A 50540-nucleotide genomic window follows, 5' to 3' on the forward strand; every position below is an offset into this window, starting at 1 on the left:
GCTCGCGCAGCGCGTCGATCTCGTCGCGGAGCTCCTCGCACCGCTCCTCCGCCTCGCGTTCCGCGCGCTCGGCGGCTTCCAGCGCGTCCGCCGCCTCGTCGAGCTGCTCGTCGCTGCTCCGCAGCTCCGCGCGGAGCCGGGTGCGGCGTGCTTCCGCCTTCTTCCCCGAGGCCCCGGCCTCCTTCGCCGCTGGCGTGCTCCCCTTCGCCGACGTTTCGGACCGCTTCGCTGGCTGCTCGCTCTTCTTCGCCGGTCGCCCGCCACGCACCGCGGCGGCTTCGGGTTTCCTCGCCGGTCGCCCGGGTTTCCCAGCGGCTGGCTCAGCCGTCCCCGCCGACCGCTCGGCCGTTCCCGCCGACCGCTTGGCCTTCGCCGCCGGTCGTTCCGACTTCACCGCCGACCGCTCGGACTTCGTCCCGAATCGACCGGTTCTGCCCGACCGGCCAGCCTTCTCCTGCCCAGCCTTCTCCGGCTCAGACTCCTCCTGCCGCCCCGCCTTCTTCACCGGTCGACCGGTCTTCGTCGACCGCCCAGCGGCCGTTCCCGCTCGCCCTGCCTCCTTCCCCGGGCGTCCGCCCTCCTCCGATCGACCGGCCGCCGCTGGTTCCGCCTTCTCCGCGGTGCGCCGGATAGCCGCGGCGGCGACCTCGTCGAGGCCGAACCCGCTGTACTCCAGGGGTTTGGCGAGGGTCGCCGACTGGACTTGGCGGGCCGCTTCCGGGTCGGAGAGGGCGGCGGTCAGGGTTTGCTCGACCTGCTGGCGGGTTGCTTCGGTCAGCGGGTGGCCGTGCTCCTCGGCGAGGGCTGCCGCCTGGCCGGTGAGGTCGCGCAGCGTGCTGGTGCGCTCGCGGGCGAGGCTGCGGAGGTCGTCGCCGCGCAGTTCCCGCTGGGCCGACCGCAGCCGCTCCCCCAGGTCCAGCAGGGTGTCCAGCGCGTCGGGGGCGTGGGCGGCCAGCAGGTTGACCGCCCACGCCGCGGTGGTGGGCTTGCGCAGCTTCTTGAGCGCGGCGGCGAGGTCGTGGTCGCCGCGCTCCTTGGCCGCCGCCGCTTCCCGGTCCCGGGCGGGGGTGAACCCGGCCGGATCGGCGGTGCACAGCTCGCGGGCGACCTGTTCGAACTCCACGGGATCAACGTGCCACGGCGGCCCGAGGTGCGCGATGCCTCGGCCGATCGCAGGCTGAGGGCATGAGCCATCTGGAACGTCCGCACGAGGGACGCATGATCGCCGGGGTGTGCACCGCGATCGCCCGCCGCTTCGGCTGGCGCGTCGGCCTGGTCCGCCTGGCCTTCGTGGTCTCCTGCGTCCTCCCCGGCCCGCAGTTCCTCCTCTACCTGCTCCTCTGGCTCCTGATCCCCAGCGCCCCATGAGCCACCCCGGCCTCCGGCCTCGGCGGAACGGGCGTGCGGGCCGACCGGCTGCGCACCCGGGCGCAAGCGGCGAAGCCGCTTCCAGCGTCTCCCAGCGCCGATCGTCGGCGTGGACGAAGGGCATCTTCCGCCGACCGGGTCGGTGAAAGATGCCATTGACCTCGGGCGCGGAAGAGTGGCGACGCGTCGGCAGATGAGTGAGTACGGGCGCAGTTTCAATTGAAACTGCGCACCATCGGCGTGTTGGGACCCGACACGCCGGAGGCGCGTCGAGGCGACTTCACCGAGATCAGCTCAGAGGAAGTCGCGGAGGCTCGGACATGTCCCGGCGTGTCGTGCGGCCGACACACCGGTCACCTACAGTTTCAGTTGAAACTGTGAAACTCCGAGAGAGCCCGCCTTCGAGGAGTGCTTGCGTGAGCTGGCGGGCTGATCGGCACCTGCTGAGCCGTGGGGAATCTCCTGGAGCGGCCAGCGTTGAGCCCGGTGTGAGACTTTCCGTGCTGGACCGCTCGCACGTCGGACTGGGGCTGAGCCCGCAGCAGGCGCTGCGGGACACCGTTCGCTTCGCCCAGCAGGTCGAGGACCTCGGCTACCACCGGTTCTGGGTGGCCGAGCACCACAGCGTGCCCGGGGTCGCCGGGGCCGCGCCCACCGTGCTGGCCGCCGCCGTCGCCACCGCGACCAGCCGGATCCGGGTCGGCACCGGCGGCGTCATGCTGCCCAACCACCAGCCGCTGGTGGTGGCCGAGCAGTTCGGCGTGCTCGGGTCGCTGTTCCCGGACCGCGTCGACGTCGGGCTGGGCCGCTCCCTCGGCTTCACCGACGGCATCCGGCGGGCTCTGGGGCAGGGCAAGGAGGCGGCCGAGCAGTTCGGTGACCAGCTCGCGGAGCTGCTGGGCTACCTGGAAGGCAAGCCCGGCCCGCATCCCGGGGTGCGGGCGGTCCCGGCGCAGGGCTTGGACCTGCCGGTGTTCCTACTGGCCACCGGCGCCGGGGCGGCCACCGCTGCCGAGTTCGGGTTGCCGCTGGTCATCGCGGCGGTCCACGGCGACGACCGGATGGTCCGCACCATCGCGGAGTACCGGGCGAACTTCCGCCCCTCCGCGCAGGCCGCTGAACCGTACGTGGTGCTCGCCCGGACGGTCGCCGTCGCCGAAACCGCTGAGGAGGCTCGGCGGCTGCTGCTGCCGGAGGCGTGGGCGACGGCCTACTCGCGCACGCACGGCGAGTTCCCGCCGCTCGAACCGCCGGAGCGGGTGCTGGCCCGGGAGATGTCGGATCGCCAGCGCGCCCAGTTCGAACGGGCGTTGCGGGGCCAGTTGCACGGCACCCCGGACGAGGTCGCCGCCCAGCTGGCGGACCTCGCCGCTCGCACTGATGCGGACGAGGTGCTGGTGACCACCACGGCCTACCACCCGGCGGACCGCCTCGACTCCTTCCGCCGCCTCGCCGCGCTGGCGGGCCTGTGAGCGGCTCCGCGCGCGACCAGCACCCGAAGGTGTGGTGAACCGGTTCCGCGCGCGGAGGAATCCGCCCCGCGAAGTCCACCTGTGCCGGTGAAGTCGCGCCCTCCGCCAGCGATGTGGCAGGACTGCAGGGCGGGGCTGGTGGGGCTACTTTCGGCGGCGGGGCTCGCGTGCGGGGAGGTAGTCGTGTGCGGAACTGCGTCGTGCGGGGCCACCCGAGGGAGCGCGCGGGGGCGGGCGCTGCGCCGGTGGGTGGTCACGATCTCGGCCCTCGTCGCGGTGGCCGCCTGCGCGGACGCACCGGCACCACCCCCGCCCGACCGCGGGGTGCCGGACCAGCGAGTGGCCTCGATGGGCACCACCTTGCCCCCGGAGCAGCCGCTGCCCACCGGTGCCGAGTGCGCGCAGCACGTGCCGCGAACCGGCCGGGAACAGCGCCCCGCCAACGCTGCCGCCAACAGCTCCACCCCGGGCCCGGTGTCCCTGCCCGCATGGCACGACTTCTGGGACCCCAGGGTGAACACCGAGTACGTGCCCCGCATCGACGGGAACTTCACCGGGACGACCGATGAGATCCTGTGGTGGGGCGCCTGCAAGTGGGGCTTCGACGTCGACTTCGTGCGCGCGATGGCCGCCGCGGAGACCTCCTGGTACCAGCACAAGGTCGGTGACTACGAGCAGGACCCGAAGCACTGCGCCGCCGGTTACCAGGCACCGTGCCCGACGAGCTTCGGCATCCTCCAGATCAAGCACTACTTCCGCCCCGGTTCCTACCCCGCCTCCCAGCGGCACACCGCGTTCAACGTCGACTACGCGCTGGCCGGGCTCCGCGGCTGCTTCCAGGGCTGGGTGACCTACCTGGCGGACGGCTACCGACCCGGCGACCTGTGGGGCTGCGCCGGGTGGCACTACTCGGGCGAGTGGAAGACCCCGCCCGCCCTCGGCTACATCTCCCGGGTCCAGGCCCAGCTCAAGCAGAAGCCCTGGCTGACGTGGTGACCGGCGCCCGCCGCTCCCACTGCCGGAGCAGCAGCGGTACCTCGCCCGGCAGCTCGTCCGGCAGCTCGCCGTCGCCCCCGAGGTAGGCCTCCAGCAGGTCGATCTGCCGGGCGCTGCACCCCAGCCGGCTCAGGCCGACGTCGTTGATCCGCGCTCGGCGGGCCGGGACGCCAACGACGACCGCGAACGCGTCAGCTTCCCGGAGGACGGCCGCACCCATCCCGACCATGGCGCCGGGCCCGATCGTGCCGAACTGCCGGACCTTCGCGCCCATGCCGAGGTTGGCGTGGGCCCACACCCGCACGTGCCCGGCGAGCAGCACTCCCGCCGAGGACGTGACGCCGTGGTCCAGCTGCGCGTCGTGCGCGACGTAGCTGCCGCGCATGAGGTAGCAGTCGTCGGCGATGGTGGTCGGGCACTGGGTGCCCTGCTGGACCGACACGTACTCGCGGAGCGTGTTGCGGTCGCCGATCCGCACCCCGGCCAGCTCTCCCAGCTCGCCCAGCCAGGCCACCGGGTGCTCGGCGGTGCGCGAGTCCGGCGCGGTGCCGATCACCGCGTGCGAGCCGATCCAGTTGCCGTCGCCGAGCACCGTCGGACCGTGGATGACCGCGAAGGGCCCGATCGTGTTGCCGTCACCGAGTTCGACCCCGGCACCGATGACGGCAGTCGGGTGGATCAGGTTGGCCATGAGCTCAAGCCTCGCCATCTCATCGGGCGCCGTCCCCGCCCAGCACGGACGGCGGCGTTCGGCACGGGGCGGTGACCGGCGCGGTGCTCCCGGACCGCGCGTGCCGACACGATCGCCAGCAGCACGAACAGCAGGTCCCCGACACCTCGCACCACCAGGTGGATGTCGATGACCGACAGGACCAGGACCGCCCACCAGGCCGCCTCCAACGTGGTCGCGAAGGCCCCCACCGCGTCGCCGCGCGAACGCAGTCGTGCCGTTGCGCGCAGCACCGCCACCGAGAGCCACGCGAACCCGAGCAGCAACGGGATGCCGCCGACCCACAGGAAGTGCAGGTACCCGGATTCCAGGTAGATCACCTCGCGCCAGGTCTCCGGGGCGCGCAGCACCGAGTTCGGCGAGATGCCGATCAGGAAGCCGGAATCCGCCAGTTCCGGCAGGTAGAAGTGGACGAGATTGTCCCACCGGCCCTGCCAGCTCGACGGCAGGCCACCGCCCGAGCCGAAGTCCGACAACCGGTTCAGCAGCGCGGGCGCGCCGACGACCAGCGCGACGGCGGCGATCGGCAGCATCCTGACCGCCTTCCGGCGGATGCCCGGGACCCGGCGCAGCACCACGACGCCGACCACCGCCAGGGAGATCCACGTGGAGAACTGGCCGGAGGCGAGCACACCAGCGCCGAGGACGAGGCCCAGCACCACCGCTTCCCGGCGTCCGGTGAGGCCGCGCATCGCGCCGGACACCAGCAGCGTCAGGCCGATGATGAGGTAGTCCCCGGTCGCGATCGACGAACCCAGCGTCGAGGTGCCGCGCTCCGGGAGGGACCCGGCGTCGGACGCCCACATCGAGGTCAACGCCGACACCACCGGCTGGACCCCCAGCACCTGCAGCACGGCGACCAACCCGACCGCCGCCGCCGTCCACAGGACCAGCCGCATGCAGCGGACCAGCTGCGCTTCCGACAGCACGGTGCAGCGCACCAGCACCAGCAGGGCGACCAGCTTGGCCACCGGCGCAACGGCCATGACGTCGGCGAGCTCGGGCGGGACACCGCGCAACAGCATGGATTCCACCGGCCACACCGTGCTCAGCAGCACGAAGCCGATGAGCGGGACATCCAGTGGCCGCAGTCGGATCCGCACCGGTGCGCCGCGCAGGAACCGCGCGTAGCCGCCCGCGGCAGCGCCCAGCAGCACCAGGGCGAGCAGCAGTTCGTTCGGCCGCACCAGCGGGATGAGCGTGTCGCGGCCAAGACCTGCGGTGAACGGCAGGAGCAGCAGGTAGGCGTAAGTGGCGTAGATCGGGCGGTGGGCCGCGGCGGCGAGCACGGCGGCGGCGACGAGCACGCCGAGCGCCACTGGCCCCGCCAGCAAGCTGAGCAGTCCGACCAGCGCCGCGGAGATCAGCGCTGCCGCGCCCCGGCGCACGCGCGTCGGGTGGACCGCGAGCAGGGAAGTCGCTGCAGTCATGAGGTCCGTCCTGTCCAGAGGTTCGCACTTGTTCGCAGCACCAGCGCGTAGACCGCCAGCGCCACCAGCCCGCACACCGCCAGCACCACGACCGTGCCGACCTGGTCCGCACCGCGGGATTCGAGGAACCACCGCCCGAGGACCACGACCGGGGCCATCGCGACGGCTGCGGCCAGCGCACCCGCGATCGCCGGTCGGTCGACCAGCCGCTCGGCCCGCATCGCGCTGCGCAACCTGGCCAGCACCAGCACCACCCCGGCCAGCTCCCCGGCGAACAGGGCGACGCAGAGGACCACCAACCGCGCCTGGCCGGGGGGTACCAGCAGGGCCCCGCCCACGACCGCGCAGCTGACGCCGAGGGCGATCAGGCTGCCGCGCCGCGGTCCGACGATGTCGAGCCGCGCGTACAACGCCTGGCGGCCGATCTGGTGCACCCCGGCCACCAGCTGGGCCAGCCCGACCACCACCAGGCAGGCGGCGAGTTGGTCGACCAGCAGGGCGGAGCGGAGTTCCCCGTGCGCCAGCACCGCGGCGATCGGGTGGGCCAGCGCGGCCAGCAGGAGCAGCGACGGCAGGCCGGTCACCGCCACGTAGCTGAGCGCCTTCCGCCACGCCACCGCGAATCCCACGCCGTCGCCGCGCTCCACCGCGGCGGACATCCCCGGCAGGACCACTGTGGACACCGCGCGCGAACCCAAGGCCATCGAGCAACCGAAGGCCAGGTACGCGGTCTGCACCACGATGCTCCCGCCCGGCACCGTCGCCGCGGCCGTCACCAGCAGAAACAGGCCCGTGGTCGGCGCGATCGCGACCGTCACCGACTTGCCGAGCCGCCGCGCGACATCCGCCGCCTCCGGGTCGGACCGCCACCGCACCCGAGGGCGCAGCGCCAGCCCCGCCCGGGCCGCGCCGAACACCTGCGCAGCAGCGTGCGCGAGGACCGCGAGGGTGCTGCCGACGCCCAAGGTCAGCACGAACGCCATGGGCACTTCGCCGACCTCCAGCCCGGTGCCCCAGGTCGCACCGGCGAACAGCACCACGCCGATCACGACGATGTTCTCCGCCACCGGCGCCACCGCGGCCAATGTGAACCGCTCCCGCGCCTGCTGGGCCGCGCTCCCGAACGCGGCCGCCGTGTAGCACACCACCTGCGGTGCGACCAGGAGGATCAGCACCACCGTGAGGTCCTGCGCGGCGCCACGGGCCACCGGGTCGGCGATGCCGATCGTGAGGACCCACGCCAGCAGCGGGGCCGCGATCACCAGCAGTGCGGTGATCGCCCCGGACGTGGCGAGGAGGAACCCGCCGACGCGCCCGAGGAGCGCGGTGGCGCCAGCCGGTCCGCGCTGCGCAACCGCCCGGACGACGGCCGGGACGATCACCGGCGCGAGGGCTTGGCCCGCGATCAGCAAGTACGCCTGCGCTGGAAGGAAGTTGGCGGTGACGAAGCTGTTCGCGAAGTAGGTCGGCCCCAGCACCGCGCCGATGACCGCGATGCGGACCACCCCGGACAGCCGGCTGATCAGCGTGCCGCCCGCCACCAGGGCGGAGCGGCGGGCCGTCCCGGTGGCGCGGTCGGACTGGCGGGTGCCGGTCATGCGGAGCACCTCACCGACTGGTCCAGCGACGGGCCACCACCGCGACCACCCCGGCCGCCACCAGGAGCCCGGCCAGCGCACCGGTGACCGCGGTGAACCACGGCCGCGGGCTGACCTGGTCGTCGACCTGGTACGGCTGGGTGAGCAGCCGCGGCCCCGCGCTCTGCTCGGCGTTGAACTTGTCGACCTCGGCCAGCAACTGCTGCTCCCGGTCGGCCAGGGCCGCGGCGGTGGTGGACTGACCGGCCCGCGCCGCCGCCAACTCGTGCTGCACGGCGCCCAGCTGGTCGCGCAGGTACTCCCCCGCGCCGGAGTCGCTGTTGCGCTGCGCCGCCAGCAGGTAGCTGTCGATGACCGCCTTCGAGCGCCGCAGTGCCGTCTCCCGGGAGTTGCCTCGCGCCTCCACCTGGATGACCTCGCTGTCGTCGAGGACCGACACCGAGACCAGCTCGGACAGGTCCTCGACCCGCAGGTGCTCGCCCACGGCCACCGGCTCCAGCACCTGCCTGCTGCGCAGCGTCACCAGCTGGGTGGTCAGGCCGCGGTCCTGGCGGAGGAACTTGGACGGCTTCTCCGCGCTGACCTCGTAGAGGATCTCGGCGCGGGCCGCGTACTGCGCCGGGAGCACGAAGGCGCTCGCCAGACCGATTCCGGTGCCCGCCAGCACGATCGCGACCGCGATGGCGACGAGCCTCCCCACCAGTCGTCGCGGGAGGGGCACCGGTGCGCGGTCGGCGTTGCCCGCGCCCCACGCGGCCGCGCCCCAGGTGTCCGCGGGCGAGCTCGGACGTCCGTTCTTCGAGACGGAGTCGTGCAGATCAGTCATGTTCGCGTGCCTTTCACAACGTCGCAGACCTGGTCGAGCCCGGTCGGCGGGTGTCCTTGCAGTCGTCAACCGCCCCCAGCGGGGATCGGCCGGTCCAGGTGGTCCAGCGCCAGGGCCACCGCGACCACCACCGCGAATCCCAAGCACCCGCCAGCCACGATGTCGGAGGCGTGGTGCAGCCCCAGCAGGACCATGGACGTGACCATGGCGACCGCCACGCAGCCGAGCCCGGCGCACATCAGTCCACTGAGGACCCTGATGGTCCGGCTCGTGCGGTGGGACCAGATCACGGCCACGGCGGTCAGGAGGGCGACCACCGTGGTGGTGTGCCCGCTGGGCAGTGCCCAGTAGTCGTTGATGGTGCGGCCGACCAGCGGTTTCAGCAGCTGGCTGAGGATGATCGCCGCTGGCGGCCCGATCGCCGGGAGCAGCAGTGGTGCCCACCGACCGCTGAGGTACCCGAGACCGCAGGCCAGGGCTATCGCCACCAGCGCGGGTCGCTGGTTCCCGAGTTCGCCGATCTCGTGCAGCAGGCCGAGGTGGCCGTCCCCGACGCGTGCTCGCAACCACTGCTCGACGGCGAGGTCGAAACCGCTCGGCGCGGTGCCCCCTGCGTAGCGGAAGCTGAGCGCCAGCAGGACCAGGAGGCACGCGCCCGCGACGAACGCCAACGGCCGTCGAAGCGGTCCCGCGATCAGCAGCGGCCGCCGCACCTGCGCGCCACCGCGCCGCCGGAGGTCCGGCGGGCTCACAACCGCTCCACCTCACCGGTGCGCAGCCGGTTGCGCGTGTCGAACACCCGGTCCGCGTGGCGCTCCAGCAAGGACCAGTCGAAGGTGTCGTGGTCGGTCAGGACGAGGACCAGGTCGGCCTCCTCCACGTGCTCGGGCAGCCACGGCACGACCGTCACCCCCACCGGGACATCCGCCTCGTCGACCAGCGGGTCGACCGCGAGCAGCTCGGCACCCAGCTCGTGCAGGCGCTTGGCCACCTCCATCGCCGGGGAGTGCCGCGCGTCGCACGAGTTGGGCTTGTAGGAGAGCCCCGCAAGCAGGACCCTGCTCCCGCAGACCGCCTTGCGCCGCCGGTTGAGGTGCTCCACGACCCGCGCCACCACGTAGTCCGGCATGTGGTCGTTGATGTCGTTGGCGATGTCGACGAACCGGAACGTCCGCCCCAGCGAGCGGCGGACCTGCCAGGACAGGTACGACGGGTCGATCGGCAGGCAGTGGCCGCCCACGCCCGGCCCCGGGGTGAACCGCATGAACCCGAAGGGCTTGCTGGCCGCCGCGTCGATCACCGACCACACGTCCACGCCCAACCCGTGGCAGTACATGGCCAGTTCGTTGACCAGCGCGATGTTGACGTGCCGGAAGGTGTTCTCCAGCAGCTTGGTCAGCTCCGCCTCGCGCGTGCCCGGCACCGGTACGGTGCGCTCCACCAGCTGGTCGTAGAACGCCTGCACGGCGCGCAGCGACCCCTCGTCCACACCGGACACGATCTTCGGGGTGTTCTGCAGGTGCCAGGTCGGGTTGCCCGGGTCGATGCGCTCCGGGCTGTACCCGACGGTGAAGTCCTCGCCCGCGCGCAGCCCGGACCCCGCCTCCAGGATGGGCGTGAAGATCTCGTCGGTGGTGCCCGGGTAGGTGGTGGACTCCAGGATCACGCAGCAGCCCGGCCGAAGGTGCCCGGCCAACGTCCGCGCGGCCTCCTCGATGCAGTCCAGGTCCGGGGCGCCGTCGCGCAGCGGTGTCGGCACGCAGACCACGGCCGTGTCGAACCCCGCCATCGCGGTGTGGTCGCTGGTGGGCAGGTACCGGCCGGTGGCCAGCGCCGCGGCCAGCTCGGCGTCGCCCACGTCGTCGATGAACGTGGTGGCCCGGCCGAGCAGGTCGATCCGGTTCTTGTCGGTGTCGAAGCCGACCACGTCGAAGCCGACCGCGACGGCGCGCATCGCCAGCGGCAGGCCCACGTAGCCCTGCCCGACGATGACCACGCGGTGGCTGGAGTTGACGATCATGTGTCCCCCTCTTCGTGCGGGCAGCTCGCCCGCGGACTTGCCTCGTGGATCAGCAGAAGTACCGGTAGAGCACCGCGCTGGCCCGGCTGGTGATCTCGTCCGGCACCGACTCGTCGGTGAGCAGCCAGGTGATGTCGCCGAGGACCCGCGTCGCCTCGACCTGCGCCCGCGACGGCTCGCCCGCGGACCGCAGGGCGACGACGCGCTCCTCGCCGGTGGCGTACTTCCGCTTGAACCGGACCAGGCCCGGCTGGTCCAGGTCGCTCGCGCCCCAGTCGACGAGGTGCATGCCGTGCTGGGCGGCCCAGCGGATGCCCGCCCAGAAGATCGCGTCGTTGGGGCGCAGGTGCAGGTACTCGGGTCGGGAGGCGGCGAACTTGCCGTGCAGGACCCCGTTCCAGACCAGGAACACCACTCCCGCCACGGTTTCGCCGCCGAGCCGGGCGAGCATGGTCACCACGGCGTCGTCGGCGCTGAACCGCTCCCAGATGTTCTCGAAGAACTCCGGGGGCTGGCCCAGCATGCGGTACTTCCGCTTGCGCAGGCCCACCTGCAGCTCGGTGAACTGCTGCACGCCGCTGATGTCGCGGACGGCGTCGATCCGGATGCCGCAGCGCTCGGCCTTGGCGATGTTGCGCCGGGCGGTGCCGTCGATCCTGCGGTGCAGGTCGTCGACCGGCGCGTCGATCCGTGTGGTGTGCCGGAGCCTCTCCCCGGTGACCCGCAGCCGCGGGTCCGCCACCGGAGCCGCCACCCGCCGGCAGCGCAGGGTCAACCTGGTCCCCGGCGTGATCAAACCGTCCACCAGCGCGTTCCAGGTCGCCGGGTCGGGCGCGACCGGGTCGGCCCAGTCGGAGAACGGGAGGCTGCACAGCCGGTCCCCCCGGACGTCCGAGATCGGGACCCAGGCCAGGCCGCCGCTCGGCGTGCCGTCGGTGTCCAGCAGCACCCGGGCGAGCGGGGTGAACCCGTAGGTCGCGCAGACCGCGTCGATCCACGGCGGCGAGGTGAACAGGTCGCCGTGCTCCCCGGCGGCCAGCTCGCGCCAGCGGTCGTCCGTGCGCGGGTCGACGGTGTCGATGGGCGCGATCGTGGTCATGACTTCCTCCAACTGGACCGCGAGCGCAGCTCGAACGGTGGCGCCTGCCTGCGCTGGACCGATGTGGACAGTGCCGCGACCAGGTCGTCCACCGCGATGGCGTCGGGGTCGCGGTGCCGCGCCAGGCCCCTGCGATCCAGCTCGTCGGCCAGCTCGCGCTGGTGGTCGTCGGCCGCCTCACCGAACCGTTTCGCCCGCGCGGCCACGACCGGCGACCGGCCCGCCTCGAACGCCGTGATGGCCGATCCGGTCCCGGCGTGGCAGACCACGATGTCCGCTGTGGACATCGCGGCGGCGAGGTCGGCAGCGGGCAGCAGCGGGACCGGGCGGATGGGCAGGCCACCCACCTCGCTGGCCCCGGTCTGCCACAGGACGTCCACCGGGCGCCCGAGGGCGCGCTGTAGCGCACCGTCCTCGGCCAGCAGCGGGACCAGCGACTCGACCAGGCGCGCGAACGGGAACCGGGAGCTGCCGACCGTGACCACGACGCGGATGCGGTCACCGGTCCGGGGCGTGCGGGGCACCGCCTGGTAGCGGTCGAACTGGCTGCCGCCGTAGTGCCAGGGCCCGCGCGCCCAGTGCGGGTGCTGGGTGTAGACCCGCACCCGCGGCGCCCAGCGCAGGATGCGCCCGGTCAGCGACGGCCCCCGCACCCTCGTCGCGCTCTCGATGTAGTGGCACTCCGCGCCGCGCAGCGCCAAGTACGGCAGCACGCCCACCGCGACGCCCGAGCCGGTGGAGATCACGCGCGCTGGCCTGCGCTGGCGCCACACCCGGTGCGCGATGGGCAGACAGCGCAGCACGCCCCACAGGTCACGGCTGCTGACCTCGTGGATGAACTCGACTTCCCGCCCCGCGAGCAGGGAGCTGCTCTGCGGGTTGGACTGGGTCATCCACAGCGCCTCGCCCGCGGGTGGGACGCGGTCGGCCAAGCCGGTGAGTTGGGTCAGGTGGCCACCCGTGGTGGCGACGAACAACGTGGTCATCGAAATCTCCAGTCAGCGGACGGCGCCGTCGGTTCCCGCGGGATCACCGGGCGCCGTCATCGCGCAGCAGCGCGGGCAAGGTGCTCGCCAAAACCTTCAGGTCCAGCCACGTGGTCCGCCGCCGCACGTACTCGACGTCGAGCCGGAGCATGTCCAGGGTGCCCATCGTGCTGCGCCCGGAGACCTGCCACAGGCCGGTGAGCCCCGGCAGCACCGCGAAGCGGTCGTGGAACTCCGGCGGGAACATCTCCGCCTCCCACTCCAGGCACGGCCTGGGGCCGACCAGCGCCATCTCGCCGCGCAGCACGTTGATCAGCTGCGGCAGCTCGTCGATGCTGGTGCGGCGCAACCAGGCCCCGACGCGGGTGACGCGCGGATCGGCGTGGAGCTTGCAGCTGCCGTCGACCTTGGTGTCCTCGCCGCGCAGCTCCCGGGCGATCATGTCGCGGTGGGCAGCGTCGGAACCACCCACCCGCATGGTGCGGAACTTGTAGCAGGTGAACGTCCGGCCGTTCAGGCCGACGCGCTGCTGGCGGAACAGCGCCGGGCCACGGCTGCTCACTCGGATGCAGGCCGCGATCAGCAGCATCGGCACGGCCAGCACGGCCAGCACAGCGGTCGCCAGCAGGACGTCCACCGCGCGACGCAGCAGTTCGTCCGATGTGGACTTACGAGGGACCGCGGGTGCCCGCCGGACCGCTCCCCGCTCGAGGACGCGGTCACCCGTCGGCACGAAGGTGGCCTCGCGCAGGTCGGTCATGGCCGCACTCCCCGCAGGACCTCGCAGACCCGTGCCACCTCGCCGTCGCTGATCACGGGGGACATCGGCAGGGACAGGACCTCGCCAGCCGCCCGCTCAGCCACCGGCAGGTGCTCGCCGAAGTCCGCGAAGGCGGGTTGCTGGTGGCACGGGACCGGGTAGTGCACACCCCACCCGATCTGCGCTGCGGTCAGCGCCTCGGTGATCCGCGCGCGCTGGGCGGTGCGAACCACCGCGAGGTGGTGGACCGGCGCGGAGCCGGGCGTGACCGCGACCGGCGCGCACCACTCCGGCAGCCAGGCGCGGTAGCGGGCCATCGCCGAGCGCCGCCGCTCGTTGTCGTGCTCCAACCTCGGCAGCTTCGCCAGCAGCACCGCGGCCTGGATGCTGTCCAACCGGCTGTTGCGACCGGAAACCTCGTGCCGGTACCGATCGTTCGCCGACCGGCCGTGGTTGGCCAGCTGCCTGACCCGGTCGGCCAGCGCCGGGTCGTTGGTCACGACCGCGCCCCCGTCCCCCAGCGCACCGAGGTTCTTGCCGGGGTAGAAGCTGAACGTCGCCGCGTGGCCGACACTTCCCGCGCGCCTGCCGCCCAACCGCGCGCCGTGCGCCTGGGCAGCGTCCTCGATGAAGGCCAGGCCGTGGCGGGCGGCCACCGAAGCCAACCGCCGCACGTCCACCACCTGCCCGAACAGGTGCACCCCGATCACCGCCGCGGTCCGCGGGTTGACCGCCGCCGCAACGGCATCCGGGTCCACGAGCAAGGTGCTCGGGAGGACGTCGACGAACCGCGGCCGCGCGCCCACCGCGCACACCGCCTCCGCGGTGGCGGCGAACGTGTTGGCCGGGACCATGACTTCGTCACCACGACCGATCCCCATCGCCAGCAGGACCAGTTCCAGCGCATCGGTCCCGTTGCCGACACCGACGCAGTTCGCGACCTCGCAGTAGCGCGCGAACTCGGATTCGAACCGGTCGACGTCCGGACCGCCCAAAAAGTTCCCGTGCTGCACGACCGACTTCCAGGCCAGGTCGAGCTCGTCCTGCAACTCCGCGTGGAACGCCTTGAGGTCCAGGAACGGAATGGGTTTGTGCGGAACAGTCATCGGTCACCTCGTGCTCGTGCTGCTGTGGCGCGAGGAGTTCGAACACCGCACGGCGAGCTCCAGTGCCGGAGCAACGTGCAGGCGCGCTCGCCGCCAGGGATCGAAATCGATCCCGGGGCCACGCGCGTGACGGCCAACGCCTCCGACTTGCCGACCCCAGGACCGCAGTCCACCGCGAAACGGTTTTCCAACAGCGGAACTGAGCGCTGGTGCGATCGCACGGCGTTGGTTGAAGAACCCCCCAGTGACAACGAGCGTATCGGCGCGGCGCGGCGAACTGCCAGCAGGAGAACCAATCTGCCACCGGACGAGTGATGTGCGCGGGCGAGAACGCCGTCGATCTCCCAACTTGTTTATGGTCGGCGCGCACATTCGCGGGCCGCTCGCGGTTCGTCGCGGTGAATCGCATTGGCGCGACCGGCAGCACACAACCTGGGGGGGTTATGGAATTGAGTAATTCCACATGGGTAGCAGTAGTCGGATATGGCTATTGGGGATCCAAGCACGTTCGAGTGCTGAGCACGCTGCCCGGCGTGAACGTGGTGGTGGTCGACGAGGACCCGGCTCGGTTGGCCGAGGCGCAGCGGAACTTCCCGTCGGCGATCCCGGCGCGGAGCCTGGCCGACGTCGTCGACCTCGTGGACGGCGTGGTCGTGGCGACACCGCCGACGACGCACGCCGAGATCGCGGCGCAGGCGTTGAAGTGGAACAAGCACACCCTGGTCGAGAAGCCGCTGGCCACCTCCGTGCGCGATGCGCACGAACTGGTCGAGACCGCTGACCGGCGCGGCCTCCAGCTGATGACCGGCCACACGTTCGTGCACAACGCGGCGGTCCACAAGCTGCGCGAGATCATCCGTTCGGGGGAGCTCGGGAAGATCTTCTACATCGACACGGCGCGGCTGAACCTCGGGCTCTACCAGCACGACGTCAACGTCATCTGGGACCTCGCGCCGCACGACCTGTCGATCATCTCCTACCTGCTGGACGACACACCCGGCCTGGTCGCGGCGTGGGCCCAGCACAACGTGAGCGGTCGGCACGCCGACGTGGCGCACCTGCGGCTGGAGATGGCGAGCTCCGCGGCAGCGGCCTACATCCACGTGAGCTGGCTGAACCCGCAGAAGGTCCGCCGCGTCACGGTGGTCGGCGACCGGAAGATGGCGATCTACAACGACATCCTCGACGAGGACCGGATCCGGATCTACGACTCCGGCGTGGACCTGCGCAACCCCGGTGACCCCGACCACTCCTACGCGATGCCGGTGACCTACCGGACCGGCGAGATCGTCTCGCCGCACGTGGCGTTCCGCGAACCGCTGCTGGTCCAGGACCAGCACTTCGTCGACTGCATCCGCACGGGCGCCCGGCCGCGCACCTCGGGCGAGGACGGGCTCCGCGTGGTGCAGGCGCTCGCCGCCGCGGACCTTGCCCAGTCCACCGGCGGGCCGGTGCTCATCGACACCATCGCGGCGCAGGCCACCGGCCCCAAGGCGGTCGGCGCGGACGGCCGGGCGCGGGAGGTGCCGATGCGCGTGGTGCCGCCGCTGGCGGAGAAGCGCGACGACGTGGCGTGACCCGCTCGTGGGGCTGCGGCGGCTCACCGCAGCCCCGCTGCGGCCACCTCACCGCGGTGGGGTGGTGCGGCGGCGGATGTGGGTCAACCTCGCGGTGGTGGCTGGGGTCCAGCGGCCGGAGCACGTCGACCACCCGCGCTCGAACCGCAGGCGCCAAGTCAGGCGCAGCGGTAGGCCGCCGCGACGTGCGGCACCGGCTCGAATTGTGTGTCCACAGTGGTCAGACATGGGTAGCCGGTAGGGTGGCGATCATGCTCGAGTGCTCCCCGGCCGTGCTGGCCGGACGCGTGCGGGAATGCGACCGGCTGCTGCCCAGACCGGGCACGGTGCCCTCCTCCGCCCTGCCCACCGTGCCGTGGGCGGAGTTCTGCGACCCCACCGGGCCGTGGCTGTCCCGCTGCGCCGCGGAGTGGCAGGAGCGCGGCGGCTTCCAGCACCGGCGTGCCGGGCTCGTGCTGGTGTCGTTCCGGTTCGGCTGGCTCGCGGCGTGCGCCACCGTCCCGGAGTTCCACCTGGGCGCCCCCGTCCCGGTGCTGCGCGACCTGCGCGTGGCCGTCACCGCGGAGGGCCGGTTGTCCGCCCTCCGGCCGGGGACGTCGCAGGTGGTGACCGCGCGGCAGTGGTGGCAGGACCTCACGGAGGCGTTCGAACCGCTGACCCGAGCGCTGCACGAGCTGGGCGGACCGCCACCGGGGAGCCACGAGTACTGGGGCAACCCGGTCGGCTCGGTGGGCACCGTGCTCTGGCGGCTACAGCGGGCGGGCCTGCCCGGAGACGCGATCGCCACCGCCCGCGAACTGCTCACCGCCACCGGCCGCGAGCACCTGCTCGACATCGCCCCCGACCGCGACCCGTGGCCCCGTCGGACCACCTGCTGCCAGTGGTGGCGAGCAGGTGGCGGCTACTGCGAGGAGTGCGTGCTGTGGAACTCCGCCAGCCGGAGGTCCTGACGTCCGGCCGTGCGATCCGGCGCGGCGGGTTCCCCGGCGGTGATGCGTTTTCACGGGACGCGGCGCAATTCGTGGTCCCCTGGCGTGGTTCGGCGGCGGTTCAACCCAGGACTGCTCGGGTCTGGCGCGCGATTTCGAGGTCCTCGCGCGCCTGGACGACCGCAGTGCGCACCGGCGCACCGATGGCTGTGACGTCCGCGTCGCCGGACGCCGCTTCGTTGCGATCCCGGTCCACCGCCGCACCGGCGAACGACAGCGCTCCGCAAACCGCCGTCCGCACCGGCGGTTGGTGCTCTCCGGTACCCCCGGTGAACACCAGCAGGTCCACACCGCCGAGCACGGCCACCATCGCACCCGCGTACCGCACCAGGCTGCGCCGGTAGACGTCGAAGGCCACCGCCGCGTCCCCGTCGCCCTCGGCGCGGGCTGCCAGCACGTCGCGCAGGTCACCCGACGTCCCGGACAGGCCCGCCAAGCCGGAGCGCTTCGCCAGTTCGTCGAACAGCTCGTGCGGTGCAACGCCTTTCGTGTTGATCAGGTAGCCGATCAGGCCCGGGTCGATCGTGCCGCTGCGGGTGTTCATCACCAGGCCCTCCTCCGGGGTGAAGCCCATCGTGGTGTCCACGCAGCGGCCGTCGCGCACCGCAGCCATCGACGCGCCCGCGCCGAGGTGGCAGCTCAGCACCCGGCCCTGGTTCGGCGGCAGGCCCACCAGGTCGGCTCCACGCACCACCGCGTAGGAGTGCGAGAGGCCGTGGAAGCCGTAGCGGCGCAACGACCACTTGCGGTTCCACTCCCTGGGCAGCGCGTAGGTCGAAGCCGCTGGCGGGAGCCCGGCGTGGAAGGCCGTGTCCACGCACACCACCGACGGCGTGCCCGGCGCGATCGACCGCGCCACGCGCAGACCCTCCAAGGCGCGCGGCTGGTGCAGCGGAGCCAGTTCGACCAGCGACCTGAGGTAGTCGACCACGTCGTCGTCGGCCACCGTCGCCGCGACGACCCGGTTCCCGCCGTGCACGACGCGGTGCCCGATCGCGTCGGCGCCGTGCTCGTCGAGGAACCGGCGGATCGGCTCCGGCTCACCCGCCCAGCGCTCCAGGTGCTCGTGGGCCACCACCTCGTCGTCGTCCAGCAGCACGAGCTTCAAGCTGCTGGAGCCCGCGTTGACGGTCAGCACCCTCATCGCGCCGACCACTTCCAGTCCCGCACCTCCGGCATGTCCTCACCGTGCGTCGTCACGTGGTGCCGGTGCTCGATCAGCTTGGCCTGCAACGCCTCCCGCGCGTAGGCCGCGCCCGGCCCCAGCCGCGGCACCCGGTCGATCACGTCGATCGCCAGGTTGAACCGGTCGATCTGGTTGAGCACGCACATGTCGAACGGTGTCGTCGTGGTGCCCTCCTCCTTGTAACCGCGCGCGTGGATGTTGTCGTGGTTGTGGCGCCGGTAGGTCAGCCGGTGGATCAGCCACGGGTAGCCGTGGTAGTTGAAGATCACCGGCCGGTCGCGGGTGAACAGGCTGTCGAACTCGGCGTCGGACAGGCCGTGCGGGTGCTCCCGCTCGTCCTGCAGCCGCATCAGGTCGACCACGTTGACCACCCGCATCCGCAGGTCCGGGAAGTACCCGCGGAGCAGGTCGACGGCGGCCAGCACCTCCATCGTCGGCACGTCCCCGGCGCAGGCCAGAACCACGTCCGGTTCGCCGTCCTGGTCGTTGCTGGCCCAGTCCCAGATCCCGATGCCCCGGGTGCAGTGCACCACCGCCGCCTCCACGTCGAGGTACTGCGGCGCGGGCTGCTTGCCCGCCACCACCACGTTGATGTAGTCGCGGCTGCGCAGGCAGTGGTCGACCACCGACAGCAGGGTGTTGGCGTCCGGCGGCAGGTAGACCCGCACGATCTCGGCCTTCTTGTTCACCACGTGGTCGATGAACCCCGGGTCCTGGTGCGAGAACCCGTTGTGGTCCTGCCGCCACACGTGCGAGGTGAGCAGGTAGTTCAGCGAGGCGATCGGCGGTCGCCAGGACAGCCCGCGGCTGACCTTGAGCCACTTGGCGTGCTGGTTGACCATCGAGTCCACGATGTGCGCGAAGGCCTCGTAGCAGGAGAAGAACCCGTGCCTGCCGGTGAGCAGGTAGCCCTCCAGCCAGCCCTGGCAGGTGTGCTCGGAGAGCACCTCCATCAACCGGCCGTCCGGGGCCAGCGCGTCGTCGTCCGGTTCGGTCTCGGCAGCCCAGGCGCGGGAGGTGGCTTCGAGGACCGCGCCGAGCCGGTTTGAGTTGTTCTCGTCCGGCGCGAACACCCGGAAGTTGCGCTGCTCGGCGTTGCGGCGCAGCACGTCGCGCAGGAACCCGCCGAGCACCTTGGTGGCTTCCCCGGTGGTCGCCCCGGGTTCGTCGACCGCGACCGCGTGGTCCCGGAACTCCGGCAGCCGCAGCGCCCGCAGCAGGAGTCCGCCGTTGGCGTGCGGGTTGGCGCTCATCCGCCGGTCACCGGTCGGGTTGTGGTCCTTGATGCGCTGCACCGGTGCCCCGTCGGAGTCAAACAGCGCAGCCGGGTCGTAGCTGCGCAACCAGGTCTCCAGCTGGCGCAGGTGTTCCGGGTTGGAGCGCGGGTCGCTGATCGGCACCTGGTGCGAGCGCCACGACCCCTCCACCGGCAGGCCATCCACAGTGGAGGGACCGGTCCAGCCCTTCGGGGTGCGCAGCACGATCATCGGCCAGCGCGGCCGCTGCGTCCACCCGTCCCGGCGGGCCCGGCGGTGGATCGCGCGGATCTCGTCCAGGCAGCGGTCCAGCGTCGCGGCGAACAGGTGGTGCATCGCCTCGGGCACCGCACCGGCGACCACGTAGGGCTCGTAGCCGTAGCCGCGCAGCAGGCTGAGCAGCTCGTCGTCGGGGATGCGCGCCAGCACCGCCGGGCTGGCGATCTTGTAGCCGTTGAGGTGCAGGATCGGCAGCACCGCGCCGTCGGTGACCGGGTCCAGGAACTTGTTGGCGTGCCAGCTGGTGGCCAGCGGACCGGTCTCGGCCTCGCCGTCGCCGACCACGCACGCCACGACCAGGTCGGGGTTGTCGAACGCCGCACCGTGCGCGTGCGACAGCGAGTAACCGAGCTCGCCGCCCTCGTGGATCGACCCCGGCGTCTCCGGCGCGACGTGGCTGGGGATCCCGCCCGGGAAGGAGAACTGGGTGAACAGCCGCCGCAGCCCCTCGTAGTCCTGCGCGACGTCCGGGTAGACCTCGCTGTAGGTGCCCTCCAGCCACGCCGCCGCGACCGGTCCGGGGCCACCGTGGCCGGGTCCGATCACGTACATCATGTCCAGTTCACGCGCCCGGATCGCCCGGTTGAGGTGGGCGTACACGAAGTTCAGCCCGGGCGTGGTGCCCCAGTGCCCCAGCAACCGGGGCTTGACGTGCTCGGGGCGCAGCGGCTCCCGCAGCAGCGGGTTGTCCATCAGGTAGATCTGCCCGACGGAGAGGTAGTTGGCGGCCCGCCACCAGAACTGCAGGTCGGTCAGCTCCGCCCGCTCGAGGTGCTCGGTCACGGCCGGGGCGGTGGTCCACGTCGCGCTTCCGGTCTCGACGCTGATCTCGCTGCTCATCCGCGGCTCCTTCGCGCTCGGCACCCCGCCGTCCAGCGTGGGACGCCCGAGCTGGTTCGCAACTCGGCGAGCGCGCCCTGCGGACAACCGCACCCCAACTGTGCAGCGCACCGCATTACGCCGCACCCGCAGCGCCCGTAGCTTCTCGCGCTGTGAACGGAAAGTTGATCAGCAAGCGGTTCCGGGTACCCGGGCTCCTGGCCGTGCTGGTGGTGCTCGTGGTGTCCGTGCTCGGCGAGGCGAGCGTCCAGCAACCCGACCCGACCGCGCCCGCCGGGGAGTTCAGCGCCGAGCGGGCCGTCGCCGAGCTGGGGCAGTTCGCGACCGAGCCGCGTCCGATGGGCAGCGCAGCCGCCGACCGGGCGCGTGACCACCTGGTCCAGCGGTTGCGCGACCAAGGGTTGCAGGTGGAGGTCCAGAGCTCGCTGGGCGCGCACACCGCCACCGGGCTTGCGACCTTCGGCCAGGTGGACAACGTGGTGGCCACCCTGCCCGGCACCGCCCCGACGGGCACGGTGCTGCTCGCCGCCCACTACGACTCGGCGGGCGTCGGTCCGGGGGCGTCCGACGACGGCGCCTCGGTGGCCGCGATGCTGGAGGTGGTGCGGGCGCTGCGGGAGAGCGGCCCGCTGCGCAACGACCTCGCACTGCTGATCACCGACGGCGAGGAGGACGGCTCGCTCGGAGCGGAGGTCTTCGCCCGGGAGCACCCGCTGGCCGCTCGCGGCGGGGTGGTGCTGAACTGGGAGGCGCGCGGCGTCGACGGCCCGTCGCTGATGTTCGAGACGAGCCCGGACAACGCGCGCCTGGTCGAGGTGTTCGCCGACGCCGTCGAGCACCCGCGCGGCGACTCCTCCACGGTCGAGATGTACCGGCTGATGCCGAACGGCACCGACTTCACCGACCTCACCGCAGCCGGGTTCGCCGGCCTCAACTCGGCCTACCTCGAAGGGTCGTCGCGGTACCACACGGCCAGCGACACGATCGCCCACCTCAACCCGGGCAGCCTCCAGCACCAGGGCGAGAACATGCTGGCCCTGACGCGCGCCTTCGGCGGTGCCGACCTCGCGGACCTGCGCGCGGACCACGACCTGGTCTACTTCCGCGCGCTCGGCCTGTTCGTCTCCTACCCCAGCACAGCTGTGCTGCCACTGGCCCTGCTGAGCGCGTTGCTGCTGGTGGGAGCCGTGGTGCTGGCGCGCTACCGCAGGTTGATCACGTTGCCGCGGACGTTGCTGAGCGCGCTGGCCGCGCTCGTTCCGGTCGTGGTTTCAGCCGTGCTCGCGCAAGCGCTGTGGTCCCTGCTGGTCGCAGTGCGACCCGACTACGACCTGATGAACGGTCTGCTGCACCGGCCGCTGGCCTTCCTGCTCGCCCTCGCCGCGCTCACCGCGACCGTGCTGATCGGCTGGTACCTGGCGCTGCGCTCCCGACTCGGGCCCGCCGCGCTCGCCCTCGGGGCACTGACCTGGCCCACGGCCGCAGGGGTGGCGTGCGCTTTCACCGCCCCTGGCGCCGCGTTCGTCTGCACCGTGCCAGCGCTGGCCGGAGCGCTGGGCCTCATCCTGGCGGTGGTCTGGCCCAGGTGGTCCGCCATCGCGGTCGCCGGAGCCGCCGCAGTGGCCGCGATGGTGGTGCCGACGGTGGCACGCACCATCTTCAACGGCATGGGCCTGGCGTTGGGCGGGGCGACCGCGGTGTTGATCGTCCTCTTCGGACTCTTTCTGGTCCCGTTGGGGGAGGCCTTCCTACCCGAACGCGCGCTTTCCCGCCGATCGGCCGTCGCAGTGGTGTCCACGGCGCTCGGCACGACGATCGCGCTCGTCCTGAGCGGACTCGCCGTCGACCAGTTCGACGCGCAGCACCCGCGCCGGTCGCACCTCGCCTACGTGCTGGACGCCGACACCGGCACCGCGAGCTGGGTCAGCGCCGAGACCAACCCCACCGAGTGGACCGCGCAGTACGTGCGCACCCGGAACACCGACGGCCTCCCACCCGGCTACGCGCGCGGTTCGCTGTGGACCGGACCCGCCCAGCCGCTGGCCGTCGAGGGACCGCGCGTGACCGGAACCCGCAGCGGCGACACCACGAACCTGCACGTCTCCTCCCCGCGCGGAGCGCGGTCGGTGGTGCTGCGCGTGGACCAGCCGATCACCGAGGTCACCGCCCGACTCCCCGGCGGCGCACCGCGCCCGGTCCAGGTCTCGGGCACCCGGACGGCGACCTGGCCCGGGGAGATCCGCTTCCGCGACCTCCCCCCGGAAGGCGTCGACATCTCCTTACGCACCCGAGGTGACCAGGTCCGCGTGACAGCGGTCGACGAGACCCGCACCCTCCCCGAAGCCCCCGGCTTCCGCCCCAGACCAGCGGACGTCGAAGCGGGTACCCGGGAGGACGGCGACCTCGTGGCGGTGGCCCGCAGCTACCGCTTCTGACCCAACGCCCGTGAGCGCTCCCAGCGCTCACGGGCCCCGCGCCCTGCACCGGCTCAGTCGGCGAGAGGTGCCCTCCACCCACGCCCGCGATCGACCGACGGTACAGTTTCAACTGAAACTGTGAATCATCCGGCGACTCACCCGAGAGGGTTCCGCTGAGGCCACCCGAGTGGACACGACCACCGCGACCACACGCGGGCGGGAACCGGGGACGTCAGCACTGCCGCGCGCTAGAGCAACCGCTCGACGGTGATCTCCGCTGCCGAGCGGTGGGCCGCGGAGATGATGTCCAGCACCGCCACCGCGTCGGCCGGGTCGACCGGCGGCGGCGCGCCCTCGCGCAGGGACTTGACGACCCCGTCGTAGAACGCCAGGTAGTCGCCCGGTTCGCTGGGGACGCGGCGGGCGTCGTCCCCGGCGCCCAGCACTCCCCAGCTCTCCTCCGGTTCGCGGCCCCAGGAGTCGTCCACCGGGAGGCGCCCCTCGCGCAGCGCCGCCTCCTGCGGGTCGAGGCCGTGCTTGGTGAACGCCGCGCGGTCGCCGAGCACCCGGAAGCGCGGGCCCGCCTGCGCCGCCACCTTGCTCATCCACAGGTGCGAGCGGACCCCGTTCACGTGGGTCAGGGCCAGGTAGGAGTCGTCGTCGGCCCGCACCCCCTCCCGGCGGCGGTCGATCTCGGCGTACACCGCGGCGACCGGGCCGAACAGCTGCAGCGCCTGGTCGATCAGGTGGCTGCCCAGGTCGTAGAGGATGCCCGCGACGTCCTCCGCCCCGCCGGAGTCGCGCCAGGTCGGCTTCGGGGTCGGCGACCAGCGCTCGAACCGCGACTCGAAGCGCTGCACCCGGCCCAGCTCGCCCTCCTCGACGAGCTTGGCCACGGTGCGCACGTCGCTGTCCCAGCGCCGGTTCTGGAAGACCGTCAGCACCTGCCCCCGGGCCGCGGCGTGCTCGATCAGCCGCCGCCCCTCCATCGCGGTCGGGGTGAACGGCTTGTCCACCACGACCGGCAACCCGGCGTCCAGCGCCGCGGTGGCCAACTCGACGTGAGTCCGATTCGGACTCGCCACCACCACGAGGTCCAGCTCCTGGGCCAGCAACGCGTCCACGTCGTCGACGACGGCGGTGCCCGGGTGGTCGGCGCGCACCTGCTGCTGCCGCTCGGAATTCGAGGTGACCACGGCGGACAACCGCAACGAAGGGTGCGCGGCGATCAGCGGGGCGTGGAAGATCGCGCCCCCGACCCCGTACCCGACCAGACCAACGCGCAGTGCAGAACTCATGTCCCCATTAGACCCCGCCACCCCACCCCGAACCCCGCCCCGGGCCCCACCACCCCGCAACGAGACCAACCCCTGCCCCCAACACCGAGCACCGGTGCCCGGACTTCGGAGCCCGAGGTCCGGGGTCTGGGGTCTGGGGTCTGGGGTCTGGGGTCTGGGGAGCTCACAGTTTCAGTTGAAACTGTGGTTCCACGACGTGCCGGGGTGCGGGGGGCGAGGAGTGCGACTCCAGTGGAAACCGGATGTCCGAGTTCCACCGGAATCGCGTCAGGCCGAGGCCCTGCGGAGGTTGCCGTTGTCCTGACCAGGGCAGACCAGGCCGGTTTCGTAGGCCGTGATCACCAGTTGGGTGCGGGAACTGAGGTGCAGCTTCTGCATCACGTGGTACAGGTGCGACTTGACGGTCAGCTCGGCCAGCCCGAGGTTGCGCGCGATCTCGGCGTTGGACCCGCCCCGCGCCACCTCCAGCAGCACGTCCAGCTCCCGCTCGGTGAGCACGCTGAGCTCACTGCGCGCGTCGCGCACGCCGAGGGCGGCGAACCGCTGCAGCAGCCGCTTGGTGACCCGCGGGGCCAGCAAAGCCTCTCCGGCCGCGACCGTGCGCACCGCCTTGACCAGGTCTTCCGGGGTGGCGTCCTTGAGTAGGAAGCCGCTCGCCCCGGCGCGCAGCGCCGCGTAGACGTACTCGTCGAGGTCGTGCACGGTCAGCATGATCACCGCGGTCTTGCCGCCGGTCTCGGCGAGGATGTCCGCCGCCGCGGTGATGCCGTCCTTGCCGGGCATGCGCACGTCCATCAGCACCACGTCCGGGCGGCGCCGCCGGACCGCGGCCAGGGCCGCGTCGCCGTCCGCCGCTTCGGCCAGCACCCGCAGGCCCGGTTCGTTGGACAGCAACGCCACCAGTCCCGCGCGGATCATCGCTTGGTCATCGACCACCAGGACAGTCGTGTCCTCAGTTTCCACGCCGGGCCTCCTTGCTCCGGGCCAGCCCAGTTCCGATTCAGGCCAGGTCCGAATTTTCCGCGCACGGTAGCACGGCTTCAAGGTGAAATCCGTTCAAAACCGGATGCGCGGTCAAGGTTCCGCCCAGCAGCGCAACGCGTTCCCGCAGACCGATGAGCCCGTGTCCCGAAAAATGGGACACCAGCGGTACCTCCCCCGTGCCCTGGTGGTTGGTCACCTCGATGCGCAGCGCGGTCGGCCCGTAGTCCAGCAGCACCCGCGCCCGCCCGGACCCGGCGTGCTTGAGCACGTTGGTCATGGCCTCCTGCACGATCCGGTAGGCGGTCATCTCCACCCCGGGCCCGAGCTCGCGGACCTGACCGCGCCGGTCGAACCGCCACTCCACCCGGCCACCGCGCACCGAGTCGACCAGCGCGTCGACCCCGTCCAGCCGCGGCGTCGGCTGCCAGTCCATCGGGTCCCGCCCCGCGGAGTTGCTGTCGCGCAGCGCGTTGAGCAGGTTGCGCATCTCCCCCAGCGCGCTGCGCGAGCTCTGCTCCAGCTCCTGCAGGGTCTGCCGCGCGTGGTCGCGGTCGCGGTCGATGAGCGCCCGGGCGACGCCCGCCCGCAGGGCCACCACGGACAGGTTGTGCGAGACGATGTCGTGGAACTCCCGCGCGATGCGGGCCCGCTCCACCACCGCCGCGTCCGCGGCCAGCTGGTCGCGCGCTTCGTCCAGCATCGTCAGGGTCTGCTCCAGCTGCGCCGCGCGCTGCCGCCCGATCTGCATGGTGCGCGCCCACCCGATGACCATCACCAGGTTGACCACCCCGCCGGTGATCCGTAGGAAGCTCTCCACCGGGGTCAGCTCGAAGACCACCACCTGGGTCACCGGGAAGATCATCGCGACCGTCCCGGCCACCACCGACACGGCCAGCGACCCGCGCACGCAGACCGAGTAGATCGCGATCAGGATCGCCAGGTTCAGACCACCGATGTAGAGCTTGAGCAGGGTCAGCGCGATGGTGACGACCAGGATCACCAGGAACACCGTCCACGGCGCCCGCCGCCGCAGCACCAGCAGCGCGGTGGCGGGCACGCTCACCAGCAGCGGCCACCACCAGTCCATCCACGGTGGATACTCCCCGATGGACAGGTCGAAGCCGTGCGCCACCGCCAGCACCAGCACGAACCCGACGTCGCCGAGCACGGCGCGGTGCGCCACCAGCCAGGCCCACAGGCCCGTTCGCGAAGTCGTCGCCGCGGTGCGGCCAAGCGCGTGATCGACCATCGGACCTGCCTCACGGTGCGCGGATCGGCTCACGGTGCCGACCGTGAGCAGGCCCCGTCCCCGCTCACGGGCAAGATCCTGCGCACCGCACCGCGCAGCTTCATCCGCCGAAAGTGGTAACGGAGACTACCGCGCGCCAGGTCCCCGACGATCAGTAGCCGCGCGCCACCCAGTCGTCGAACTGCGCCCGCACCTCGCCGATCGTGGTGCTGTCCCCGTGCCCGGGCCGGACCTCGGTGTCCGCGGGCAGCGGCAGCAACCGGTCCCGGATGGAGGCGGTGATGGTGCCGAAGTCCGAATAGGACCGGCCGGTCGCACCGGGGCCGCCGGCGAACAGCGTGTCGCCGGTGAACACCACGCCCAGCTCCGGCGAGTGCAGGCACACCGCGCCGGGCGCGTGCCCGGGGGTGTGCAGCACGCGCAGGCCGATCCCGGCGACCTCGACCACCTGCCCGTCGGCCAGCTCCCCGTCCGGCTCGCGCTCCGGGTGGGTCAGCCGCCAGAGCACCATGTCGTCGGGGTGCAGCAGCACCGGCGCGCCCACCGCCTCGGCCAGCTCCGGGGCCTTGCGCACGTGGTCGTCGTGGGCGTGCGTGCACAGCACGGCCCGGACCTCGCGGTCACCGACCAGCGCACGGATGGCCCCGACGTCGTGCGGCGCGTCGATGACCACGCACTCGACGTCGTCACCGACGACCCAGGCGTTGTTGTCGACGTCGAAGGTCTGGCCGTCCAGCGAGAACGTGCCGGAGGTCGTGGTGTGGTCGATGCGCGCGGCCATCAGAAGACCACCACCGAGCGCAGCACCTCGCCGCGTTCCATCCGCGCGAACGCCTGCTCCACCTCGTCCAGCGCGATCTCCTCGCTGACGAACTCCTCCAGCGGCAGCCGCCCCTGCTGGTGCAGCTCCACCAGCATCGGGAAGTCCCGTTCCGGCAGGCAGTCGCCGTACCAGCTGGACTTCACCGCACCGCCGCGGCCGAAGACGTCCAGCAGCGGCAGCTCCAGCGTCATCTCCGGGGTGGGCACGCCCACCAGTACCACGGTGCCAGCCAGGTCGCGGGCGTAGAAGGCCTGCTTGAACGTCTCCGGCCGACCGACCGCGTCGATCACCAGGTCCGCGCCGAAACCATCGGTGAGCTCGCGGATGGCCGCGACCGGGTCGGTCTCGGCGGCGTTGACCACGTGCGTGGCGCCGAACCGACGCGCCCAGTCCAGCTTCTTCGCGTCGGTGTCCACCGCGATGATCCGGCGCGCCCCGGCCAGGTCCGCCCCGGCGATAGCGCCGTCGCCGACCCCGCCGCAGCCGATCACCGCCACGGTGTCGCCGGGCCCGGCACCACCGGTGTTGACCGCCGCGCCGATCCCGGCCATCACGCCGCAGCCGAGCAGCCCCGCGACCGCCGGGCGGGCCGCCGGGTCCACCTTGGTGCACTGCCCGGCGTGCACCAGGGTCTTCTCCGCGAAGGCGCCGATGCCCAGGGCGGGCGAGAGCGGGGTGCCGTCGAGCGTCATCGGACGGGCGGCGTTGTGCGTGCTGAAGCAGTACTGCGGGCGGCCGCGCTTGCACGCCCGGCACAGCCCGCACACCGCGCGCCAGTTCAGCACCACGAAGTCGCCCGGCTGCACGTCGGCGACGCCCTCGCCGACCGCCTCGACCACCCCGGCCGCCTCGTGACCGAGCAGGAACGGGAAGTCGTCGCTGATCCCGCCCTCGCGGTAGTGCAGGTCCGTGTGGCACACACCGCAGGCCTGCACCCGGACCACCGCTTCCCCGGGCCCGGGGTCCGGCACGTCGATGGTCACCACCTCGACCGGCCTGCCCTTGCCTGTCGCCACCACCGCGCGGACGTCGGTCACGAGCACCTCCTGGGAGTGCGTCTGTCGCGAGGAGCCCATCGTGGTACGCGCCCCCGACGATCAGCAAGCGCGGCACGCGGACCCGGGTTCGAGCACTCTGAGTCACATGTTGACTACTGTACGATTTCAACGAGGAGGGGGAAGTCATTGGTCGACACGCGCAACCCGCGGGCGCGGCAGATGGACATCGTCCGCCCTGCCGCCGCGCGGATCTACGACGCGTTCCTGGGCGGCGGCCACAACTTCGGCGTGGAGCGCGGGTTCGTCGAGCGCGTCGAGCAGGCGCTGCCCGGCATCGGCGCCTGCTACCAGGAGAACCGCGCCTTCCTGCGCCGGGTGGTGGAGTTCCTGCTGGCCAGCGGGGTGCGCCAGTTCCTCGAGCTGGGCTCCGGCATCCCCACCATCGGGCACCTGCACGAGGTGGCGCGGCGGCGCGCCCACGACTTCCGGGTGCTGTACGTGGACAACGAGCCGCTGACCGTCGCGCACAGCAGACCACTGTTGGCCGACGAGCCACGCGCGGACATCCTGCTCGCCGACTGCCGCGACCCGGAGTCGGTCCTGCTCGCCCCGGAGGCCCAGCAGCTGCTCGACCTCGACCGGCCGGTGGGGCTGCTGATGTCCTCGGTGCTGCACTTCGTCCCCGACTCCGACGACCCGCTCGGCCTGGTGGAGGCCTACCGGAACGCACTGGTACCGGGCAGCCACCTGGTGGTCTCGCACCTGACCGGCACGCACGCCCCGGCTGCGGTGCGGGTGCTGGCCGACCTCTACGCCGAGACCGCCGACCCGCTGCACCCGCGGGAGACCAGCTGGATCGACAAGTTGTTCGGTGACTTCGAGGTCCTGCCGCCGGGCACCACCTACCTGGCGAGGTGGCGCCCCGACCCCGGCCACCCGACCTCCGCGGCGGACCGCTACCAGCTGCTCTACGGCGGGGTGGCCCGCAAGTCTGCCGCCACCCGCATCCCGGTCCAGCCGGTCAGCGGCGGATGAACAGCAGCAGGACCCCCGCGACGACCGCGGCCGCACCGGCCGCCAGCCACGCCCCGGCGAGCCCCGCGTGCTCGGCGAAGATGCCGAACAGCAGCGGTCCCAGGCTGCCGCCGAGGTAGATCCCGGTCTGGGTGAACGAGGTGGCGCTGGCGACCCGGTCCGGGGCGATCTTGGCGACCGCGAAGTTCAGCAGCCCCGGCCAGGCCCACCCCGCGCCGAATCCGATGGACACGCCGATCAGGAACGCCACCGGCGAGTGCACCGCCATCAGCCCGAAGCCGAGCGAACCGATCACCAGCATCGCCGAGATGACCCGCACCAGGTTCGGGTTCCAGCGGTCGGCGACCACCCCCGCGCACAGCCTGATCAGCAAGCCCGTCGCCGAGCCCAGCGAGAGCACCAGCCCGGCCGCCGACGGGCTGAACCCGACCTCGACCGCGGTGGTGGTGACGAACGCGCCGAGCGCGTTGGCGGCCGCCGACCCGAGGCCACCGGAGATCGCCAGCAGCAGGAGCGCGCTGCGGCGCGCACCCAGGCCACCGCTCGCCGAGCTCCCGGACGTCGACCGCTCCGCGGCCGGCAGCCGGGGCACCGCGGCCGCGGCCACCAGGGCGATCGCCCCGGCGATCACGAAGACCCAGCGCCAGCCGACGGTCAGCGCCACCGCGGGCACCGCCACCCCGGCCAGCAGGGTGGCCGCCGGGATCGAGGACTGCTTGACGCCGAAACCCATGCCACGCCGGTGGACCGGGATGCCCTGCGCGATGAGCAGGTTGGAGGCGGGTTGCGCCAGCGAGTTGGGCAGGCCGCCCAGCCACAGCAGCGCCAGCAGCCACACCGAGTTGGGGGCGGCCGCGATCCCGAACAGGCACAACGAGCTGCCCAACGCACCGATCCGCATGCCCAGCCGCGAGCCGATCCGCTCCACCAACCAGCCCATGGTCCGGGACGACAGCGACGCCACGCCGAAGAACCCGGCGGCGCCGACGCCCAGCAGCGCCGCGCCGAAGCCGAAATCCTGCTGCAGCTGCACGCCGAGACCACCGACAAGGAACACCGGGAACACCCCGACGGTGACCACCGCTGCGACCGACGACAGCACCCGAGCGGTTCCGACGGTCCGCTGGTGCTGCCCGGCAGCTGCCACGGCGGGCATCGGCGGCCCCTTCCTCGAGCGGTGTCCCAGTCACCTCAGCGTGGAAACCCGAATGGTTTTTAGCAACGCTAACGTGACGTACGCCTCTGCCGCGCCGCTGCGGCCAGCAGGCGGTTGACGTGCGCGCCCGCCGCGACGAAGGTCAACGGAGTCGATCGAGCACAGGAGGAAGCAGCGTGCCGCTAGCTCCCGGGTCCGGACTGCCAGCATCGAAGATCCCCGACCTGGTGCTGCTCGACGCGGTCGAGCTGTCCTGGCTGATCTCCCGCCGCGAGGTCAGCTGCGCGGAGGTGGTGGAGACCTACCTCGCGCACATCGACCGGTTCAACCCGGAGGTGAACGCGATCGTCTCGCTCCGCGACGAGGCGAAGCTGCTCGACGAGGCCCGGCAGCGGGACCAGGAGCTGGACCGCGGCGAGCACCGCGGCTGGATGCACGGCTTCCCGATCGCGGTCAAGGACCTCTCCGACGCCGCGGGGCTGCCCACCACGAAGGGCTCGCCGGTGTTCGCCGACACCACCGCCGACCGCGACGACCTGCACGTGCGGCGGATGCGGGAAGCCGGTGCGATCGTGATCGGCAAGACCAACGTCCCCGAGTTCGGCCTCGGTTCGCACACCTTCAACCCGGTGTTCGGCACCACGCGCAACCCCTACGACACCACGCGCAGCGCGGGCGGCAGCAGCGGCGGCGCCGGAGCGGCCCTGGCACTGCGGCTGCTCCCGGTGGCCGACGGCAGCGACTTCATGGGGTCGCTGCGCAACCCGGCCGCCTGGAACAACATCGTGTCGCTGCGGCCGAGCTTCGGGCGCGTCCCGGGCGAGGGGTTCCTCAGCTCGCCCTCGGTCATCGGCCCGATGGGGCGCACCGTGCGGGACGTGGCGATGCTGCTGTCCACGATGGCCGGTCCCGACCAGCGCTCGCCGCTGAGCATCGAGCAGGACCCGGAGCTGTTCACCGGCAAGCTGGAGCGCGACTTCGACGGCGCGCGGATCGGCTGGGTCGGCGACTTCGACGGCTACCTGCCGACCGAGCCCGGCCTGCTGGAGCTGTGCGCCGGGTCCTTCGCCGCCTTCGGCGAGATCGGGTGCGCGGTCGAGCCGGTGGCCAAGCGGCTGCCGGTCGAGCAGGCGTGGGAGACGTTCCTGCTGTGGCGGTCCTGGACCGTCGGCCGCGACCACGCCGAGCTCTACGCCGACCCGGCCACGCGGCCGCTGCTCAAGCCCGAGCTGGTCTTCGAGGTCGAGAACTACCACCGGTTGAGCGTCACCGACATCAGCCGCGCGCTGACCGGCCGCGACGAGTGGTACGCGGCGGTGGCGGAGCTGTTCGACGAGTACGACTTCCTGCTCGCACCCAGTGCACAGGTGTTCCCGTTCGACGTCGAGCAGCGCTGGCCGCGGGAGATCGGCGACCGGTCGATGGACACCTACCACCGGTGGATGGAGGCGGTGGCGCCGTGGACCCTGTCCGGGCACCCGGTGGCCAACCTCCCGGTGGGCTGCAACGCGGCTGGCCTGCCGATGGGCGTCCAGCTGATCGGCCGCAACCACGCGGAGTGGTCCCTGCTCCAGCTGGCCCACGCCTACGAGCGCGCCACCGACTGGCCCCACCGCTTCCTCCCGCCCCTGCTCCGCTGATCGGGCGGCTGGCCCGAGCGGGCGATCGCTGGTTCACTTCGCCTGGGCGCGGCGGCACGACCGCGGCGGGACCACGACGCGCGGAAGGGCGGGACGCATGGGCAACGACGTCTTCTCGTTGCAGGACAAGGTCGCTCTGGTCACCGGCGGTGGCCAGGGCATCGGACTGGAGATTGCCAAGGCGCTGAGCGCGGCCGGGGCGCAGGTGGTGGTCGCGGAGATCAACGCGGACACCGGCAGGCGCGCCGCCGAGCAGGTGGGGGGCAGCTTCCAGCAGGTCGACGTGACCGATTCGGCGGCGGTGGCCGGGCTGGTCGACCGCGTGGTGGCCGACCACGGCCGCATCGACGTCTCGGTGCACAACGCGGGCACCGTGCGCAACGAGCCCGCCGAGTCCACTTCGGACGAATCGTGGCGGCGCGTGCTGGGGCTCAACCTGGACGCGGTGTTCTGGTGCTGCCGCGAGGTCGGGCGGGCGATGTTGGCGCGGGGGTCGGGCTCGATCATCAACATCGCCTCGATGTCCGGGCTGATCTCCAACCACCCGCAGCCGCAGGCGCACTACAACACCTCGAAGGCCGGGGTGATCATGCTGACCAAGTCGCTGGCCGGCGAGTGGGGCGGTCGCGGGGTGCGGGTCAACTCCATCTCCCCCGGCTACACCGGCACGGACCTGCTCAAAGGCGTCCAGGACACCCAACCCGAGTGGTACTCGCAGTGGCTGGCGCAGACGCCGCTGGGGCGGGTGGCCGAACCGCGCGAGATCGGCCCGCTGGCGGTGTTCCTGGCCGCGGAGGCCAGCAGCTTCGTCACCGGCAGCAACGTCGTCATCGACGGCGGCTTCACCGTCTGGTGACGCCCCAGGTCGTGAGTGCGCAGCAGCGTCCAACACTGGCGCACTCACGACCGTGAGCACCTGCTCTTGTCCTCGAAGCGCGCAGCCGCCTGGCCCACCTCCGCAACCCGCACCGCAGCGGGTCCTGAGGTTCCGCTACCCGCACCGGCACGCAGGATGAGCCCAGGGACCTGTTCTAACCGCGGAAGGCGCTGTGGCCCGTCAGGGCCTGGCCGATGGTGAGGGCGTGCATCTCGCTGGTGCCCTCGTAGGTCAGGACCGACTCCAGGTTGGTCATGTGCCGGATCACCGGGTACTCCAACGAGATCCCGTTCGCGCCGAGGATCGTGCGGGCCGTCCGGGCGACCTCCAGGGCACCTCGCACGTTGTCCAGCTTGCCGAAGCTGACCTGCTGCGGGATCAGCTGCCCGGCGTCCTTGCGCTTGCCGAGGTGCAGGGCCAGCAGCCGACCGTTCTGCACCCGCACCGCCATGTCGGCGAGCTTGCCCTGGGTGAGCTGGAACGCGCCGATCGGGCGACCGAACTGCTCGCGGGTGGTCGCGTAGTCCAACGCGGCCTCCAGGCAGGCGCGACCCGCCCCGACCGCGCCCCACACGATGCCGTAGCGCGCCTCGTTGAGGCAGGACAGCGGACCACGCAGGCCGGTGACCTCGGGCAGCACCGCGTCCGCGGGCAACCGGACGTCGTCGAGCACCAGCTCGCTGGTCACCGACGCGCGCAGCGACAGCTTGTGCTTGATCTCCGGCGCGGAGAAGCCCGCGGTGTTCGTTGGCACGACGAAGCCGCGCACCCCCTCGTCGGTCTGGGCCCAGACCACCGCGACCGAGGCGATGCTGCCGTTGGTGATCCACATCTTCCGGCCGTTGAGCACCCAGTCGGAGCCGTCGCGGCGGGCCGTGGTGCGCATCGAGGCCGGGTCGGAGCCGTGGTCGGGCTCGGTCAGGCCGAAGCAGCCGATCGCCTCACCGGCGGCCATCTGCGGCAGCCACTGCTGCTTGTGCTCCTCCGAGCCCCAGCGCCAGATGGCGAACATCGCCAGCGAACCCTGCACCGACACCAGCGAGCGCAGCCCGGAGTCGCAGGCCTCCAGCTCCTCGCAGGCGATGCCGTAGTCCACTGCGGACAGCCCGGCGCAGCCGTAGCCCTCCAGGTGCATGCCCAGCACGCCGAGCTTGCCCAGTTCCCTGGCCAGCTCGCGGGCCTGCGGGAGCTCCCCGCGCTCGTACCACTCGGCGACGTGCGGCTGCACGTGGTCGCGGCACAGCGCGCGCACGCTGTCGCGCATCGCCAGCTGCTCCGGGCTGAATTCGGCGTCGATCCCGAGCGGGTCGCGGGGGTCGAACGCGGGGCGCTTTCCACCGGCACTCATCGCGAGTTCCTCCTAGATTCCTTGTTGAGCCGCAGCCGCGGCGCCTGCCGCGGCACCGGCGTGAGCTGCCGCGAGCCCTTGCCCCGCCGCGAGTCCCGGGAGTTCCCCGGTGAGGACGGCCCGGGGTTGCGCTCCCCAGGCCGTCACCGGGGCCCGATGGGAGGGAGCGGTTCCGCGGGATCCTCCAACCACGCCAGGACTTCCTTGCCGTGCTCGCCGAGCAGCGGCGGCGGCGTCACCTCCGCGCTGCCGTGCGCGGAGAAGTCGATGGGCATCCGCACCTGCGCGGCCGCCCCGCCGCCGGGGTCGACCAGCGGCCGCAGGCCCAGGGCCTCCGCGTAGTGCACCGCCCGCGGCAGGTCGTTGACCTGCCCGCACGCGATCCCCAAGCCCTGCAACCGCTCCTGCCAGTCGGCCGCGGTGCGGGCACCGAGCACGTTCTCCAGCAGCCGGGCGAGCTCGTCGCGGTGCGCGACGCGCTGCGCGTTCGTGGCGAAGCGCGGGTCGTCGGGCAACCCGACGAGCCCGAGCGCCCCGCACAGCTTGCGGAACTGGCCGTCGTTGCCGACCGCGACGGCCAGGAAGGCGTCCTCGCAGCGCAGCGTCTCGTACGGCGCGATGCTCGGGTGCTGGTTGCCCATCCGCTGCGGTGCGGTGCCGGTGGTCAGCATCCCGCTCATCTGGTTGACCAGCGACGCCAGCAGGCTGGACAGCAGGTTCACCTCGACGTGCTGGCCCTCGCCGGTCAGCTCCCGGTGGCGCAGCGCGGCCATGGTGCCCAACGCGGCGTCCTTGCCGGTGAGCACGTCCACCAGCGCCACACCGACCTTCGTCGGCGGCCCGTCGGCCTCGCCGGTGATGCTCATCAGCCCACCCAGGGCCTGCACCACGAAGTCGTAACCGGGCAGGTCGGCTCCCCCGGCGCTGCCGAAGCCGGAGATGGAGGTGTAGACCAGCCGCGGGTTGAGCTCGCGCGCCGCGGCGTGGTCGAGGCCGTGGCGGGCCAGCCCTCCCGGCTTGAAGTTCTGCACCAGCACGTCGGCGCGGCGGACCAGGTCGTGCGCGGTTGCCCGGTCCTGCGGGTCGTCGAGGTCCAGCGCGATGCTGCGCTTGCCGCGGTTGACCGATTCGAAGTAGGACGAGCTGTGCTCGGTCCACGGCGGGCCCCACGACCGGGTGTCGTCACCGGCGCCGGGCCGCTCCACCTTGATCACGGTGGCACCGAGGTCGGCGAGCAGCATGGTCGCGTACGGCCCGGCGAGCACCCGGCTGAAGTCCGCGACGACCACGCCGTCCAACGGCAGTGCCTGCATCCACCCCGCCCCTCTCCAACATGCCCGCAGTGGCTTGCGCCACGTCGATTTTGGATCCAATATACAGTTGTTCGGCGGCCGGTCAAGGCGGCGGAGAACGGCGAGCACGGGAGATCCGGGGATGCAGCGACCACCCACCACGCAGGAGTTCGTCCTCGGCGAGCTGCGCAGATCCATCGTGTCCGGCGACCTGGCCCCGGGCCAGCCGATCCGGCAGGACTCGATCGCCCAGCGCCTCGGCGTCAGCCGGGTGCCGCTGCGCGAGGCGCTGAAGACGCTGGAGGCGGAGGGCCAGGTCGTCTACCAGCCACACCGGGGCTACTCGGTGGCCGAACTGTCGCTGGCCGACCTGCTGGAGGTCTACCGGATGCGGGAGCTGCTGGAGGCCGAGGCCGCCGCGGTGGCCACCGAGCGGTTCACCGAGACCGACCTGGTCCGCATCAGCGACGCCCAGCAGGACGTGGAGGCCGCCGCCGAGGAGGGCGACCTGGTCGCCATGATCGCGGCCAACCGCCGCTTCCACTTCGCGCTGCTGGAACCGTCCGGGATGCCGCGCCTGCTGCGCGTGGTGCGGACCCTGTGGGACGCCACCGACGCCTACCGCGCGGTCTACTACAACTCCGACAGCAACCGGGCGCGCGTCCGCCACGAGCACGACGACATCGTGGCCGCGGCGCACGACCGGCGCGCCGACGACCTGGTCCGGCTGCTCGACGAGCACCGCCGCCACGCGGTCGACGCCCTGCGCGGCACCATCGCGTCCGAAGTGGACTGATCAGGCAGCGGAGCGCGCGAGCAGGACTTCCGCCGCGCGCCGGGCGTGCTGCACCGCACCGGGGATGTCGGTCGAGGCGACCACGGTCGCGCCTTCGCAGAGCAGCAGGGCGCTGCCGGCGAACTCCCCCGGATCGGCGGCGCCCGCGGCCGTGGCGAGCTGCTCGAAGTACTGCCGCATCCACCGCTTCTGCTCGAAGACCACCGAGCGCCCGGGGTGGTCGGGGTCCGGGATCTCCGCCAGCGCGTTGACGAAGCCGCAGCCCCGGAAGTCCGCGCGTTCCATCCACGCGCCGAGCGCGTCGAACACCGCGAGCAGCTCCTCGCGCGGGCTGCTCGCGTGCTCCGCGACCCAGGCCCGCAGCCACTCCCGCCAGCGCTGGTCGCGCTCGACCAGGTACGCGGTGACGAGCTGGTCCTTCGAGCCGAAGCAGGCGTAGAGCGTCTTCTTGGTCACCCCGGCCGCCGCCGCGATGGCCTCGACGCCGACCGCGTGGATGCCCTGGCCGTAGAACAGCTCGGCCGCGACGTCCAGCACCCGCCGTCCGGCTGGGGTCAGCTTCTCCAGCACCTCCGTCATGCCTCGACTATACCGACCGGTGGGTTGACACAGGCCGCTCTCCGGCGCCTACAGTGGTAGCCATACCGGTCGGTATACCTCGATGGGAGAGTGCCCCTGATGCGTGCAGTGCTGCTCAACGGCTTCGGCGGACCGGAGGAGCTGGAGTACCGCGAAGACGTGCCCACCCCGCAGGCCGGACCCGGTGAGGTCCGGATCCGGGTCGCCGCGGCCGCCATCAACAACACCGACATCTGGACCCGCGAAGGTGCCTACGGATCACCGGACGACCCGGCGAGCACCGCCGGGTGGCGCCGCGAGCCGCTGGCCTTCCCCCGCATCCAGGGCGCCGACGTGGTCGGCCGCATCGACCAGGTCGGGGCGGACGTCCCCCGGTCGCGGTTGGGCGAACGGGTGATCGTCGACCCGATGCTCTACACCGGCGGCGAGCGCGAGCTGGTCGACACCGAGTACCTGGGCAGCGAGCGCGACGGCGGGTTCGCCGAGTTCACCACGGTTCCGGCCGGGAACGCCCACGCGATCGAAAGCCCGCTCAGCGACGCCGAGCTCGCCACCTTCCCGACGGCCTACGCGACCGCGATGCGCATGCTCAACCGAGCTGACGTCCGCGGCGGGGAAACCGTGCTGGTCACCGGCGCGTCCGGTGGCGTCGGCTCGGCGCTGGTCCAGCTCGCGACGCTGTGCGGAGCGCGGGTGGTCGCGGTGACCAGCGCGGCGAAGCGCGAGCGGGCATTGGAGCTCGGCGCGCACGCGGCAGTGGACCGGAACTCGCCGGACCTGGCCGCCGAGGTCGGAACCGTCGACGTGGTGGCCGATGTGGTCGCGGGCCCGGCCTTCTCCCAGCTGCTGCGGGCACTCGCCCCGCTCGGGCGCTACGTCGTCGCGGGCGGCATCGCCGGGCCGCTGGTGGAGACCGACCTGCGCACCCTCTACTTGCGGCAGTTGCAGCTGATCGGCTCGTCGTTCGGCACCCACGAGGACTTCGCCCAGCTGATCGGCCACATCGAGCGCGGCGAGCTGACCCCGCTGCTGGCGGGCACCCACCCGCTGCACGAGCTGCGCGAGGCCCAGCGGGTCTTCACCACCAAGGACTTCTTCGGCAAGCTCGTCATCACCGTGGAGCAGGCATGAACGACATCCTCGTCGACGGCGTCCGGCTGGCGCACCACCACACCCCCGGGAGCACCGGGGGGACGGTGGTGCTCCTGCATGGAACGCCGTCGCACTCGCACATCTGGCGGAACGTGGCACCGGCGCTCGAAGCGGACGGCCACGGCGTCCTGGTCCACGACCTGCTGGGCTACGGCGCCTCGGAACGCCCGGTCGACCGTGACACCTCGGTCACCGCGCAGGCCGAGCTGCTGGCGGACCTGCTGGCACAGCTGGGCATCCGGCGTTGCACGCTGGTCGGGCACGACATCGGCGGCGCGGTGGCGCAGCTGTTCACCACCGCGCACCCGGACCGCGTCGACCGGCTGGTGCTGATCAACTCGGTCAGCTACGACTCCTGGCCGTCGAGCACCTGGCGGCGGATCATCCGCGACCACCTCGACGACCACGCGGCGATGTCCCAGCAGGAGTTCGAAGCGCTGCTCACCCGCCAACTGGAGATGGTGGTCGCCGACCCGGCCCGCATGACCGGCGGGGTCCTCGAGGCGTACCTGCGTCCACACCGGACACCGGTGGGCCGGGCGTCCTTCTTCGAGCACCAGGTCCGCTACTACGACTCGACGCCCACCCAGCGGGTGGCGCCGCTGCTGCGGACCCTGCCCACCCCGACCTGGATCATCTGGGGTGCCGAAGACCGCTGGCAACCGGTCGACCACGCCCACCGCCTGGCCGCGGACATCCCGGGCGCGAGCCTCACCACGATCCCCGGGGCAGGCCACTTCCCCATGGAGGACGACCCGCAGCGCATCGTCGAGGAGCTGCGGGCCGCCCTCGCGCGAGGTCAGGCGCTGTAGTCGTAGAAGCCCTTGCCGGACTTCTTGCCCTTCAGCCCCGCGTCGACCATGCGGCGCAGGAGCGGCGGCGCGGCGTAGTTCGGGTCGCCGTACTCCTCGTGCATCGAGTCCGCGATGGCCTTGAGGGTGTCCAGGCCGACCAGGTCGGACAGCCGCAGCGGGCCCATCGGGTGGGCGCAGCCCAGCACCATGCCCTTGTCCACGTCCTCGGCGCTGGCGAAGCCGCCCTCGACCATCCGGATCGCCGACAGCAGGTACGGCACCAGCAGGGCGTTGACGATGAACCCGGAGCGGTCCACCGCCCGGATGGTCTCCTTGCCGAGCTGCTCGGTGGCGAACACCGCGGCGCGCTCGACCGTCTCCTCGGAGGTCAGCAACGACGGCACCAGCTCGACCAGCTTGAGCACCGGGACCGGGTTGAAGAAGTGCACGCCGAGCACCTGCTGCGGGCGGTTGGTGGCACCGGCGAGCTTGGCGATCGGGATGGAGGAGGTGTTCGAGGCCAGGATCGCGTCCGGGTCGGACACCACCTTGTCCAGCTCGGCGAACAGCTTGGTCTTGAGCTCCTCGTCCTCGGCGATGGCCTCGATGACCATGTTGCGGTCCTCGAGGTCGGCCGTGGTGGTGGTGAAGTGCAGGCGGGACTGCGCGGCGTCGCGCTCGGCCTCGGTGAGCTTGCCCTTCTGCACCGCGTGGTTCAGCGACTTCCACAGCCGGGTGCGACCGGCGCGGGCGGCTTCGTCGCTGACCTCGCACACGATCACGTCCAGACCGGCCCGGGCACCGACCTCCGCGATGCCGCCGCCCATCTGCCCGCCGCCGACGACTCCCAGGCGTTCGATCTTCGTCACCACACGATCCTTCCCGCTTCCGGCTGCGCTGCCTTCGTCGGCAGATCATGCCAGCCGAAGCGGTTACCGACCGGTAAACAGTGCGCTAGACCACGCCGATCACGCCGCCGGGCGGCGCGGAGCCGGCCCCTGGCCCCCACGGCTCCCGGCTCCGCGCGGTCGAACCCCCCGACCCGACCCTGACCCCCGAAACATCTTCAGGTTACCGCACGGTGAGTGCATGAATGCATGCGCTGCGGTCATCAGTCCGACTGGCAGGCGGGGCACCACAGGGTCCCGCGCCCACCGACCCGCGTGCGGCGCAGCGCCGTCGAACACCGCGGACACCGCTGGTCGGGCTCGTCGCGGTGCCCGGTCAGCCACGACGCGTCATCCGGCACCCGCCCGGCCCGCACGGCGTCGCGCAGCATCACGCGCATCTCCTGGTGCAGCAGTTCGAGGTCGTCGGCGCTGAGCTTGGTGGTCGCCCGGTTCGGGTGCACCCGCGCCCGCCACAGCAGCTCGTCGGTGCAGATGTTGCCCAGCCCGGCGAGCACGGACTGGTCCATCAGCGCGGCCTTGGTCCCGCGCCGGGTCCTGGTGAGGCGCTCGCCGAACTCCTCGACCCCGACCCGCTGCGCGTCCGGCCCGAGCTCGGCCAGCAGTTCGTCCACTTCGCCCGGCTGCCGGGCCAGGTGCAGCCCGGTCAACTTCCGCATGTCGTGGTAACGCAGCTCGCCGGGGGCGAAGTCGAACACGACCCGGTCGTGCGGGTGGACGTCCCCACCGTGCCGGCACCACTCGAAGCTGCCGGTCATCCCGAAGTGCGCCAGCACGGCCGGCGTCCCCGGCCCACCGTTCGGCGCTCCCGAGGTCGGGATCACCAACCACTTCCCCCACCGCCAAGGCGCCTGGAAGTACCGCCGACGCAGCGCCTCCTGGAACTCCCCGCTCCCCACCCCGCGAAGCACCTGCGCATCGCACACCCGCACACTGCGCACCTGCCGCCCCCCGGCCCGCTGAGCAACGCGCCGAAAACCCTCGACATCCGGAAGTTCAGGCATACCCCCGACTACCCACCCACGCCCGCACATCCACCGGGCCTCCGCCCCGGACCAATACCCTGGTCGCGATCACAGCGGACGTCAGGAGGAGCAGGGATGCGGGAAGGTGATGTGGTGGGGGACTTCGCGCTGCCGGACCAGGGCGGTGTGGAGCGGACGTTGTCCGAGCTGGTCACCGGTGGGCCGGTGGTGTTGTTCTTCTACCCCGCGGCGATGACCACCGGGTGCACCGCCGAGGCCTGCCACTTCCGGGACCTGGGCGCCGAGTTCGCCGCGGTCGGTGCGCAGCCGGTGGGGATCAGCGCCGACCAGGTCGGCAAGCAGCAGGCGTTCGCCGACGCGCACGGCTTCGGGTTCCCGCTGCTCTCCGACGCCGACGGGGCCGTCGCGCGCCAGTTCGGGGTCAAGCGGCGGTGCGGGCCGATCCCGGTCAAGCGGCACACCTTCGTCATCGACGAGCAGCGGCGGGTGCTGGGCGTGGTCCGCAGCGAGTTCCGCATGGGCGTGCACGCCGACAAGGCCCTGGAGGTCCTCAAGCAGCGCTCATAGCGACGACCCCCCGCGCGCCAGCGGCGCCCGCCAGCCGTAGCGCAGCGCGAGCAGCCGCACCACGACCGCCAGCAGGGCGGCGAACGCGCTGGTGACCGGCGTCAGCCAGCCCGTCACCGCCAGCAGCGACACCAGGCCGCTGCCCAGCAGCGCCGGGACCGCGTAGATCTCGCTCTCCGGGTGCAGCAGCGCCGGGACCTCCCCGGCCAGCACGTCGCGGATCGCGCCGCCGCCGATGGCGGTCGCGGCGCCGAGCGCGACCGCGGCCAGCGGGTGCATGCCGAAGTTCAGCGCCTTGATGCTGCCCGCCACGCAGAACACGCCCAACCCGATCGCGTCGAAGAACAGCACGAACCGGCGAATCCGGGTCAGGCGCGGGTGCCAGAAGAACACCGCCACCGCGGCCACCAGCGGCGTGGTGAAGTACGAGAGGCTGGTGAAGGCCACCGGCGGCACCGCGCCGATCATCAGGTCGCGGAACATCCCGCCGCCCAGCGCGGTCACCTCCGCCAGCACCACGATGCCGACGGCGTCGAAGCGCTTGCGCACGGCGAGCAGCGCGCCGGAGAGCGCGAACGCGAAGATCCCGATCAGGTCCAGGACCTCCTGCACCTGCGGGTTGAGGATCGCGGTGACCACCGGACGGTTCTACACCGGGCCACCCGCGACCGCGAACCTCAGCCCTCCTCGACGGCCTTGGCCGCGATCGCGCGCAGGCCGGCGACGAGGTCTTCGGCCTTGGGCGCGCCGTCCGGGTCGATCAGCCACTGCATCACCACGCCCGCCTGGATCGCGTAGTACAGCGCACCGACGGAGCGGGCCTCCTCGTCGCTGACGGTGTCCTCGTCCACCCCGTCGAACATCGCGACGTTCCCGGTCCGCGCGCCCCGCACCGCGCGGCGCAGCTGCTCCCGGAGTTCAGGCACGTGGTCCACCTGGGACATCAGCTCGAACGACGCCGCCCACAACCCCCGGTCCGCGCGGACGTTCTCGATGGTGCGGGCCCAGACCGCACCGAAGCGCTCCAGGAAGGTCTCGTCCGGCGGCGCGTCGCGCAACCGCGCGTGCTCCGCGTCGCTCCACTGCTCCAACGCCGCGTGCACCGCCTCGTTGAGCAGGTTCCGGATGCCCCCGTAGTGGTAGCCGATCGCGGCGAGGCTGGTCCCGGCACGCTCGGTGATGTCCCGCGCGGTGGTGCGCGCGTAGCCCTTGGTGCGCAGGCACTCCATCGCCGCGGTGAGCAGGTCCTCGCGATTGCCCATGCGGCCAGCTTAGGGCACCACCCGAACAAGCGTCTTGCACGTTTGTCTTAGACATCTGTACGGTCAGCGCATCCCCCTTCGCGGCTGGAAGGCGACAGATGACCAAGCGTGTGTTGATCGTCGGAGCGAGCATCGCCGGGCCCGCGCTCGCGCACTGGCTGCACCGGTACGGGTTCTCGGTGACGGTCGTGGAGCGAGCGCCGCGGCTGCGGCCGGGCGGGCAAGCCGTGGACATCCGCGGCGCGGGCAAGGAGGTCGTGCGGCGGATGGGGCTCGACGCCCAGGTCCGCGCCGCCTGCACGGACACCCGAGGGATGTCCTACGTGGACGAGTGGAACCGGGAGCGCGCGCGGATGCCCTCGGACGCCTTCGGCGGCGAGGGCATCGTCGCCGAGTTCGAGATCCTGCGCGGCGACCTCGCCGAGGTGCTGCACGAGGCGACCCGGCAGGACGTCGAGTACCGGTTCGGCACCACCGTCACCAGCGTCGAGCAGACCCGGGACGGGGTCGTGGCGTCCTTCGGCAGCGGACCGCCGGAGGCCTTCGACGTGCTGGTCGGCGCGGACGGGCTGCACTCCGAGGTCCGCTCGCTGGTGTTCGGGCCGGAATCGCGGTACCTGCACGACCTCGGCCACCGGATGGCGTTCTTCACCGTGCCGAACCGGCTCGACCTCGACCGCTGGATGCTCATCTACAACGAACCGCACCGCACGGCGATGGTGCGCAGCATCCGGGACAACGCGCAGGCGATGGCCATCCTGCTCGCGCCAGGAACCGGCGCCGAGCGCGACCCCGCCGCGCAGAAGGCGTTGCTGCGCAGCAACATGCGGCACATGCGCTGGGAGGTGCCGTGGTTGCTGGAGCAGCTGGACACCGCGCCGGACTTCTACTGCGACTCGTGCAGCCAGGTGCGGATGCCGACCTGGGCCGCGGGACGGGTGGCGCTGCTCGGCGACGCCGCGTTCTGCTCCTCACCGCTGTCCGGCCAGGGTACGTCGACGGCGCTCGTCGGCGCCTACGTCCTGGCCGGTGAGCTGGCCGCGACCGAGGACCACTCGGCCGCCTTCACCGCCTACGAGCGGCAGGTGCGCCCCCTCGTCGCCGCGAACCAGAAGACGGGCGAGTCCAACGCCAAGCACGTCGCCGCGGGCAGCCGCTTCGCCATCTGGGCGCAGCACCAGGTGGTCCGGATCCTGCCGCACCTGCCCGGCAATGAGCTGCTGCAGCGCAAGTTCTTCGGCGCGAGCCACGACGTCGAGCTGCCGGACTACGACCACCTGCTCCCCGCCGCCTGAGCTGTCCGATCAGGCGGGCGGGTTGTCGCAGCTGGGGTTGAGCAGCTTCTGGACCTCCGGGCTGTCCACGTTCTCCTTGGTGATCAGGGTCGAACCGGTGTCGGTCTCCGGCGACGGGTTCTGCTCGCCGCGGATCTTGGTGACCGCCGCGTTCACCGCGGCGTAGCCCATCTTGAACGGGTTCTGCGCGATCAGGCCGGTGATCACCCCGTCGCGCAGGGCTTGGATCTCGCCCTCCGAGGTGTCCCAGCCGATGATCTTCACCTGGCCGACCTTGCCCGCCTGCCGGACCGCCTCGGCCGCCCCGAGCACGCTGGGCTCGTTGGCCGCGTAGATGCCGTTGAGATCCGGGTTCGCGGTCAGGATGTCCTGGGTGACCTGCAGCGCCCGGTTGAAGTCGCTGTCGCTGGACTGCTGCGCGACCAGCTCCAGCCCCGGGTGCTTCGACATGCCCCGCTCGAAGCCCTCGGCGCGCGTCTCGTTGGTGCTGGTGCCCGGCTGGAACTCGATGAACGCCACCTTGCCGCGCCCGCCGAGCTGCTCGGCCAGCAGGTCGGTGGCCTGCTCGGCGGCGGCCACGTTGTTGGTGGCGTACACCGGCACGTCCGGCGGCTGCGGGGTGGTCCCGGAATCCATGTTGACCACCGTGGTGCCCTGCCCCTGGGCGGACTTGGTGACGTCGGCCAGCGCCTTGGCGTCGGTCGCCGCGTACACCAGGCCCTTGACGTCGCCCTGCGCCAGCAGGTCCTGCAGCAGGCTCTGCTGGCCGCTGACGTCGCTCTCCGCGCTCACGCCGTCCCAGTGCACGGTGACGTCGCGCTGCTTGGAGCCCGCGCACTCCGCGCCGACCCGCACCTTCTCCCAGAAGTCGAAGCCGATCGCCTTGGGCACCACGGCGAGCTTGATCGGCCCGCCCTGGTCGCCCCCGCCGCCGGTCTGCTCGCGCACCCCGACGCTGCAACCCGCCGCCGCCACCGACACCAGCACGCACGCCGCGGTCAGAACCTTCTTCATCCCCGAGCTCCCTTGCTCATCACCGGACTCCGGAGCCCGACACCGCTCATCCGGTGTCGCCGCCGAGTTTGCGCCGCTGGTAGCGGTCCCACCAGACCGCCAGCCAGATGATCACGCCGATCAGCACGTTCTGGTAGAAGGTGCCGATGTTGAGCTGGACCGCGCCGTTGCGGATGACCGCGACCAGGAAGGCGCCGATCAGCGAGCCCAGCACGGTGCCCCGCCCGCCGAACAGGCTCGCGCCGCCGATGACGACCGCGGCGATCACGTCCAGCTCCAGGCCCTCGCCGAAGTTCGGCTGGCCGGAGTTGATCCGGGACGCCGCGATCATGCCACCCAGCCCGGCCAGCGCCCCGGAGAGCACGTAGACCAGGGTCGTGTAGCGCTTCACCGGCACGCCGGACAGCCGCGCCGCCTCCATGTTCGAGCCCATCACGTACGCGTAGCGGCCCAGCCTGGTCCTGGTCAGCACCAGGTGCCCGAGCACGGCGACCACCGCGATCAGCAGCACCGGGATCGGGATGGCGTTGATGACGCCCTGGCCGAGCAGCCGGAACGACTCCGGCGCGCCGAACACCGCGACCGCGCCGGTGGCGATCAGCACCAGCCCGCGGCCGACGCTGAGCATGCCCAGCGTGGCGATGAACGGCGGCAGCCCCACCACCGACACCAGCAGCCCGTTGACCAGCCCGGCCACCGCGCCGATGGCGATGCCGCCGAGGATGCCGATCAGCGGGTTGAACCCGTACTCGGCCATCAGCAGCACGCCGACCACCCCGGACAGCGCGGCCACCGAACCCACCGACAGGTCGATGCCGCCGGTGATGATCACCAGCGTCACGCCGACCGCCATCACCGCGTTCACCGAGGTCTGCGAGCCCAGGTTGAACAGGTTGTCCGCGGTCAGGAACGACGGCGCGACGACCGACAGCACCACGAACACCACGATCAGCGCGCCCGCCGCCGCGACCTGCGAGATCGCCCCGGACATGCGGTCGCCCAGCGCCCCCAGCAGACCTCGGTCCGTTGTGGACGGTTCAGCCATGGTTGCTCCCGTTCTCGACGTTGCGGGCGCCGGTCGCCAGCGCGACGACGCGCTCTTCGGAGAACTCCGCGCGACCGACCTCACCGGTGATCCGCCCACCGCGCATCACCAGGATCCGGTCGCACATGTTCAGCAGCTCCGGGAGGTAGCTGGAGATGAGCACCACCGCCGCCCCGCGCGCCGCCAGCGAATCCACCTGCTGGAACATCTCCGACTTGGCCCCCACGTCCATGCCGCGGCCGGGCTCGTCGAAGAACAGCACCTCCGCGCCGGTCTCCAGCCAGCGCGCCAAGATCACCTTCTGCTGGTTGCCGCCGGAGAGCTGGCGCACCGGCCGACCCACCCACGGCACCCGGATGCGCAGGCCGTCGCGCTCCCGCTCGGCGATGCGCCGCTCGGCGCCCAGGTCGATCAGCCCGGCGCGCATCGGCAGCTTGGCCATCGTGATGTTCTTGTCCACGCCCAGCTGCAGGGCCAGCCCGTCGGTCTTGCGGCTCTCGGTCAGGTAACCGATCCCGGCCGCGATCGCGTCGGCCGGGCCGCGGATGCGCAGGGGCTTGCCGTCCAGCTCGACGGTACCCGCGTCGGGCAGCTCCGCGCCGAACACCGCGCGGGCCAGCTCGGTGCGCCCCGCCCCGACCAGGCCCGCAAGCCCGACGACCTCCCCGGCGCGGACCTCGAAGGACACATCGCGCACGGCGTCGCCGCGGCTGAGCCCGGAGACCCGCAGCCGCACCGGGCCGGGATCCTGGTGGGTGCGCGGGTAGAGGTTCGCCACGTCGCGGCCGACCATCAGCTGCACCAGCTGCGCCTCGTCCAGCTCGGCCACCGGCCGGGTGGCCACCACCGCCCCGTCGCGCATCACGGTGACCCGGTCGCCGATCTCGAAGATCTCGTCCAGCCGGTGCGAGATGTAGAGCACCGCGATGCCCTTGGCGGTCAGCTCCCGCACGATGCCGAACAGCTCCTGGGCCTCGCCCTCGGTCAGGGTCGCGGTCGGCTCGTCCAGGATGAGCACCTTCGCCTGCACGGCAAGGGCTTTCGCCAGTTCGACGCGCTGCTGCTCCGCTGTGGACAGCTGCGCGACGCGGCGGCCCGGGTCGATGTCCAGCCCGACCTCGGCGAGCAGGTCGCGGGCGGCGCGCCGCTCGGCCGACCGGGAGATCCAGCCGCCGCGGCCCGGTTCGTGGCCGATGAACAGGTTCTCCGCCACCGACAGGTCCGGGGCCAGCGCGAACTCCTGGTGCACCATCGACACGCCCAGGCGCCGCGCCGCACCGGGCCCGTGGTGCTCCACGCGCACCCCGGCCAGCTCGACGTACCCGGTGCTCGGCGGCTCGACCTGCGCGATCAGCTTCATCAGCGTCGACTTGCCCGCGCCGTTCTCACCGGCGAACACGTGCACCTCACCGGGCGGGATGCTCAGCGTGACGTCGGAGACGGCCACCACCCCGGGGAAGGACTTGCCGACGCCGTGCAGCGCCACGGCCGGGCGGAGCTGGTCGGTGGACGTCACGCGTGCCTCCCTCGATCCGCGTTGATCGTTCCTCGGGCTCGCAGTGCGCCGGATCATACCCACAACACCCACCCCGTGAAAGGGTTGGAACGAAGCCAAGTATTCGATTACCAGGCCGCGCCGCCCGCAGCAATGCGGCGCGGTGCGACAGCCCCCGCCGGGCACGGGTTCGCCGGACCCGCGCACGCGGGCGCGCACAGATCCGTAAGCTCGAAGCGGACGAAAACGCGATCTCTGGACAGGAGGCCGATAGCCCGTGCAGCCGTTGCTGGCCAGCGACCCGCACCGGGTGGGCGACTACCGGCTGCTCGCCCGACTGGGGCGTGGGGCGATGGGCGGGGTCTACCTCGGCCGCTCGCGCGGCGGCCGGGTGGTGGCGGTCAAGGTCATCCGGCCGGACCTGGCCGAGGACGCGGAGTTCCGGGAGCGGTTCCGCCGCGAGGTGGTGGCCGCGAGCTCGGTCGGCGGGTTCTGGACCGCCGCGGTGGTCGACGCCGACCCGGACGCCGAGCAGCCCTGGCTGGCCACCGAGTACGTGCCCGGGCCGACCCTGCACCAGGCGGTGGCCGACCACGGCCCGCTGCCGGAGGCCACGGTGCGCGGGCTGGGGGCCGGGTTGGCCGAGGCGCTGATCGCCATCCACCGCGCCGAGCTGGTGCACCGCGACCTGAAGCCGGCCAACGTGCTGCTCGGCCCGGACGGCCCGCGGGTCATCGACTTCGGCATCTCGCGGGCGATGACCGGCAAGGCGCTGACCGCGACCGGGATGTTCATGGGCACCCCCGGGTTCTTCTCCCCCGAGCAGACCCTGGGCGAGGAGGTCGGCCCGCCCAGCGACGTCTTCTCGCTCGGCGCGGTGCTGGTGTTCGCCGCGACCGGCAGCGGGCCGTTCGGCGAGGAGAGCACCGCCGCGCTGCTGTACCGGGTGGCGCACTCCGAACCCGACCTGTCCGGGGTTCCGGACGGGCTGCGCCCGCTGCTGGCCGCGTGCCTGGCCAAGAACCCGGCGGCCCGGCCCACGCCCGGGCAGATGCTGGACGAGATAGGCGAGTCCAGCCCGCACGGCGACCAGTGGCTCCCCCCGGCGATCAGCGACGTGATCGCCCAGCACGCCACGCAGCTGCAGCAGACGGCCAGCGCGCAGCTGCCGGACACGCCCCCACCGCAACCGGTCGCCGAGCCCAAGCCCGCGACCCGCAGCTACACCCAGGCCACGCCCGCGCCCGTGGCGCCGCAGCCCACACCGGCACCAGCACCAGCAGCATCCGCGCACGCACCGGCTCCCGCACCGACGCCGGTGGCGCCGCCCCCGGCGGCCCCGAGCTCGGTGGCCCCGCAGCCCGCGGCTCCGGTGGCCGCGACGCGGAACGAGGTCGAGCCGGTGCGGGGCAAGATCGTCCCCGCCCAGCCCCGGCAGACCGCCCAGCAGCGGGTGCGCCGCGACAACCCCGGCCCGGTGTTCGCCACCGCCGGGCGCTTCCGCGCGCTGCTGTCGGCGCTCGTCTGCGTGGCGATCATGTACGGCGCGTACCGGTTGGCGGACTCCGGCTTCGGCGTGGACGACCGGTTCCCGGTCTTCCAGCTCGGCATGCTGCTGCTCGGCATCAGCGCCGCCTGGTCGGCGTTGCGGGCGGTGCTGCCCAGCCTGAACCTGAAGGTCAACAGCGATGGGCTGCTGATCTCGCGGATGGGCCTGACCAGGGAGATCCCGTGGAGCCAGGTCCAGCGCATCGGCGTGGTGGGCAGCGGCAAGCGGGCTTCGGTGGCGGTGTGGTTCACCGACGGCGCCACCCAACGCTCCGCGCTGTGGCACCGCCTGCGCCCGCACCACGGTGGCGTGCACGTCTTCCCCATCGGCGCCACCGGTGGCTGGCTGGCCCGCCGCCAGGACGTCCGCCGGGTCCGGACCGCCCTCCAGCAGTACGCACCGAGCCGGTACGACTCCCGCGTGCTCTGACCCTCAGGCCGTGGTGGCGCGGCGGACGGTGATGTCGCCGAAGGAGGTGCGGGCACGCACCTCCACCTTCTCGTCGGGTCCCGCTGGGCCGTCCGCCGCGGTCAGCTCGTTGTGCACGTGCCCGAAGGAGGACCGCACGTCCAGCCAGGCCGCGGTGCCCTCGCGGATGCCGACCTCCAGGCCGCCCATCGACGTCGCCAGCGACACCTCGCCGCGGATGACCTCGCCGATCCGGATGGTCCCGTTGGCTGTCCGGGCGTCCACCGACGCCTGCGCACTGCCCACCGAGATGTCCCCGTTGGCGGCGCTGATCCGCAGGTCGCCGCCGACGAGTCCGATCCAGCTCGCGCCGTTGGAGTTCTTGATCACGGCCGAGCCCGCGACCTCGGCGAGGCGCAGGCTCCCGCTGTGGGTGCCGACCTCGGCTCGCCCGGCCACCCGCTCGACGCTGACATCACCCGCGGCGGTGCTCAGGTTCAGCTCCCCCGTCCGGTCGAGGTGCAGGTGACCGGCCGCGGTCTTGAGTCGGCACTCCCCCAGCTCGCCCTCGCAGCGCAGGCTCGCCGCGGCGGCGTCGAAGCGGAGCCGCGAGCCGGCTGGCAGCTCGACCAGCACGTCCACGGAACCGACCTTGGTGAACGGCAACCTCCCCTTCGGTCCGCTGACCAGCAGGTGCCCGTTCGAGCAGGTAACCCGCACCTGCTCCGCCGCCTGCACGTCAGCGCTCTGCGAGCTGTCGGTGGGGCGCACCTCGACGACGGTGTCCGCGCGGTCCGCGGCGACGATGCGGACGTCGCCGAGCGCGAGCTCGAGGGTCGCGGAGATCGGTCCGGGTGTGTCGAAATTCGGCATGGCGGTGCCCTCCTGGTGAGGTAGGTGAGCATCCCCGCTGGTCGGGGATGTGCGGTGAGGTGGTGAGGTCCCGGCTGGGCTAGCGGACCCAGCCGGTGTAGCGCTGGCCGCTCCGCGCGGATCGGGCGGTGGTGCGGCGGCCGGGTTACAGGATCTCGGAAGAGAGTAGTGGATGGAAATAG

45 protein-coding genes are annotated in these 50540 nt (G+C 72.1%); 15 read left to right on the forward strand and 30 right to left on the reverse strand.

Features of this window, described 5'->3' with window-relative positions:
- The coding region (locus ABT324_RS27095) for a hypothetical protein (protein WP_351183160.1) at positions 1-1123 on the reverse strand (1123 nt) is incomplete at its 3' end.
- A gap of 62 nt (positions 1124-1185) precedes the next feature.
- Between ABT324_RS27095 and ABT324_RS27100 the strand changes: the two genes are divergently transcribed.
- The 3 genes from ABT324_RS27100 to ABT324_RS27110 all read left to right on the forward strand — a co-directional run bounded on the left by ABT324_RS27100 (position 1186) and on the right by ABT324_RS27110 (position 3836).
- Entirely contained in the window at positions 1186-1368 is a 183-nt protein-coding gene (locus ABT324_RS27100; RefSeq protein WP_351183162.1) for a PspC domain-containing protein, read from the forward strand.
- 488 nt (positions 1369-1856) lie between these two features.
- Positions 1857-2840, forward strand: a complete 984-nt coding sequence (locus ABT324_RS27105; protein WP_351183164.1) for an MsnO8 family LLM class oxidoreductase — start codon at positions 1857-1859, stop codon at positions 2838-2840.
- A gap of 183 nt (positions 2841-3023) precedes the next feature.
- Positions 3024-3836 (forward strand): hypothetical protein, encoded by an 813-nt coding sequence (locus ABT324_RS27110; protein ID WP_351183166.1) that lies wholly within the window; start codon positions 3024-3026, stop codon positions 3834-3836.
- Here ABT324_RS27110 and ABT324_RS27115 read toward each other — a convergent pair.
- The 10 genes from ABT324_RS27115 to ABT324_RS27160 form a co-directional block, all read right to left on the reverse strand.
- Positions 3808-4527 carry a UDP-N-acetylglucosamine acyltransferase gene (locus ABT324_RS27115; RefSeq protein WP_351183168.1) on the reverse strand — a complete coding sequence of 240 codons (720 nt, stop codon included), beginning with the start codon at positions 4525-4527 and terminating at the stop codon, positions 3808-3810. The genes ABT324_RS27110 and ABT324_RS27115 overlap by 29 nt on opposite strands.
- Complete coding sequence (locus ABT324_RS27120) at positions 4515-5996, reverse strand: O-antigen ligase family protein (RefSeq protein WP_351183170.1); 1482 nt, start codon at positions 5994-5996, stop codon at positions 4515-4517. The genes ABT324_RS27115 and ABT324_RS27120 overlap by 13 nt, the downstream gene beginning before the upstream one ends.
- A complete protein-coding gene (murJ, locus tag ABT324_RS27125) occupies positions 5993-7594 on the reverse strand; it encodes a murein biosynthesis integral membrane protein MurJ (protein WP_351183172.1) in 1602 nt (533 codons plus the stop codon). The genes ABT324_RS27120 and murJ overlap by 4 nt, the downstream gene beginning before the upstream one ends.
- Before the next feature lie 10 nt (positions 7595-7604).
- A complete protein-coding gene (locus tag ABT324_RS27130) occupies positions 7605-8420 on the reverse strand; it encodes a GumC domain-containing protein (protein ID WP_351183174.1) in 816 nt (271 codons plus the stop codon).
- 65 nt (positions 8421-8485) lie between these two features.
- Positions 8486-9172, reverse strand: a complete 687-nt coding sequence (locus ABT324_RS27135; RefSeq protein ID WP_351183176.1) for a phosphatase PAP2 family protein — start codon at positions 9170-9172, stop codon at positions 8486-8488.
- Complete coding sequence (locus ABT324_RS27140; RefSeq protein ID WP_351183178.1) at positions 9169-10440, reverse strand: nucleotide sugar dehydrogenase; 1272 nt, start codon at positions 10438-10440, stop codon at positions 9169-9171. The genes ABT324_RS27135 and ABT324_RS27140 overlap by 4 nt, the downstream gene beginning before the upstream one ends.
- Positions 10441-10489: 49 nt before the next feature.
- Positions 10490-11539: a GNAT family N-acetyltransferase gene (locus ABT324_RS27145; protein WP_351183180.1), complete on the reverse strand. Its 1050-nt coding sequence runs from the start codon at positions 11537-11539 to the stop codon at positions 10490-10492.
- On the reverse strand, positions 11536-12525 hold the full coding sequence (locus ABT324_RS27150; RefSeq protein ID WP_351183182.1) for a glycosyltransferase: 990 nt from the start codon (positions 12523-12525) through the stop codon (positions 11536-11538). Before ABT324_RS27150 ends, ABT324_RS27145 begins: the two co-directional genes overlap by 4 nt.
- Positions 12526-12568: 43 nt before the next feature.
- On the reverse strand, positions 12569-13285 hold the full coding sequence (locus ABT324_RS27155) for a sugar transferase (RefSeq protein WP_351183184.1): 717 nt from the start codon (positions 13283-13285) through the stop codon (positions 12569-12571).
- A complete protein-coding gene (locus ABT324_RS27160) occupies positions 13282-14391 on the reverse strand; it encodes a DegT/DnrJ/EryC1/StrS family aminotransferase (protein ID WP_351183186.1) in 1110 nt (369 codons plus the stop codon). Before ABT324_RS27160 ends, ABT324_RS27155 begins: the two co-directional genes overlap by 4 nt.
- 443 nt (positions 14392-14834) lie before the next feature.
- Here ABT324_RS27160 and ABT324_RS27165 point away from each other — a divergent pair, with 443 nt between their 5' ends.
- Positions 14835-15968: a Gfo/Idh/MocA family protein gene (locus ABT324_RS27165; protein WP_351183188.1), complete on the forward strand. Its 1134-nt coding sequence runs from the start codon at positions 14835-14837 to the stop codon at positions 15966-15968.
- A 251-nt stretch (positions 15969-16219) separates the two neighbouring features.
- Entirely contained in the window at positions 16220-16918 is a 699-nt protein-coding gene (locus tag ABT324_RS27170) for a hypothetical protein (protein ID WP_351183190.1), read from the forward strand.
- A 100-nt stretch (positions 16919-17018) separates the two neighbouring features.
- On the opposite strand, the gene ABT324_RS27175 is transcribed toward ABT324_RS27170, so the two are convergent.
- Complete coding sequence (locus tag ABT324_RS27175) at positions 17019-18101, reverse strand: acetate/propionate family kinase (RefSeq protein WP_351183192.1); 1083 nt, start codon at positions 18099-18101, stop codon at positions 17019-17021.
- Positions 18098-20518, reverse strand: a complete 2421-nt coding sequence (locus ABT324_RS27180; protein ID WP_351183194.1) for a phosphoketolase family protein — start codon at positions 20516-20518, stop codon at positions 18098-18100. Before ABT324_RS27180 ends, ABT324_RS27175 begins: the two co-directional genes overlap by 4 nt.
- Before the next feature lie 152 nt (positions 20519-20670).
- Between ABT324_RS27180 and ABT324_RS27185 the strand changes: the two genes are divergently transcribed.
- Entirely contained in the window at positions 20671-22953 is a 2283-nt protein-coding gene (locus tag ABT324_RS27185; RefSeq protein ID WP_351183196.1) for a M20/M25/M40 family metallo-hydrolase, read from the forward strand.
- 230 nt (positions 22954-23183) lie between these two features.
- Here ABT324_RS27185 and ABT324_RS27190 read toward each other — a convergent pair whose 3' ends face one another.
- From ABT324_RS27190 to ABT324_RS27210, 5 genes are all read right to left on the reverse strand, one after another.
- A complete protein-coding gene (locus ABT324_RS27190; RefSeq protein WP_351183198.1) occupies positions 23184-24233 on the reverse strand; it encodes a Gfo/Idh/MocA family protein in 1050 nt (349 codons plus the stop codon).
- 267 nt (positions 24234-24500) lie between these two features.
- Positions 24501-25196 (reverse strand): response regulator, encoded by a 696-nt coding sequence (locus tag ABT324_RS27195; RefSeq protein ID WP_351183200.1) that lies wholly within the window; start codon positions 25194-25196, stop codon positions 24501-24503.
- A 37-nt stretch (positions 25197-25233) separates the two neighbouring features.
- Positions 25234-26466: a sensor histidine kinase gene (locus ABT324_RS27200; protein ID WP_351183202.1), complete on the reverse strand. Its 1233-nt coding sequence runs from the start codon at positions 26464-26466 to the stop codon at positions 25234-25236.
- A gap of 151 nt (positions 26467-26617) precedes the next feature.
- On the reverse strand, positions 26618-27247 hold the full coding sequence (locus ABT324_RS27205; protein WP_351183204.1) for an MBL fold metallo-hydrolase: 630 nt from the start codon (positions 27245-27247) through the stop codon (positions 26618-26620).
- On the reverse strand, positions 27247-28326 hold the full coding sequence (locus tag ABT324_RS27210; RefSeq protein WP_502949805.1) for an S-(hydroxymethyl)mycothiol dehydrogenase: 1080 nt from the start codon (positions 28324-28326) through the stop codon (positions 27247-27249). The genes ABT324_RS27205 and ABT324_RS27210 overlap by 1 nt, the downstream gene beginning before the upstream one ends.
- 147 nt (positions 28327-28473) lie before the next feature.
- Between ABT324_RS27210 and ABT324_RS27215 the strand changes: the two genes are divergently transcribed.
- A complete protein-coding gene (locus ABT324_RS27215; protein WP_351183208.1) occupies positions 28474-29322 on the forward strand; it encodes an SAM-dependent methyltransferase in 849 nt (282 codons plus the stop codon).
- On the opposite strand, the gene ABT324_RS27220 is transcribed toward ABT324_RS27215, so the two are convergent.
- Positions 29309-30478 (reverse strand): MFS transporter, encoded by a 1170-nt coding sequence (locus tag ABT324_RS27220; protein WP_351183210.1) that lies wholly within the window; start codon positions 30476-30478, stop codon positions 29309-29311. The two genes, ABT324_RS27215 and ABT324_RS27220, sit on opposite strands and share 14 nt — an antisense overlap.
- 176 nt (positions 30479-30654) lie before the next feature.
- Here ABT324_RS27220 and ABT324_RS27225 point away from each other — a divergent pair, with 176 nt between their 5' ends.
- Together ABT324_RS27225 and ABT324_RS27230 are read left to right on the forward strand one after the other, a co-directional pair.
- Complete coding sequence (locus tag ABT324_RS27225) at positions 30655-32118, forward strand: amidase (RefSeq protein WP_351183212.1); 1464 nt, start codon at positions 30655-30657, stop codon at positions 32116-32118.
- A 97-nt stretch (positions 32119-32215) separates the two neighbouring features.
- The gene (locus tag ABT324_RS27230) at positions 32216-32974 is read left to right on the forward strand and encodes an SDR family NAD(P)-dependent oxidoreductase (RefSeq protein ID WP_351183214.1); all 759 of its coding nucleotides are present in this window, start codon (positions 32216-32218) and stop codon (positions 32972-32974) included.
- Positions 32975-33149: 175 nt separating this feature from the next.
- Here ABT324_RS27230 and ABT324_RS27235 read toward each other — a convergent pair whose 3' ends face one another.
- Together ABT324_RS27235 and ABT324_RS27240 are read right to left on the reverse strand one after the other, a co-directional pair.
- Positions 33150-34343, reverse strand: a complete 1194-nt coding sequence (locus ABT324_RS27235) for an acyl-CoA dehydrogenase family protein (protein WP_351183216.1) — start codon at positions 34341-34343, stop codon at positions 33150-33152.
- Between the two features lie 143 nt (positions 34344-34486).
- Positions 34487-35656, reverse strand: coding sequence for a CaiB/BaiF CoA transferase family protein (locus tag ABT324_RS27240; RefSeq protein WP_351183218.1), 1170 nt, complete (start codon positions 35654-35656; stop codon positions 34487-34489).
- A gap of 121 nt (positions 35657-35777) precedes the next feature.
- Between ABT324_RS27240 and ABT324_RS27245 the strand changes: the two genes are divergently transcribed.
- On the forward strand, positions 35778-36431 hold the full coding sequence (locus ABT324_RS27245; RefSeq protein ID WP_351183220.1) for a GntR family transcriptional regulator: 654 nt from the start codon (positions 35778-35780) through the stop codon (positions 36429-36431).
- Here ABT324_RS27245 and ABT324_RS27250 read toward each other — a convergent pair whose 3' ends face one another.
- On the reverse strand, positions 36432-37010 hold the full coding sequence (locus ABT324_RS27250) for a TetR/AcrR family transcriptional regulator (RefSeq protein ID WP_351183222.1): 579 nt from the start codon (positions 37008-37010) through the stop codon (positions 36432-36434). It abuts the gene before it with no gap.
- A 99-nt stretch (positions 37011-37109) separates the two neighbouring features.
- Between ABT324_RS27250 and ABT324_RS27255 the strand changes: the two genes are divergently transcribed.
- Together ABT324_RS27255 and ABT324_RS27260 are read left to right on the forward strand one after the other, a co-directional pair.
- Positions 37110-38141 carry an alcohol dehydrogenase family protein gene (locus ABT324_RS27255; protein ID WP_351183224.1) on the forward strand — a complete coding sequence of 344 codons (1032 nt, stop codon included), beginning with the start codon at positions 37110-37112 and terminating at the stop codon, positions 38139-38141.
- Complete coding sequence (locus ABT324_RS27260; protein ID WP_351183226.1) at positions 38138-38974, forward strand: alpha/beta fold hydrolase; 837 nt, start codon at positions 38138-38140, stop codon at positions 38972-38974. The genes ABT324_RS27255 and ABT324_RS27260 overlap by 4 nt, the downstream gene beginning before the upstream one ends.
- On the opposite strand, the gene ABT324_RS27265 is transcribed toward ABT324_RS27260, so the two are convergent.
- Positions 38962-39825: a 3-hydroxybutyryl-CoA dehydrogenase gene (locus ABT324_RS27265; protein WP_351183228.1), complete on the reverse strand. Its 864-nt coding sequence runs from the start codon at positions 39823-39825 to the stop codon at positions 38962-38964. The genes ABT324_RS27260 and ABT324_RS27265 overlap by 13 nt on opposite strands.
- 242 nt (positions 39826-40067) lie before the next feature.
- The gene (locus ABT324_RS27270) at positions 40068-40898 is read right to left on the reverse strand and encodes an Fpg/Nei family DNA glycosylase (RefSeq protein WP_351183230.1); all 831 of its coding nucleotides are present in this window, start codon (positions 40896-40898) and stop codon (positions 40068-40070) included.
- 66 nt (positions 40899-40964) lie between these two features.
- Here ABT324_RS27270 and ABT324_RS27275 point away from each other — a divergent pair, with 66 nt between their 5' ends.
- Positions 40965-41417: a peroxiredoxin gene (locus ABT324_RS27275; protein ID WP_351183232.1), complete on the forward strand. Its 453-nt coding sequence runs from the start codon at positions 40965-40967 to the stop codon at positions 41415-41417.
- Here the strand turns inward: ABT324_RS27275 and ABT324_RS27280 are convergent.
- Together ABT324_RS27280 and ABT324_RS27285 are read right to left on the reverse strand one after the other, a co-directional pair.
- On the reverse strand, positions 41412-42056 hold the full coding sequence (locus ABT324_RS27280; RefSeq protein WP_351183234.1) for a trimeric intracellular cation channel family protein: 645 nt from the start codon (positions 42054-42056) through the stop codon (positions 41412-41414). The two genes, ABT324_RS27275 and ABT324_RS27280, sit on opposite strands and share 6 nt — an antisense overlap.
- Before the next feature lie 38 nt (positions 42057-42094).
- Complete coding sequence (locus ABT324_RS27285; RefSeq protein ID WP_351183236.1) at positions 42095-42679, reverse strand: TetR/AcrR family transcriptional regulator; 585 nt, start codon at positions 42677-42679, stop codon at positions 42095-42097.
- Between the two features lie 98 nt (positions 42680-42777).
- Between ABT324_RS27285 and ABT324_RS27290 the strand changes: the two genes are divergently transcribed.
- A complete protein-coding gene (locus ABT324_RS27290) occupies positions 42778-43974 on the forward strand; it encodes an FAD-dependent monooxygenase (RefSeq protein ID WP_351183238.1) in 1197 nt (398 codons plus the stop codon).
- Between the two features lie 9 nt (positions 43975-43983).
- Here ABT324_RS27290 and ABT324_RS27295 read toward each other — a convergent pair whose 3' ends face one another.
- The 3 genes from ABT324_RS27295 to ABT324_RS27305 are packed head-to-tail and all read right to left on the reverse strand — an operon-like array spanning position 43984 to position 47549.
- Positions 43984-44988: a sugar ABC transporter substrate-binding protein gene (locus tag ABT324_RS27295; RefSeq protein ID WP_351183240.1), complete on the reverse strand. Its 1005-nt coding sequence runs from the start codon at positions 44986-44988 to the stop codon at positions 43984-43986.
- Between the two features lie 46 nt (positions 44989-45034).
- A complete protein-coding gene (locus ABT324_RS27300) occupies positions 45035-46033 on the reverse strand; it encodes an ABC transporter permease (RefSeq protein ID WP_351183242.1) in 999 nt (332 codons plus the stop codon).
- Positions 46026-47549 (reverse strand): sugar ABC transporter ATP-binding protein, encoded by a 1524-nt coding sequence (locus ABT324_RS27305; RefSeq protein ID WP_351183244.1) that lies wholly within the window; start codon positions 47547-47549, stop codon positions 46026-46028. Before ABT324_RS27305 ends, ABT324_RS27300 begins: the two co-directional genes overlap by 8 nt.
- A 256-nt stretch (positions 47550-47805) precedes the next feature.
- Between ABT324_RS27305 and ABT324_RS27310 the strand changes: the two genes are divergently transcribed.
- Positions 47806-49506 carry a serine/threonine-protein kinase gene (locus ABT324_RS27310; protein ID WP_351183246.1) on the forward strand — a complete coding sequence of 567 codons (1701 nt, stop codon included), beginning with the start codon at positions 47806-47808 and terminating at the stop codon, positions 49504-49506.
- Positions 49507-49509: 3 nt separating this feature from the next.
- Here the strand turns inward: ABT324_RS27310 and ABT324_RS27315 are convergent, their stop codons facing one another.
- On the reverse strand, positions 49510-50358 hold the full coding sequence (locus ABT324_RS27315) for a DUF4097 family beta strand repeat-containing protein (protein WP_351183248.1): 849 nt from the start codon (positions 50356-50358) through the stop codon (positions 49510-49512).
- Positions 50359-50540 lie beyond the last annotated feature (182 nt).

It is taken from the genome of Saccharopolyspora sp. NPDC000359 (assembly GCF_040300525.1).
Classification (GTDB): Bacteria; Actinomycetota; Actinomycetes; order Mycobacteriales; family Pseudonocardiaceae; genus Saccharopolyspora.

What these genes read in the sequence shown, in the direction of transcription:
- ABT324_RS27100 (WP_351183162.1), top strand. Translation starts at nt 1,186, where the DNA reads ATGAGCCATCTGGAACGTCCGCACGAGGGACGCATGATCGCCGGGGTG.
- ABT324_RS27170 (WP_351183190.1), top strand. Translation starts at nt 16,220, where the DNA reads ATGCTCGAGTGCTCCCCGGCCGTGCTGGCCGGACGCGTGCGGGAATGC.
- ABT324_RS27240 (WP_351183218.1), bottom strand. Translation starts at nt 35,656, where the DNA reads ATGCAGGCACTGCCGTTGGACGGCGTGGTCGTCGCGGACTTCAGCCGG.
- ABT324_RS27260 (WP_351183226.1), top strand. Translation starts at nt 38,138, where the DNA reads ATGAACGACATCCTCGTCGACGGCGTCCGGCTGGCGCACCACCACACC.
- ABT324_RS27190 (WP_351183198.1), bottom strand. Translation starts at nt 24,233, where the DNA reads ATGAGTTCTGCACTGCGCGTTGGTCTGGTCGGGTACGGGGTCGGGGGC.
- ABT324_RS27220 (WP_351183210.1), bottom strand. Translation starts at nt 30,478, where the DNA reads ATGCCCGCCGTGGCAGCTGCCGGGCAGCACCAGCGGACCGTCGGAACC.
- ABT324_RS27115 (WP_351183168.1), bottom strand. Translation starts at nt 4,527, where the DNA reads ATGGCCAACCTGATCCACCCGACTGCCGTCATCGGTGCCGGGGTCGAA.
- ABT324_RS27295 (WP_351183240.1), bottom strand. Translation starts at nt 44,988, where the DNA reads ATGAAGAAGGTTCTGACCGCGGCGTGCGTGCTGGTGTCGGTGGCGGCG.
- ABT324_RS27200 (WP_351183202.1), bottom strand. Translation starts at nt 26,466, where the DNA reads ATGGTCGATCACGCGCTTGGCCGCACCGCGGCGACGACTTCGCGAACG.
- ABT324_RS27145 (WP_351183180.1), bottom strand. Translation starts at nt 11,539, where the DNA reads ATGACCACGATCGCGCCCATCGACACCGTCGACCCGCGCACGGACGAC.
- murJ (WP_351183172.1), bottom strand. Translation starts at nt 7,594, where the DNA reads ATGACCGGCACCCGCCAGTCCGACCGCGCCACCGGGACGGCCCGCCGC.
- ABT324_RS27270 (WP_351183230.1), bottom strand. Translation starts at nt 40,898, where the DNA reads ATGTGCGGGCGTGGGTGGGTAGTCGGGGGTATGCCTGAACTTCCGGAT.
- ABT324_RS27205 (WP_351183204.1), bottom strand. Translation starts at nt 27,247, where the DNA reads ATGGCCGCGCGCATCGACCACACCACGACCTCCGGCACGTTCTCGCTG.
- ABT324_RS27245 (WP_351183220.1), top strand. Translation starts at nt 35,778, where the DNA reads ATGCAGCGACCACCCACCACGCAGGAGTTCGTCCTCGGCGAGCTGCGC.
- ABT324_RS27180 (WP_351183194.1), bottom strand. Translation starts at nt 20,518, where the DNA reads ATGAGCAGCGAGATCAGCGTCGAGACCGGAAGCGCGACGTGGACCACC.
- ABT324_RS27285 (WP_351183236.1), bottom strand. Translation starts at nt 42,679, where the DNA reads ATGGGCAATCGCGAGGACCTGCTCACCGCGGCGATGGAGTGCCTGCGC.
- ABT324_RS27255 (WP_351183224.1), top strand. Translation starts at nt 37,110, where the DNA reads ATGCGTGCAGTGCTGCTCAACGGCTTCGGCGGACCGGAGGAGCTGGAG.
- ABT324_RS27290 (WP_351183238.1), top strand. Translation starts at nt 42,778, where the DNA reads ATGACCAAGCGTGTGTTGATCGTCGGAGCGAGCATCGCCGGGCCCGCG.
- ABT324_RS27175 (WP_351183192.1), bottom strand. Translation starts at nt 18,101, where the DNA reads ATGAGGGTGCTGACCGTCAACGCGGGCTCCAGCAGCTTGAAGCTCGTG.
- ABT324_RS27230 (WP_351183214.1), top strand. Translation starts at nt 32,216, where the DNA reads ATGGGCAACGACGTCTTCTCGTTGCAGGACAAGGTCGCTCTGGTCACC.
- ABT324_RS27315 (WP_351183248.1), bottom strand. Translation starts at nt 50,358, where the DNA reads ATGCCGAATTTCGACACACCCGGACCGATCTCCGCGACCCTCGAGCTC.
- ABT324_RS27150 (WP_351183182.1), bottom strand. Translation starts at nt 12,525, where the DNA reads ATGACCACGTTGTTCGTCGCCACCACGGGTGGCCACCTGACCCAACTC.
- ABT324_RS27165 (WP_351183188.1), top strand. Translation starts at nt 14,835, where the DNA reads ATGGAATTGAGTAATTCCACATGGGTAGCAGTAGTCGGATATGGCTAT.
- ABT324_RS27155 (WP_351183184.1), bottom strand. Translation starts at nt 13,285, where the DNA reads ATGACCGACCTGCGCGAGGCCACCTTCGTGCCGACGGGTGACCGCGTC.
- ABT324_RS27120 (WP_351183170.1), bottom strand. Translation starts at nt 5,996, where the DNA reads ATGACTGCAGCGACTTCCCTGCTCGCGGTCCACCCGACGCGCGTGCGC.
- ABT324_RS27235 (WP_351183216.1), bottom strand. Translation starts at nt 34,343, where the DNA reads ATGAGTGCCGGTGGAAAGCGCCCCGCGTTCGACCCCCGCGACCCGCTC.
- ABT324_RS27160 (WP_351183186.1), bottom strand. Translation starts at nt 14,391, where the DNA reads ATGACTGTTCCGCACAAACCCATTCCGTTCCTGGACCTCAAGGCGTTC.
- ABT324_RS27275 (WP_351183232.1), top strand. Translation starts at nt 40,965, where the DNA reads ATGCGGGAAGGTGATGTGGTGGGGGACTTCGCGCTGCCGGACCAGGGC.
- ABT324_RS27140 (WP_351183178.1), bottom strand. Translation starts at nt 10,440, where the DNA reads ATGATCGTCAACTCCAGCCACCGCGTGGTCATCGTCGGGCAGGGCTAC.
- ABT324_RS27250 (WP_351183222.1), bottom strand. Translation starts at nt 37,010, where the DNA reads ATGACGGAGGTGCTGGAGAAGCTGACCCCAGCCGGACGGCGGGTGCTG.
- ABT324_RS27130 (WP_351183174.1), bottom strand. Translation starts at nt 8,420, where the DNA reads ATGACTGATCTGCACGACTCCGTCTCGAAGAACGGACGTCCGAGCTCG.
- ABT324_RS27300 (WP_351183242.1), bottom strand. Translation starts at nt 46,033, where the DNA reads ATGGCTGAACCGTCCACAACGGACCGAGGTCTGCTGGGGGCGCTGGGC.